The organism is Winogradskyella sp. (assembly GCF_028289625.1).
Classification (GTDB): domain Bacteria; phylum Bacteroidota; class Bacteroidia; order Flavobacteriales; family Flavobacteriaceae; genus Winogradskyella.
Window position 1 is genome coordinate 1 of record NZ_JANQOM010000063.1, and the last position, 57,671, is coordinate 57,671.

Annotated in this window: 51 protein-coding genes (1 of these 51 running past the window's edge); 25 read left to right on the forward strand and 26 right to left on the reverse strand. The window is 35.9% G+C overall.

Translation table 11 applies throughout. From position 1 onward, the window contains the following. On the reverse strand, positions 1-2,465 hold a 2,465-nt coding region (locus tag Q0992_RS12510), incomplete at its 3' end, for a class I tRNA ligase family protein (protein WP_299524811.1). A gap of 323 nt (positions 2,466-2,788) precedes the next feature. Between Q0992_RS12510 and Q0992_RS12515 the strand changes: the two genes are divergently transcribed. The 6 genes from Q0992_RS12515 (at position 2,789) to Q0992_RS12540 (ending at position 6,737) form a co-directional block, all read left to right on the forward strand. After that, the gene (locus Q0992_RS12515; RefSeq protein ID WP_299524814.1) at positions 2,789-3,667 is read left to right on the forward strand and encodes an ABC transporter permease; all 879 of its coding nucleotides are present in this window, start codon (positions 2,789-2,791) and stop codon (positions 3,665-3,667) included. A gap of 89 nt (positions 3,668-3,756) precedes the next feature. Beyond that, positions 3,757-4,116: a hypothetical protein gene (locus Q0992_RS12520; RefSeq protein WP_299524817.1), complete on the forward strand. Its 360-nt coding sequence runs from the start codon at positions 3,757-3,759 to the stop codon at positions 4,114-4,116. Beyond that, on the forward strand, positions 4,116-4,379 hold the full coding sequence (locus tag Q0992_RS12525; RefSeq protein WP_299524820.1) for a DUF3098 domain-containing protein: 264 nt from the start codon (positions 4,116-4,118) through the stop codon (positions 4,377-4,379). Before Q0992_RS12520 ends, Q0992_RS12525 begins: the two co-directional genes overlap by 1 nt. 52 nt (positions 4,380-4,431) lie before the next feature. Beyond that, positions 4,432-5,226: an undecaprenyl-diphosphate phosphatase gene (locus Q0992_RS12530; protein WP_299524823.1), complete on the forward strand. Its 795-nt coding sequence runs from the start codon at positions 4,432-4,434 to the stop codon at positions 5,224-5,226. Next, a complete protein-coding gene (gene truB / locus Q0992_RS12535; protein WP_299524826.1) occupies positions 5,223-5,939 on the forward strand; it encodes a tRNA pseudouridine(55) synthase TruB in 717 nt (238 codons plus the stop codon). The genes Q0992_RS12530 and truB overlap by 4 nt, the downstream gene beginning before the upstream one ends. A gap of 63 nt (positions 5,940-6,002) precedes the next feature. Next, positions 6,003-6,737 (forward strand): energy transducer TonB, encoded by a 735-nt coding sequence (locus Q0992_RS12540; protein WP_299524828.1) that lies wholly within the window; start codon positions 6,003-6,005, stop codon positions 6,735-6,737. On the opposite strand, the gene Q0992_RS12545 is transcribed toward Q0992_RS12540, so the two are convergent. Next, on the reverse strand, positions 6,734-7,351 hold the full coding sequence (locus Q0992_RS12545) for a thioredoxin family protein (RefSeq protein ID WP_299524831.1): 618 nt from the start codon (positions 7,349-7,351) through the stop codon (positions 6,734-6,736). The genes Q0992_RS12540 and Q0992_RS12545 overlap by 4 nt on opposite strands. A gap of 79 nt (positions 7,352-7,430) precedes the next feature. On the opposite strand from Q0992_RS12545, the gene Q0992_RS12550 reads away from it, so the two are divergent. Genes Q0992_RS12550 through Q0992_RS12565 form a run of 4 tightly spaced genes read left to right on the forward strand, consistent with a single transcriptional unit; the run spans position 7,431 to position 9,515 of the window. Next, positions 7,431-7,691, forward strand: a complete 261-nt coding sequence (locus tag Q0992_RS12550) for a hypothetical protein (RefSeq protein WP_299524834.1) — start codon at positions 7,431-7,433, stop codon at positions 7,689-7,691. Beyond that, complete coding sequence (locus tag Q0992_RS12555) at positions 7,681-8,250, forward strand: DNA-3-methyladenine glycosylase I (RefSeq protein WP_299524837.1); 570 nt, start codon at positions 7,681-7,683, stop codon at positions 8,248-8,250. The genes Q0992_RS12550 and Q0992_RS12555 overlap by 11 nt, the downstream gene beginning before the upstream one ends. 19 nt (positions 8,251-8,269) lie before the next feature. Then, the gene (locus Q0992_RS12560) at positions 8,270-8,848 is read left to right on the forward strand and encodes a hypothetical protein (RefSeq protein ID WP_299524839.1); all 579 of its coding nucleotides are present in this window, start codon (positions 8,270-8,272) and stop codon (positions 8,846-8,848) included. Beyond that, positions 8,835-9,515 (forward strand): DUF2490 domain-containing protein, encoded by a 681-nt coding sequence (locus Q0992_RS12565; protein WP_299524842.1) that lies wholly within the window; start codon positions 8,835-8,837, stop codon positions 9,513-9,515. Before Q0992_RS12560 ends, Q0992_RS12565 begins: the two co-directional genes overlap by 14 nt. Here the strand turns inward: Q0992_RS12565 and aat are convergent. From aat to Q0992_RS12580, 3 genes are all read right to left on the reverse strand, one after another. After that, on the reverse strand, positions 9,512-10,135 hold the full coding sequence (gene aat / locus Q0992_RS12570) for a leucyl/phenylalanyl-tRNA--protein transferase (RefSeq protein WP_299524844.1): 624 nt from the start codon (positions 10,133-10,135) through the stop codon (positions 9,512-9,514). The two genes, Q0992_RS12565 and aat, sit on opposite strands and share 4 nt — an antisense overlap. 260 nt (positions 10,136-10,395) lie before the next feature. Then, a complete protein-coding gene (locus Q0992_RS12575; protein WP_299524846.1) occupies positions 10,396-10,773 on the reverse strand; it encodes a DUF3127 domain-containing protein in 378 nt (125 codons plus the stop codon). A gap of 130 nt (positions 10,774-10,903) precedes the next feature. Next, complete coding sequence (locus tag Q0992_RS12580) at positions 10,904-11,773, reverse strand: flavin reductase family protein (protein ID WP_299524848.1); 870 nt, start codon at positions 11,771-11,773, stop codon at positions 10,904-10,906. A gap of 123 nt (positions 11,774-11,896) precedes the next feature. On the opposite strand from Q0992_RS12580, the gene Q0992_RS12585 reads away from it, so the two are divergent. Further along, complete coding sequence (locus tag Q0992_RS12585) at positions 11,897-13,057, forward strand: HAMP domain-containing sensor histidine kinase (RefSeq protein ID WP_299524851.1); 1,161 nt, start codon at positions 11,897-11,899, stop codon at positions 13,055-13,057. A gap of 4 nt (positions 13,058-13,061) precedes the next feature. Here Q0992_RS12585 and Q0992_RS12590 read toward each other — a convergent pair whose 3' ends face one another. Both Q0992_RS12590 and greA read right to left on the reverse strand, forming a co-directional pair. After that, on the reverse strand, positions 13,062-13,454 hold the full coding sequence (locus Q0992_RS12590) for an HIT family protein (RefSeq protein WP_299524854.1): 393 nt from the start codon (positions 13,452-13,454) through the stop codon (positions 13,062-13,064). A gap of 100 nt (positions 13,455-13,554) precedes the next feature. Continuing rightward, complete coding sequence (greA, locus tag Q0992_RS12595) at positions 13,555-14,028, reverse strand: transcription elongation factor GreA (protein ID WP_299524857.1); 474 nt, start codon at positions 14,026-14,028, stop codon at positions 13,555-13,557. Between the two features lie 188 nt (positions 14,029-14,216). Between greA and Q0992_RS12600 the strand changes: the two genes are divergently transcribed. Continuing rightward, positions 14,217-14,651 (forward strand): hypothetical protein, encoded by a 435-nt coding sequence (locus Q0992_RS12600; RefSeq protein ID WP_299524860.1) that lies wholly within the window; start codon positions 14,217-14,219, stop codon positions 14,649-14,651. 60 nt (positions 14,652-14,711) lie between these two features. Here Q0992_RS12600 and Q0992_RS12605 read toward each other — a convergent pair whose 3' ends face one another. The 10 genes from Q0992_RS12605 to Q0992_RS12650 all read right to left on the reverse strand — a co-directional run bounded on the left by Q0992_RS12605 (position 14,712) and on the right by Q0992_RS12650 (position 27,809). Continuing rightward, the gene (locus Q0992_RS12605; protein WP_299524863.1) at positions 14,712-17,009 is read right to left on the reverse strand and encodes a TonB-dependent receptor; all 2,298 of its coding nucleotides are present in this window, start codon (positions 17,007-17,009) and stop codon (positions 14,712-14,714) included. Between the two features lie 594 nt (positions 17,010-17,603). Beyond that, positions 17,604-18,008 (reverse strand): alternative ribosome rescue aminoacyl-tRNA hydrolase ArfB, encoded by a 405-nt coding sequence (arfB, locus tag Q0992_RS12610; protein WP_299524866.1) that lies wholly within the window; start codon positions 18,006-18,008, stop codon positions 17,604-17,606. A gap of 2 nt (positions 18,009-18,010) precedes the next feature. Then, positions 18,011-19,567 carry a DUF4301 family protein gene (locus tag Q0992_RS12615; RefSeq protein ID WP_299524869.1) on the reverse strand — a complete coding sequence of 519 codons (1,557 nt, stop codon included), beginning with the start codon at positions 19,565-19,567 and terminating at the stop codon, positions 18,011-18,013. After that, complete coding sequence (locus tag Q0992_RS12620; RefSeq protein ID WP_299524872.1) at positions 19,564-20,133, reverse strand: ATP-binding protein; 570 nt, start codon at positions 20,131-20,133, stop codon at positions 19,564-19,566. Before Q0992_RS12620 ends, Q0992_RS12615 begins: the two co-directional genes overlap by 4 nt. Then, entirely contained in the window at positions 20,094-20,726 is a 633-nt protein-coding gene (gene pnuC, locus Q0992_RS12625) for a nicotinamide riboside transporter PnuC (protein ID WP_299524875.1), read from the reverse strand. Before pnuC ends, Q0992_RS12620 begins: the two co-directional genes overlap by 40 nt. After that, a complete protein-coding gene (locus Q0992_RS12630; protein WP_299524878.1) occupies positions 20,710-20,970 on the reverse strand; it encodes a hypothetical protein in 261 nt (86 codons plus the stop codon). Before Q0992_RS12630 ends, pnuC begins: the two co-directional genes overlap by 17 nt. 198 nt (positions 20,971-21,168) lie before the next feature. Beyond that, positions 21,169-25,251, reverse strand: coding sequence for a fibronectin type III domain-containing protein (locus Q0992_RS12635; protein ID WP_299524881.1), 4,083 nt, complete (start codon positions 25,249-25,251; stop codon positions 21,169-21,171). After that, positions 25,248-26,117 (reverse strand): hypothetical protein, encoded by an 870-nt coding sequence (locus tag Q0992_RS12640; protein WP_299524884.1) that lies wholly within the window; start codon positions 26,115-26,117, stop codon positions 25,248-25,250. Before Q0992_RS12640 ends, Q0992_RS12635 begins: the two co-directional genes overlap by 4 nt. A gap of 335 nt (positions 26,118-26,452) precedes the next feature. Beyond that, positions 26,453-27,184 carry a geranylgeranylglyceryl/heptaprenylglyceryl phosphate synthase gene (locus tag Q0992_RS12645; protein WP_299524886.1) on the reverse strand — a complete coding sequence of 244 codons (732 nt, stop codon included), beginning with the start codon at positions 27,182-27,184 and terminating at the stop codon, positions 26,453-26,455. Next, positions 27,177-27,809 carry a 4'-phosphopantetheinyl transferase superfamily protein gene (locus Q0992_RS12650; protein ID WP_299524889.1) on the reverse strand — a complete coding sequence of 211 codons (633 nt, stop codon included), beginning with the start codon at positions 27,807-27,809 and terminating at the stop codon, positions 27,177-27,179. Before Q0992_RS12650 ends, Q0992_RS12645 begins: the two co-directional genes overlap by 8 nt. Before the next feature lie 130 nt (positions 27,810-27,939). Here Q0992_RS12650 and ahcY point away from each other — a divergent pair, with 130 nt between their 5' ends. Both ahcY and Q0992_RS12660 read left to right on the forward strand, forming a co-directional pair. Beyond that, the gene (gene ahcY / locus Q0992_RS12655) at positions 27,940-29,256 is read left to right on the forward strand and encodes an adenosylhomocysteinase (RefSeq protein WP_299524892.1); all 1,317 of its coding nucleotides are present in this window, start codon (positions 27,940-27,942) and stop codon (positions 29,254-29,256) included. Between the two features lie 150 nt (positions 29,257-29,406). Next, positions 29,407-29,877 carry a very short patch repair endonuclease gene (locus Q0992_RS12660; protein WP_299524895.1) on the forward strand — a complete coding sequence of 157 codons (471 nt, stop codon included), beginning with the start codon at positions 29,407-29,409 and terminating at the stop codon, positions 29,875-29,877. 21 nt (positions 29,878-29,898) lie between these two features. Here the strand turns inward: Q0992_RS12660 and Q0992_RS12665 are convergent, their stop codons facing one another. Together Q0992_RS12665 and Q0992_RS12670 are read right to left on the reverse strand one after the other, a co-directional pair. Then, positions 29,899-30,651, reverse strand: a complete 753-nt coding sequence (locus Q0992_RS12665) for a LytTR family DNA-binding domain-containing protein (protein ID WP_299524898.1) — start codon at positions 30,649-30,651, stop codon at positions 29,899-29,901. A 3-nt stretch (positions 30,652-30,654) separates the two neighbouring features. Continuing rightward, complete coding sequence (locus Q0992_RS12670) at positions 30,655-31,728, reverse strand: sensor histidine kinase (protein ID WP_299524901.1); 1,074 nt, start codon at positions 31,726-31,728, stop codon at positions 30,655-30,657. Positions 31,729-31,986: 258 nt separating this feature from the next. Here Q0992_RS12670 and Q0992_RS12675 point away from each other — a divergent pair, with 258 nt between their 5' ends. The 4 genes from Q0992_RS12675 to Q0992_RS12690 all read left to right on the forward strand — a co-directional run bounded on the left by Q0992_RS12675 (position 31,987) and on the right by Q0992_RS12690 (position 36,664). Beyond that, positions 31,987-34,371 (forward strand): TonB-dependent receptor, encoded by a 2,385-nt coding sequence (locus tag Q0992_RS12675; protein WP_299524904.1) that lies wholly within the window; start codon positions 31,987-31,989, stop codon positions 34,369-34,371. A gap of 83 nt (positions 34,372-34,454) precedes the next feature. After that, on the forward strand, positions 34,455-35,270 hold the full coding sequence (locus Q0992_RS12680) for an SDR family oxidoreductase (protein WP_299524907.1): 816 nt from the start codon (positions 34,455-34,457) through the stop codon (positions 35,268-35,270). Further along, on the forward strand, positions 35,271-35,822 hold the full coding sequence (locus Q0992_RS12685; RefSeq protein ID WP_299524910.1) for a DUF1569 domain-containing protein: 552 nt from the start codon (positions 35,271-35,273) through the stop codon (positions 35,820-35,822). It begins immediately after the preceding gene. 377 nt (positions 35,823-36,199) lie between these two features. Further along, positions 36,200-36,664: a hypothetical protein gene (locus tag Q0992_RS12690; protein WP_299524913.1), complete on the forward strand. Its 465-nt coding sequence runs from the start codon at positions 36,200-36,202 to the stop codon at positions 36,662-36,664. Between the two features lie 181 nt (positions 36,665-36,845). Here Q0992_RS12690 and Q0992_RS12695 read toward each other — a convergent pair whose 3' ends face one another. The 5 genes from Q0992_RS12695 to Q0992_RS12715 form a co-directional block, all read right to left on the reverse strand. Further along, the gene (locus Q0992_RS12695) at positions 36,846-38,936 is read right to left on the reverse strand and encodes a S46 family peptidase (RefSeq protein WP_299524916.1); all 2,091 of its coding nucleotides are present in this window, start codon (positions 38,934-38,936) and stop codon (positions 36,846-36,848) included. Between the two features lie 48 nt (positions 38,937-38,984). Beyond that, complete coding sequence (locus Q0992_RS12700) at positions 38,985-39,761, reverse strand: hypothetical protein (RefSeq protein ID WP_299524919.1); 777 nt, start codon at positions 39,759-39,761, stop codon at positions 38,985-38,987. 100 nt (positions 39,762-39,861) lie between these two features. Continuing rightward, the gene (locus tag Q0992_RS12705; RefSeq protein WP_299524922.1) at positions 39,862-40,893 is read right to left on the reverse strand and encodes a phytase; all 1,032 of its coding nucleotides are present in this window, start codon (positions 40,891-40,893) and stop codon (positions 39,862-39,864) included. After that, positions 40,871-43,690: a TonB-dependent receptor gene (locus tag Q0992_RS12710; protein ID WP_299524925.1), complete on the reverse strand. Its 2,820-nt coding sequence runs from the start codon at positions 43,688-43,690 to the stop codon at positions 40,871-40,873. The genes Q0992_RS12705 and Q0992_RS12710 overlap by 23 nt, the downstream gene beginning before the upstream one ends. 157 nt (positions 43,691-43,847) lie before the next feature. Continuing rightward, on the reverse strand, positions 43,848-45,413 hold the full coding sequence (locus Q0992_RS12715) for a tetratricopeptide repeat protein (RefSeq protein ID WP_299524927.1): 1,566 nt from the start codon (positions 45,411-45,413) through the stop codon (positions 43,848-43,850). A 182-nt stretch (positions 45,414-45,595) separates the two neighbouring features. On the opposite strand from Q0992_RS12715, the gene Q0992_RS12720 reads away from it, so the two are divergent. Genes Q0992_RS12720 through Q0992_RS12730 form a run of 3 tightly spaced genes read left to right on the forward strand, consistent with a single transcriptional unit; the run spans position 45,596 to position 48,051 of the window. Next, positions 45,596-46,738: a methionine aminotransferase gene (locus tag Q0992_RS12720; RefSeq protein WP_299524929.1), complete on the forward strand. Its 1,143-nt coding sequence runs from the start codon at positions 45,596-45,598 to the stop codon at positions 46,736-46,738. A 50-nt stretch (positions 46,739-46,788) separates the two neighbouring features. Further along, complete coding sequence (locus tag Q0992_RS12725) at positions 46,789-47,268, forward strand: hypothetical protein (protein WP_299524931.1); 480 nt, start codon at positions 46,789-46,791, stop codon at positions 47,266-47,268. Between the two features lie 3 nt (positions 47,269-47,271). Next, the gene (locus Q0992_RS12730; protein ID WP_299524934.1) at positions 47,272-48,051 is read left to right on the forward strand and encodes an amidohydrolase; all 780 of its coding nucleotides are present in this window, start codon (positions 47,272-47,274) and stop codon (positions 48,049-48,051) included. On the opposite strand, the gene Q0992_RS12735 is transcribed toward Q0992_RS12730, so the two are convergent. Next, positions 48,035-49,645, reverse strand: a complete 1,611-nt coding sequence (locus tag Q0992_RS12735) for an Ig-like domain-containing protein (RefSeq protein WP_299524937.1) — start codon at positions 49,643-49,645, stop codon at positions 48,035-48,037. The genes Q0992_RS12730 and Q0992_RS12735 overlap by 17 nt on opposite strands. Before the next feature lie 54 nt (positions 49,646-49,699). Then, the gene (locus Q0992_RS12740; protein ID WP_299524940.1) at positions 49,700-50,368 is read right to left on the reverse strand and encodes a ComF family protein; all 669 of its coding nucleotides are present in this window, start codon (positions 50,366-50,368) and stop codon (positions 49,700-49,702) included. Between the two features lie 76 nt (positions 50,369-50,444). Between Q0992_RS12740 and Q0992_RS12745 the strand changes: the two genes are divergently transcribed. The 4 genes from Q0992_RS12745 to Q0992_RS12760 all read left to right on the forward strand — a co-directional run. After that, complete coding sequence (locus tag Q0992_RS12745; protein ID WP_299524943.1) at positions 50,445-51,332, forward strand: hypothetical protein; 888 nt, start codon at positions 50,445-50,447, stop codon at positions 51,330-51,332. Between the two features lie 61 nt (positions 51,333-51,393). Next, positions 51,394-52,938 (forward strand): glycine--tRNA ligase, encoded by a 1,545-nt coding sequence (locus Q0992_RS12750; protein ID WP_299524946.1) that lies wholly within the window; start codon positions 51,394-51,396, stop codon positions 52,936-52,938. 35 nt (positions 52,939-52,973) lie between these two features. After that, positions 52,974-54,647: a sodium:alanine symporter family protein gene (locus Q0992_RS12755; protein WP_299524949.1), complete on the forward strand. Its 1,674-nt coding sequence runs from the start codon at positions 52,974-52,976 to the stop codon at positions 54,645-54,647. Positions 54,648-54,881: 234 nt separating this feature from the next. Then, positions 54,882-57,671: the 5' portion of a GEVED domain-containing protein gene (locus Q0992_RS12760; RefSeq protein ID WP_299524952.1), read on the forward strand. Its footprint extends 234 nt past the window's final position; only the first 2,790 of its 3,024 coding nucleotides appear in the window; the start codon lies at positions 54,882-54,884; the stop codon falls past the right edge of the window.

Genomic DNA, 57,671 nt, shown 5'->3' on the forward strand with positions numbered 1-57,671 from the left:
TTTTTAAGGAAGCCATGCACACCTGTAATCCCAGCCGTATTCCAAGGTTTATATTGCTCCAAAGGACCAAGGAACATTTCGTAGAGTCGTAAACTGTCTGCACCATAATCTTTTACAATGTCATCTGGATTGACGACGTTGTATTTGGATTTGGACATTTTTTCGATGTCTCGTTTTACTTTAAAAGTTCCTTCATTATTTAGTAAAAATTTCGCTCTTCCAAATTCTGGTCTCCAATTTTTAATCGCTTTAATGTCTAATTCATCAGAAGCATTTACAAAAGACACATCGCAATGAATCCATCTATATTTAACCTCAGAATAGTCTTTTTCGGTCAAACCTTTCTCTTTGTAAAGACTCATCAATTCACCCCATTTTGGATTTTCAGAAGTAATGTAACCATGACTATCTATTAAATCTGCTGATTCATATATATCCAAACTTTTACCCTCAAAGATTGATTCGAATAAAAATGCACTTGTTCCCAAAATCATACCTTGGTTAATCAATTTTTTAGCAAACTCATCGTATGGTACATAACCTTTGTCAAACATAAATTTTTGCCAAAAGCGTGAGTATAATAAATGTCCTGTGGCATGTTCACTTCCACCGATATACAAATCCACTTGTTGCCAATAATTTATAGCCTCTTTAGAGAAAATCTCTTCATCATTATGAGGATCCATGTATCTATTAAAATACTGGGAACTTCCTGCCCAACCTGGCATGGTATTTAATTCTAAAGGAAAAACATTCTCATTGTCAATTAGATTATTTGAGACTACTTCCGCCTTGAGGCGGTCCCAAGCCCAAACTTTAGCATTTCCTAAAGGGGGCTCACCGGTTTCTGTTGGTAAATATTTTTCAACCTCTGGTAATGTCAATGGTAAGAATTGCGCATCAATCATTTGAGGCAATCCATTTTTGTAATACACAGGAAATGGTTCTCCCCAATAACGTTGACGTGAAAACACAGCATCGCGCAATCGGTAATTGGTTTTTCCTTCACCTTGGCCGATTTGCTCCAATTCGTAAATCACACGCTTGGTCGCCTTTTTATAATTCATGCCATTGATAAAATCACTATTGGCAATAATGGTTTTGTCTTTATCGGCAAAGGCTTCTTCAGAAATGTCGACCCCTTCAAATATATTTGGAATCGGAATATCAAAATGCTTTGCAAAATCGTAATCGCGCTGGTCACCACATGGTACTGCCATCACAGCTCCTGTTCCGTAACTTGCTAAAACATAATCACCAATCCAAATTGGAATGGGTGCTTTGGTAAATGGATGCTCAGCATAGGCTCCAGTAAAGACTCCCGAAATGGTTTTGACATCGGCCATACGGTCACGCTCGCTTCGTTTTGCCGTAGCTTCAACATAGGCTTTCACCTCAGCTTTTTGCTCTGGTGTTGTGATTTGAGATACCAATTCATGCTCTGGCGCTAAGGTCATAAATGACACACCAAAAATCGTATCTGGACGAGTGGTGAAGACTTCGATTTTATGTTCGGACACTGAGGCTCTCGAAGTGTCTGATTTGTTGGCTTCGTTCAGTTCGAGAGCCTCACTGCCCAATTCAGCCAACACATTAAAGCTTACGGAAGCACCAACTGATTTGCCGATCCAGTTTCTTTGGATGTCTTTTAAAGCATCCGTCCAGTCAATCGTATCTAAACCTTGTAATAAACGTTCTGCGTAAGCGGAAATTCGCATGCTCCATTGGGTCATCTTTTTACGAATCACAGGATGACCACCACGTTCGGATACTCCATTAACGATTTCGTCGTTTGCCAAAACCGTTCCCAGTGCAGGGCACCAATTCACTTCGGTTTCTGCTAAATAAGTCAATCTATATTTTAAAAGAATGTGTTGCTTTTCAACATCAGAATAGGCATGCCATTGATCTGCCGTAAAGGTTGCAACGTCATCATCGCAAGCGGCATTCACGCCTTGATTACCTTCAGCTTCAAAAACTTTGACAAGCGTATCAATAGGTTCTGCTTTATTACTATCATTATTGTACCACGATTCAAACAACTGAATGAAAATCCACTGTGTCCATTTATAATAGTCGGGATTTGAAGTACGTACTTCTCGACTCCAATCGAACGAAAAACCTATTTGATCTAATTGTCTGCGATAGGTTTTAATATTGGCTTCCGTCGTTACCGCAGGATGTTGTCCAGTCTGAATGGCGTACTGCTCTGCTGGCAAACCAAAACTATCATAACCTTGTGGGTGCAATACATTAAAACCTTTGTGACGTTTGTAACGTGCATAAATATCACTGGCAATATAGCCTAGCGGATGGCCCACATGTAAGCCAGCCCCACTCGGGTAAGGGAACATGTCCAAAACATAGTATTTTGGTTTATCGCTCTCATTAGAAGCCTTAAAAGTTTCATTCTTGGCCCAGTAGTCTTGCCACTTTTTTTCTATCTCGTTGAAGTTGTATTTCATAATTTACAATATGATGTGTTTGTCATTGCGAATCAAGCCAAAGGCTTGATGTGGCAATCTTTTCTAAATAAGAGATTGCTTTGCTCGTTCCTTACTCGCAATGACGATAACGACGGCAAATTTAGGGGTATTGCAACACAATTAAAAACTAAACGTTGTAATTCTAATATGAATAATATGTATTGAATTTTAATCTAATTGCGTTTAAATCAAAGAGATTCCCATCTGCATGGGAATGACATTTGTAAAGACATCAAAAGACTACCATCTTTTGAAGTTTTATTCGCATTGTTTTTTATTTTTACAGCATTAATCCGTTCTACATGGCTTCATCTTTTGATAACTACCAAAAACGAAAATTGATTTCTTCTTATGTTTCTGTAGTGATTAGTATTGCTTTGGTATTATTCCTTTTGGGCTGCTTAGGCTTATTGGTTATCAACTCTAAAAAAGTGGCTGACCATTTTAAAGAGCAGGTGGTCATGACCATTTACTTAAACGATACTGCTAAAGAGGTGGAAGTCAATCAGCTTAAAAAGACCCTAGCAATGGCAGACTACTCTAAAGATGCCATCTACGTTTCTAAAGAGGAAGCCGCTGAACTCATGAAAGCCGAAACTGGTGAGGATTTTATGGATTTTGTGGGTTATAATCCACTTCAAAATTCTATTGATGTTTACTTAAAAGCGGATTATGTGACTACGGAAAAACTAAGTGAGATATCTGACAACTTAGCCAATAAATCTTTTATTGAAGAGATACGATATGATAATGACTTGGTACAATTAATGAATAATAATGTAAAGAAGATTAGTTTCTGGGTATTAATCATCAGCGGACTTTTTACATTAATTGCGGTCTTGTTGATTAATAGTTCCATTCGATTGGCTGTATATTCCAAGAGATTTATCATCAAGACCATGCAAATGGTTGGAGCGACCAAGAGTTTTATTAGAAAACCTTTTGTTTGGAAGAGCATACAACTCGGTGTCATTGGTGCTGTAATAGCCTTAATCGGAATGGCATTTGTGCTTTATTACTTAGACCGCACTTTCCCAGAACTCGAACTCCTTAGAAACACTGTAATGATTGTTGGACTTTTTGTTGGTGTTTTTGTTTTGGGCATCATTATCACCTGGATCAGTACTTTTATTGCTACGCAACGCTTCTTAAACTTGAAAACCGACCAGTTGTATTACTAGCTGTTGGCTGTTGGCTGTTGGCTGTTGGCTGTTGGCTGTTGGCTAAAATATTTTTTTAAGCTAAGCGTTAGTATTGAAAACCACCAATCATGAAAAAAATAGTTTTCTCTACAATTATTGGTTTATCCTTAATTATCGCTTGCTTTTTACTTCTAAAGTCTTGTATTATTCAAAACCCAAAGCCAGAAGAATGCGAGGTTATCGATGTTAAAATCACTCGTATTACAGAAGGAAGCAGTTACGATATTGTGTTTCATGATGATGGCACCGACTTCTATTACATTAACCGAGGGCTAGAACGCGGTTTAAATTTAGATTCTCTTAAGACAAAAGTTTTAAATAAAACCGTTACTTTGCACTTAGCAAAAGTAATGGGTGGCATTACCTCCGAGCATATTTCCCAGATGGCTTTAGGTGATGACATTATCTTTACGGAATTTCAAAACTAATGGGAGAAAAAAAACGCAAAGAGCAGTCAAAGGCAGAATTTATCTTTGGAAAGAAAAACTACAAGTTTATGCTTATCGGTTTAGCGTGTATTGTTATTGGCTTCATTCTAATGGCTGGTGGCGGAAGTGATGACCCAAATGTCTTTGACCCTTCTATTTTTAGCTGGAGACGTATCCGTTTAGCTCCGACTTTGGTTTTGATAGGTTTTGGCATTCAGGTTTATGCTATTCTTTTAAATCCGAATAAGGGTTCTAAAAAATAAAATTCTATTTCATTTTTAATGCTCAGCATTTCAATTTTGATACATTTGCCGTATGGAAATTATTGATGCTATCATTTTAGGTATTGTACAAGGGCTTACCGAGTTTTTACCTGTATCGTCCAGTGGCCACCTGGAATTGGGCAAAGCTATACTAGGAGATAATTCAGTACCTAAGGAAAGTCTTTTATTTACGGTAGTTCTTCATTTTGCCACTGCCTTAAGTACCATCGTTATTTTTAGAAAAGACATTGTTCATATTATAAAAGGAATTTTAAAGTTTGAATGGAACGAAGATTTACAATTTTTAGTCAAAATCTCCATATCCATGATACCTGCCGTAATTATTGGCCTCTTTTTTGAAAAACAACTAGAGCAACTCTTTGGAGGCAACATTATGTTAGTAGGTTTTATGCTTATTGTTACGGCTATTCTTTTATTCTTGGCAGACCGCGCAAAAGACACCAATAAAAGCGTGTCCTACAGTAATGCATTTGTTATCGGAATCTCACAGGCTGTAGCAATGCTGCCAGGGATTTCACGTTCAGGCGCTACGATTTCTACCTCTGTGCTGTTAGGAAATGACAAGACTAAAGCGGCTCGATTTTCTTTTTTAATGGTAGTACCTCTTATTTTTGGAAAAATAGCTAAGGATGTCTTGAGTGGAGAAATCACTTATGAAAGCACAAACTTTACCACTTTAAGTATTGGCTTTATTGCTGCTTTCATTGCAGGTTTGTTTGCTTGTAAGTGGATGATTGCACTTGTAAAGCAAAGTAAGTTGACCTATTTTGCTATCTATTGTATTATTGTTGGTCTGGTGGCTATTATTTGGTCTTTTGCGTCATGAAAACCCTTGAGGATTTTAAGAGTGGTCAGGTCTTACTTATAGATAAACCCTTACATTGGACCTCTTTTCAAGCCGTTAATAAATTACGCTGGGCTATTCGGAAAGCCTTCTCTGTCAAAAAAATAAAGGTTGGTCATGCAGGCACTTTAGATCCTTTAGCGACTGGTTTGCTGGTTATCTGTACCGGAAAAATGACGAAACAAATCAATACTTTTCAAGGTCAAGAAAAAGAATATACTGGTACTTTTGTTTTAGGTAGTACCACTCCTTCTTATGATTTGGAAACCGAAATAAATGCTAGCTTCCCAACAGATCATATTACCGAAGCTATAATTCATCAAACCGCAAAACAGTTTGTTGGTACTATTGAACAGTTTCCACCTGTATTTTCTGCTATTAAAAAAGATGGTAAGCGCTTATATGAATTTGCTAGAGCTGGAGAAAATGTAGAGATAAAATCGCGTCAAGTGGAAATTTCTGAATTTGAAATCACCAAAATCACTGGTTTAGAATTAAAATTTAGAGTGGTTTGTAGCAAAGGCACTTATATTCGTTCTTTAGCCCATGACTTTGGTAAAGCTTTAAATTCTGGAGCACATTTATCTGAGCTAAGACGAACTCGAATAGGTGATTTTAAAGTGGAAAACGCATTAACTCCTGAAGATTTTCTAGCCAAGCTTTCCCTAAATAAGCAATTTAACAAGGGGTTATAAGGCTTATCTAAACTTTTTCATTACTATATTCGTATATCTATATGCTAGAAATATTGGTATTTTTTGAAATTTATTGAACAACATAAAGCTGCCATTATTACATTCCTTCTTACAGGAACTGTGGTACTTGCTATGTTTAGCATTCAATTGAAATTAAAAGGCAAACTCATTACCGAAAGCTATTATGAGATTGAACCTGAACCTGAACTCACTGAAGAGGAACAAAAACTACTTGAGGCTTTAGATGGCACTTCTACGAATAAAGCCTTTAATGAAGACCAAGAGTTTAAAGAGTTAATGCGTAACTTTAAAACCGTTAGTGCTAATGACTTTGAGCGTACTACCAAAGCTTTAGAAGAAGCCAAAGCCAATGATGTCCAAGAAGAAACTGACATTAGTAAATCTTATGCCAATAACAATGCCTATGCATTAAACTCTGAAGACACTGAATCTTATAAAAAACTTCAAGAAGAGCTTAATAAACGATTAGAGAACAAAAAAATCGCTGATGAGCACGCCAAATTCAGAAGCACATTGACCTATTCCCTTACAGGTAGAACTATGCAAGATTATGATATTCCTAGATACCTTTGCGAAAAAGGCGGGAAGATTGTAGTAAGCATTACGGTAAATGGCAGCGGCAATGTCATTGACGCATTTATTAATGGGTCTTCAAACTCCAATAATGCCTGTTTAACAGATCGCGCATTAGAATACGCTAAAGAGGTTCAATTTGATACTTCGAGCAAAAGCGAACAAATAGGTACCATTACTTTTTTGTTTAAAGGGAAGCGTTAATCTAAAAGGTTGATTAAATCTTCAACTGTGGATTGCCCTTTGTCCTTATTGTACCAACGCTGTAAATCTTCCTTAAACTCTGGTGATAATTTGCCATGTTCAGCCTTATAATCATTGACCATCTTAGTGGCAACACTAGGTCTTGGCCCAAAGGTAGTAATAACATCCTCAGTTTCATTATCAATCATAATCAGCTTTGGAATTGCTCTTCCTCCATTGGTTAAAAATTGATCCATCAAGTCCTCATTGTCATCTCTTAGAACTATTTTATAATCTATATTACCATTGAGTTGTGCAACTTTGTCTATTACAGGTACTATATGTGCTGCATCGCCACACCAACTCTCGGTTAGAACCAGCCAAGTGACTTTTCTATTAAAGGATTTTACTTTTTCGACACTGGCCTCAGACAGTTTTACGGTTTTATCCCAACGTCTCATACGTCTGTCATTCAACATGGTATAATTAATTAGGGCCTCAGTCTTATCGTTACCTGTGGTTGACTTTTCTTCAACTAAGTTTGAAACCAAGGTTCTATACTCCTCATAAGTCATTGAATCCTTCAAGCTTTGAGAGATGATGTTGTTTATCATTGTGTTTTCTAATACTTCCATGTTACAAAATTAGATTTGTTTTGTCATAAATTATGTGACATATGTTACCTTAGTTGAATATTTTTTTAAACCTTACAATGTGAAAACTAAAAACTGGATTTCGGTTCTCGGGACACTTAAAGTCATTGCTATTTTGGTTTGGGCATTTGCTTTTTTAAGTTCTCGGTTAGGCTGGTTTGATGATTCGGAAATTATAACTCAACAAATTCTAAAAAACTTAAAGTATCTAGGTATTATCTTATATTTAATACTCTATCTTTTTGAGTTGAGATTAACTGTAAAGCAAAAAGATACGGAAATTGCTAAATTGAAGACAAAATTACTTGAGTATGAAAGATGAGAAGCATAGATGTGCTTGGCCTAAAGATGATCCGCTTTATGTAAAGTATCATGACGAAGAATGGGGAGTTCCTGTTTATGATGATGATATCTTATTTGAATTCTTAACTCTCGAGACCTTTCAGGCGGGTTTAAGCTGGATTACTGTTTTAAGAAAGCGTGAAAATTTCAGAAAAGCTCTTGACAATTTTGACTATAAGAAGATTGCAAATTATGATGACAACAAATACGAGGAACTACTTCAAAATTCAGGAATTATTAGAAATAAGCTAAAAATAAAAGCGACGATAACTAACGCCCGAGCCTTTATGAAAATTCAAGAGGAGTTTGGAAGTTTTTCAACATATATTTGGGGTTTTGTAGACGGCAAGCCTATTAAAAATGCCTTAAAAGACCATAGGAATGCACCAGCTAATACGCCTCTGAGTGACACCATAAGCAAAGATTTAAAAAAACGAGGATTTAAATTTGTAGGCACAACAGTAGTTTACGCACATATGCAAGCTACAGGAATGGTAAATGACCACGAAGTGTCTTGTTTTAGGTATAATGAGGTATAACCTTATTTAGTTAGGATCAATGCGACTAAACGTATTACTTATTTTATTGTGCTTTGGGCAATTCGCTTTAGGCCAAACCAAAAACGAGAAGGAAGAACGGATAAAGTTATCCGAGTTTCCTTTGGCTGCCCAAAAAATTGTAGAAACACTTCCGAAAAATTGTAAACGTGTGAATTTTTACAAGGAAACCGATGGACAAAAACAAAGTTTTGAGGCTAAATTTAAACACAAAGGCAAACGTTACAGTTTGGAATTTTCCAAAGAAGGAATCGTCGAAGATCTTGAAGTACTAACAAAATTCAAAGCGGTTAAAACAAATGTAAAAACGGAAATTACAGACTATTTTAAATCTACTTATTCCAAACATAAAGTCATAAAGGTTCAAAAACAATATGTCTATAATTCAAACATTGAAGCTTCTCAATTCATAGCCAACGTATTATCCCAAAATTCTGGAATTGCTCCCAATTTTGAAATCATTGCCGAGGTAAAAGTTGAAAAACAACGTGTGTTAAGAGAATTTGAATTCGATGATAAAGGTACTTTTATAAGTTTCAGAACCATAAATTCGACGTCCTACGAGCATGTCCTATACTAAATACTTGCTATATGCCTTGGTGTGTTTTGCAGGCCTTCAGTCATATGCTCAATCTAATTTTGAAGGTTTAGGCGAAAGTGGTTTTGCTTTGAACAAGAGACTTTCAAGTCATTACAAATTCAATTTTGCCGTACGTTCTCGATATTATCTATACCAAGACGATGCACTTAATTTTGAAAACAGGCAACTGGACTTTGTTCACTTTTCTACCTTAAATTTAGACTATAACCACGCGCTTAGTTTGGGTGTACAATATCGCCTCAGAGCAACTATTGATGGTGAAAGCGACGAATTGCGATTCACACAACAATTTAACTATACCAAAAAGAATCATGCTTTGCGTTTTGGACATCGTGTTAGATTTGAGCAACGCATTTTAGATGAACTTACCATTTTTAGAAGTCGATATCGATTTGCTGTGGATTTTCCTCTAAATGGTGAAAAGCTTGATGTCGGTGAAGGCTATTTGATAAGCTCAATTGAAGGTTTATTGAGTATAAGCAAAAGGATAAAGCCCGAACTCGATTATAGAACCACAACTCATATAGGTTGGTTGGTTTCTGAAGCATTGAAGCTTCAGTTTGGTTTGGAATATCGTTTTGAAGCGTTTAACATTGATACCGAGGAAAAATTATTTCTCTTGACTTCTGCAATCCTCAAAATTTAAAGGTATTTTAAAAACTCTTGCCTTGAAATATGTTTCGCCCCTAGGCTTTCTAAATGTTTAGTATATATCTGACAATCAATTAAGCTGTAATTAGAATTCTGAACAAAATGCACAAAACCAACTTTACTAGCATTACTCACTTTGGCAAACATACTTTCACCACAAAACACTTTATTACCAAGGTCTACACCATATAGACCACCTACCAATTCCCCATCTTGCCATACTTCAGCCGATTTTGCGTAGCCTAATCCATGTAATTTAATATAGGCTTTTTTCATATCCTCTGTAATCCAAGTTCCTTCTTGCCCCTCTCGTTTGGTCATGGCACATTGTTCTATAACCGATTCAAAATCTTTATTGAATGTTACCTTAAAAAGATTCTTTTTAAATAGTTGCGACATGCTCTTGGATACTTTTAACTCTTTTGGAAATAGTACAAACCTAGGATCTGGTGACCACCATAGCAGAGGTTCTTCATCTTCAAACCAAGGAAAAATACCGTTTGTATAAGCATGAATTAGTCTTTCGGTAGACAAGTCACCACCTACTGCCAAAAGTCCCTCAGATGTGGCTTCGGAAACATCAGGAAATTCTATTTTTTGAGTTAAGAAATACATAAAAGCAGGCTTTTCAGCGGTTTTTACTGTTAATTAAGGCGCTTTGTTTTGATAGTATAAGAATATTTTAGATATTTGATTAGACCTTTATAAAATAAATTTGTTCATCATTGCTTTTTTTTAAGTTTGTTTGTAGAGGTCAAAACCTAAAACCACAATACTAAGTCCTGACTAACCATCAGGACTTTTTTATTTTAAAAATAAAAAAGACTCGTTTTTTGCTCAAACAAGTCTTTTTATAAAATCGTTAAATATATTTGTTAAAAAGGTAGATCGTCATGATCTTCTTCATTTAAATCACTTACTGACTCAAAAGCCTCCGCAGGAGGTACTGGTGGCATTTCACCACTTGAAGCTTCTGGTTGTAAGGCTTCTATTCTCCAACCTTGAATGGAATTAAAATATTTTGTCTCCCCTTGTGGGTTAACCCACTCACGTCCCCTAAGGTTAATACTTATTTTCACTTGTTGACCTACTTGATAGTTATTCAGTAAATCTGTTTTATCTTGAATAAATTCTATCATAAGATGTTGTGGGTATTGTTCTTCGGTCGTTACCACTACTTCTCTTTTTCTAAATCCATTATTTCCAAAAGTTTGTGTTTCTCCAATCACCTTAATACGTCCTTGTACTTCCATTTTTGCTTAATCTATTATTTTATATTTATGTTTTTTCTCGATAATCAAGATTTCAATATTCTATAATCTACACTAAAACCAAAACTATATTCTTTACAGTAAGGTATTTTTCTTGTACTAAAATTCTAAGTTACGAAAGTAACAACTTCCACGCACTTTCTACGTCACCGTAGCTTAAATAATTTTGGGCTAACTTATGCTTTTGTCTATGCGACGCTGTTTTTATTTCTGGATAACGTTTACTGATATCTTTGACAAATTGATCGACTTCTTTTTGAGAGGGTATAGAATCTACATTTGCCAACATACCGAGGTTATTTCCAGTTAATATCATACTATTTTTAACATGATCTGGTAAATAATCTACACCTATACCCATAGTTCTTAGAGGTTTAGGGATTTCAAAAAAACCTTTCTTAGCTCTTGTGTAATAACTACCCCCTGCTCTAGCCACTAGGTCCAAGGCTTCCTGATTGATTACCCCATCTTCATTTAAAACCTCATCCGAGATATGGAGCTTCAACACTTCGCAAATCACCAAATTACCCGCACCACCTTCTGTACCTAATTTAATAATGTCATTCACCTTACATTCAAACTGAATAGGTGATTCTACTACCCTAAAAGGCTTCACCTCTTCTGATGGTAACATGGTTAACCCTGCTTTTTCAAACTCATTTACATCCTCAGGGTATTCTGTGCTACTTAAAGACATTTGATGAACAATATCATAATTAACCACATTTATTACCACCTCTTTAATCGCTTCTACATTCTTCAGAGTATGTTTAGTCGTATTATCCCTAACACGTCTTGCTGGTGAAAATATCATAATAGGTGGCCTAGCACTAAACACATTAAAAAAACTAAAAGGTGACAGATTTGGGTTACCATTTGCGTCAATGGTACTCGCAAAAGCTATAGGTCTTGGAGCAACAGCACTTAGCAAATAACCATGTAATCTACCTGTGGAAAGGTCTTTTGGGTTTAATGAAGTCATGTAGTCAACTGATATTCAACAAATATAATTATATTGGATTGCCGATGAAAGTGTTTTACCCTCCTATTAAAACAATATTATTAACACTTTTACATTATATTTAAAAAGAAATTGCACTAACTAATGGCCTTTAGCTCAAACCGTAATGTAATCCGTTGGATTATCATCATCTCCTCATTTATTATTGTGTCTCTGATTTTATGGAATACCTATTCATTTTTCCAAAAGTTTAAGGCTGAGGAGCGAAAGAAAATGGAAACATGGACTTTTGCCTATCCTGAATACACCAAGTATTTTTATCAAGATGGTGCAGAATTAAATTCAATTGCTGAGCATATTATTGTAGATTCTACGGTCACAGTTCCTTTACTTTTATTAGGAAAGGATAATAAAATATTGAGCGAAAGAAATATTGACTCTACCATTCTCCAAAATCCAAAAGAAATGGTCACTTTTCTCAATAAACTCATCTCACAGAACGAACCTATTGAGGTTGAATTACCAAATAATGAAAAAGGAAAATTGTATTACGGCAATTCACCATTACTCAACAAACTTAAATATTATCCGCTTGCTCTTTTATTGATCATCATCCTTTTCGCAGGCGTAGTTTACTTCTTTTATCGAAGCTCTAAAAATGCCGAACAGAATAAACTATGGACAGGTATGGCCAAAGAAACGGCGCATCAGATTGGTACACCTCTATCTTCTCTTGTGGGCTGGACCGAAATCTTAAAAACCGAAAAAATTAATCCTGAGTATATATATGAGATCGAAAAAGATATTGACCGTCTACAAACCATAACCGACCGATTTAGTAAAATTGGTTCGGCACCTACTTTAGAAACAATGGATATTGTTGGCGTAACGAAATCATCTTATGTTTATTTGAAATCGCGATCTTCAAAACTTGTAGATTTTGAAATGGAAAGTCCTGAAAATGAAATACCTGTGAAGCTCAACCCTCAACTTTATAGTTGGACCATTGAGAATTTGGTTAAAAATGCTATTGATGCAATGAGAGGTAAAGGGCATCTAAAGCTACAAATTGCCCGGACAGACAAACAAGTTTCAATTAACGTTTCGGATACTGGAAAAGGTATAACAAAACACCAATTTACAAAGATTTTTGAGCCTGGCTACACGACTAAAAAACGTGGTTGGGGACTTGGTTTATCTCTAGCAAAACGCATTATTGAAGATTATCATAAAGGTAAGATTAAAGTGCTTCAATCTGAAATTGGAAAAGGAACCACCATTCAAATCTTATTAAAAACAGCTTAAACTATTATCTGAAATTTTCTGCAATTTTTGATGCTATCTCCTCAAATTCTTCAGATTCTAATTTTACCTTAGAGGTAAATCGTGCATTTTCCATAGTATGCAGAGGAATTAAATGTACGTGTACATGTGGCACCTCAAGTCCAATGACCGACATCCCAACACGTTCGCATGGCACTGCCTTTTCTATGGCTAAGGCAACATTTCTAGAAAATTTCATTAATCCTAAATAAGTAGCTTCATCCAAATCAAATAGCTTATCCACTTCTTTCTTCGGAACACATAAGGTATGCCCTTTTGAATTTGGATTGATATCTAAAAATGCAAAAAATGCTTCGGTTTCCGCCACTTTGTATGACGGAATATCACCATTAATAATTTTTGTAAATAATGTTGTCATTGAAGAAGAGATTTTGAATATCTTATAAAGATAAAAAGATTCCTTGAGAGGAATCTTTCTAAGATTATTTACTGTAAATTTTTCTAAAGCAAGAGAGTAATTACCTCGAAATTTCTAGAATGTCAAATTTCATAATACCATTTGGCACTTGTATTTCTGCACTATCACCAACGGATTTACCTAACAGCCCCTTGCCAATAGGTGAGTTTACAGAAATTTTTCCTGAAGCTAAATCAGCTTCACTTTCTGCTACTAAAGTATAGGTCATTTCCATACCATTACTCTGATTTTTAATCTTCACCGTAGATAAGGCTAATACTTTAGACGTATCCAACTGGGATTCATCAATAACTCTAGCATTTGCCAAGGTCTCTTCCATTTTAGAAATCTTCATTTCTAACATGCCTTGTGCCTCTTTAGCAGCATCATACTCTGCATTTTCACTTAAATCCCCTTTATCCCTAGCCTCAGCTATCGCCTGAGAGGCCTTAGGGCGCTCTACATCTTTAAGGTGATTTAATTCTTCTCTTAATTTTTTTAATCCTTCCGCTGTATAATAAGATACTTTACTCATAATTCATTCGTTTAATACTCGTAATCTCTGCTGTGCTATTTAAAAAAGATCCCGAAACATGCTTCGACATTGCTCGGCACTTGAGTCGGGACAAAGAAAAAATCTCGCGTCAACGAGATTACAATGCAAATATACAAAATATTTACGGTATAGCTGAAATAATCGTAAATTAGACCGCAAAAATTACTATGAAAAAGCACTTTATAATTCTCTCTTTAATCTTGTTTTCATGCAGTGGAGATGATAATAATAACCCTAATTGCAACTTTTTATTTGATGCCGGCGTTAACCTGGTTGTAAACACCAATTTGCCGCAGTTTAATCAATTGCAAAACAGCATTAATAGTGTGTATGTGCCAAATCAAGGTAATAGTGGTATCTGGCTATTTAGGCTTAATTCCTCAACACTTTTGGCGTGGGATGCTGCAGATCCTAGTCGTCCACCTTCTGCATGTTCTACTCTAACAGAGGTTAGTACAGGTATTGTAGAATCTGGTTGCGAAGATGGCAACCAATATAGTTTACTTAATGGTCAAGGTCTAGAAGGGAACTCAAGTCCTTGTACATTAAAGCCCTATAGAGTGGATAACTTAGGCAATGGGCAATTTCTAGTTACAAATTAAAACAAATACCAAGAGTTTCATACTGAAACTCTTGGTGATATTTTCTAAGCTTTTTATTAATTAAAAATTAAGTGTTAGTCCTACTAAGAAATTAGTAGTTGCCTGCGGATAAAACCCAGAAAAGAATCCTGTAGAAACACCTGTTGGACTATCTGGGTCGTCAAAATCAAAGGACCCAAAAAATCCATTAGACACAAATTTTTCGTTGAATATATTATTGACCAAGCCCGTAAAAACAATGGATTTGAAAATTGAATTTGTTTCTAATGTATAGGTGACATTAAAATCATTGACAAAGAAACTGTCTAACTTCGATTCTGGATTTTCGGTATTGCTCATAAACTGTTCGCCTACAAACTTACTTAGTAAGGACATTTGTAAGTTATCTATAGGTTGAAATACAACAGCATTGGCCGCAACAATATCTGGTGAAAATGCAATATCCGTACGTCCTAAATTTCGTAATTCCCCATTCAACGGAACGATTGTTTCTCTATTTTTATTTGTGCTCAACGTTAAATTAGGCTGCAAAGTCAATTTAGGTGCAACAGGCACTACAGCTTCTAGCTCAATTCCCAAACGATAACTTTCGCCACTGTTGTCTCTCAATTGCGCACCTACATCATTAATTTCACCTGTAAAAACTAGCTGTTCGTTGTAGAGCATTATATAGCCATTAGCACTGAAGCTGAAATTTCCTTTTCTGTGTCGCCAACCTAGTTCAAAATCATTGAGTTGTTCTGGCTCAATCTCCGGATTGTTTTCAAATTCATCTCGACTTGGTTCTCTATTTGCTCGTGCATATGAAAAATAGAAATCATTATTATCATTTAAAGCATACGTAATCCCAGCTTTTGGGTTAAAAAATGTATAATTTTCGTCAACATTAAAATTTGTAAGATTCGAGTTGACACCCGAAGTTTCATAGTTGACATTACGTACCTGTAAATCGCCATATAGTTGAATACGATCATTTAATCTATAATTTGCTTTTGCAAATGTTGAAAAATCATTCTTTTTCGCATTACCATCATAATAACGATCCCTTATCTCGCTCTGACTTGCAAATTCAGCCCAAATCACTTCTCCAAAATGATCGCCGTCATAATGACTAAAAGAACCTCCAAAAATCATATCAATTTCATTATTTTTATAGTTAGCACTTGCATTAATAACGTAAAAATCATTATCTAACCAACGGCGACGAATTAAATCTGTAGTGTTAACTATTGCTCCATTAACGGTTAGTTCTTCAAAACCATAGGTCGAAAAATCATCGTCCTCTCTAAATTGTTCAAAATAGCCTCTTCCATAGGTATAATTTAACCCTATCGTTGTAGACCAGTTGTTATTGTATTGCTGGTTCCAGTGCAATTGATAATGGTCCTGGCTGTAATCATCGACTTCATTGTCATAAAACTGTATATTTCCATCATCGTCCGTATACTGGCCCGATGGATTAAATGTACGATCTTCTCTAAGCTGTTCTGCTGTAATACCATTCCATGCCTGATACGTTACTTCATTACCTCCAAAAATTACAGCTTTGATTAAAGTATTACTATCTATATAAGCACCTTGCAGGAAATATGATTTTAAATCTGCAGACGCTCTATCGATGTAACCATCTGATGAAATGTTAGATAATCGTCCTGCAATTTCAAAATGGTCATTTATGAGTCCAGTACTGAATTTAACCGTATGCTTCCTGGTGTTGAAACTCCCAAAGGAATTTGAAATCTCACCTATAGATTCCTTTGAAACAGCATCCGTTAAAATATTGATACTCGCACCAAATGCTCCTGAGCCATTGGTGGACGTTCCAACGCCACGCTGCAGCTGTAGACTCTCAACAGATGATGCAAAGTCTCCTAAATTCACCCAAAAAGTCCCTAAGGACTCCGCATCATTATATGGAATTCCGTTAATGGTAATATTGGTAGATTGCGGACTTACACCTCTAATTCTAATACCAGTATAACCAACTCCTGCACCAGCATCACTGGTGGTTACTACAGAAGGTAAAAAATTAAGTAAAATGGGAATGTCTTGCCCTAAATTACGTTTAGCAATTTCTTTTTTAGAAACGTTAGTATGTGTAATCGGCGATTTGGCATCTACACGAACGGACTTTACTAAGACTTCGTCTAGCTTCTCGGTCTTAATAGAATCCTGTTGCTTTTCTTGTCCATAAATGGAAGAAATACCAACAAAAAAAATAAATACTAATTCTAAAATGAGATTTCTCGGCTTCGCTTCGAGTAACCTCAGCGACCATGCTCGAAGTGACAGAGCATTACTTTGGTAAGTAAATTTCTGCCTAGAATGGAATAACAAGTTTGTGAACAATTTTTTCATCACGATTAAATAAATTATAATCGAATAAAAAGAGGTTATTATTCTTGGTTAATAAAATAATAATTGAGCTATTTGCCAGTGTGGTTTGGAAGGTTGGCACTAAACTTTGAATCTTATTATGAGAGACAATTAGGTCATATCAGATTCAGAAGTAAAACCAACATTGATAACCTAATCGCACTCGCTAAAAATGTCCATCCTTCGACAAGCTCAGGAACTACAGGACATCTTATTAACGCTCGCTTCCTTAGCAGCATTACCTGCTCAGGTTCAATGGGTATGATCTCAGCCAAATAAATATTAGATTTCAGACTTTAGATTTCAGATTTGTGAACTATTTTATTCAGCTATCTTAAATCTTAAATCGACATTCGTCAATCAATTAAGCACCCCTTTTTGAGAACGGCGCAAAGATAAGTTACAAATTACTAATGGCAAATGATTATTGAGGAATTCTTTTTAGTGTCAGTTCGAGTGCCACGCTTAAAGCGTGATTTATCGAGAGCTTTTAGAACCTACATCTTAATATTTCTCGATACGATTTCATCCCGATAGTTATTTGGATGAAATCACTCGAAGAGACAGTGTAACTTTTTAATCGATATCAGGTTTTTTACGACTGGCCTTCTTTTCTGAGTTTTTGCGTTTAGCCTCTAATCGTTTTTGTTTTATCGCCTTTGGGACTTTGGTTGGTTTTCGTTTCTTATCCTCTTTTAAGCCTTCTTCAATGAGTGTTAAAAATCGTTGTGTGACTAAAGCTTTATTCCTGAACTGACTTCGACTTTCGTCAGAGTCTAAAACCAATATACCTTGCTTATTTAATCTATTTTTGAAAAACTCGTTTAAGCGTTGCTTTTCTTTGTCAGTAAATACCTTAGAATTTTCCAAGTCAAAATACAGAACTGCTTTAGAAGCGACCTTGTTTACGTTTTGGCCGCCACTTCCTGAGCTTCGTACGGCTTTATATGTTAGTTCCGATTTTAAAGCTTCAATGTCCACAATTAATGAATTTGATGTGGTGCCTTTAATAAGTCATTTACGGTTTTCACAGGATTGAAAGTTATGATTGGTACTTCTACAAAAACAGTAGTCCAATTGGCCATACTTCCATTCCAAAGCCCAGGTAATTCTAGCGCTTTAAGGTCCTTGCCTACTTTAGTTTTCATAGTAATAAAAGCAGCAGCATAATCTACAAAGTCTTCGAGATTAAACTTTTCCCCTTTATAGTTTTTAACACCACAAACTAGGTCTACAGGATTAAAATGCGTTGCATTTGTTAAGATATCTTTCTGCTTTTTATTCTTTAAATTGATTTGTGCTGACTCTACAATCTGCAAAGATTGATTACCGTATAAATCCCGAACCCAAAATGGTCCACCGCCAGGTTCACCTTCATTTTTCACCATACCACAAACACGAATCGGCCTATTGAGTTTTTCTCGTAAATATTCAACCTTATACTTATCTAAATACTTATGATACTCTCTCGAAATCTTGATGCCCATATCATTTGCGAGAAATTTTTCAATATTGGTAAACTCTTCCTCTGAGATGTTTATTTTATCTAACACACGCATGTACTCAAATGCTTTATCCTGAAGTTTAAGTAAAATACCTGCTAAGACTTTCTTATATTTTACCATTTCTTGTTTATACTGCTTTACAACAACATTGTCAATATTTTTAATAAATATAATATCTGCTTCGAGTGCATTTAAATTTTTCAATAGAGCTCCGTGACCAGAAGGGCGAAATAAAAGTGTACCATCATCATTTCTAAAGGGCTCATCTTTTGGAGTCACAGCAATCGTGTCGGTGGATTCGTGCTGATAGGAAAATGAAATATTAAAGGAAACTCCTGTATTCTCTTCTACATACTCTTCTATGCGCTTAAATTCTTCATCAAATTTATCTTTGTATTTTTCGGATATGGTGAAATGAAGTTCCGCTTCATTTTCATCTGAAGCATAAAGGGCAGCTTCGTATAAATGTTCTTCAAAGGCTGTGGAAATATGGTTAGTCTTGTATTTATGAAATGGTAATAACCCTTTTGGAGAATTACCAAAGTTAAGTTCATTTTCATCTAACATGGCCTCTACAAAATGTAGCACCTTGTCTGCTGTGGATAACTCCTCAAAATCTATTTTTTTAGATTCTAATCTTTGAACGACCTGATTGTAAAACGGAAACTTTTCTAGCCCTACCATAAACAATGATAATTCTTTAAACTTGTTCTTGTTTATAAAAGCATTTAAAGATTCCTTTTGAGGATTGTACTCTTTCAAGAACTTGAACAAGAACTTGAACATCCTTGTAGCCGCGCCAGATGCTGGAACAAATTTTAAGAGTGACAGGTCGTTTTTGCGTTCTTCAAAATAGTCGATGACCGCATCAATAAGTTCATTATCTAATCCAACAATACCATTTTCCTTCGTTGCTGCTTCCGAAATATTTGTATAAGGAATTCCCGATTTAAATAATTCAATTTGGGACTCAATTTGTTGTAAAGTTAGTCCCTTTGCTTCAATCTGTTTGAGGTCTTTTTCTGTAAAGCTCATTTCTTATTTTTAAGTAGGTTATCAATGTGTTTAACCGCTATTTCTAAGCGCTCTTTTTTATTTCCTTTTAACAAAACATAAGGTCTGCTATGTGTTACAAGTGCGTTTTCAAACGCTTTAAACATCTTTATTCTTTCGTTGGGTTTATCTCTTAAATCATCTTTTTCCCATGGTGTGTCAATATAGGTCAAAAAATAGAGGTCATAAGAATTTTCTAGAGCATGTGTTTCTAAAATCGGGTCACAGGTACCTAAATAATACGCTTCGCTATACACCTTTGTCTCCAATAAATCCGTATCGCAGATTAAAACAGAATCAGTCTTTTGGGCTAATTCATTTTCTAATTTCATTTGACCATAGGCAATTGGTAATAAGTCTTTTGACTCACAAGTTTTATGCTCATTATCCCATTTGTGTTGAAGATACTCTCTCGCGTATTCTGGCACCCAAACCGAATCATAGTGTTCGGCTAACTGCCTTGATAACGTTGTTTTGCCCGTTGATTCTGGGCCAAATAAAACAACTTTTATACAGTCTGAAGGTTGTTGTCTAAGTGCTTCTTCCATGCCAAATAGCCTTGAATTGCCAATACGGTAAAGATAAGATATTGCAATGATAACATCCCCAAACCTCTGTGTGCGTATAATGGAATGGTGATAAGGTCACCTATTATCCAAAGGGTCCAATTTTCTAGTTTTTTGGTGGCCATATACCACATGGCTGTAAAGAAAATCCCAGATGTTACAATATCTATGTAGTTTGGAATCTCAAGCGTGTAATCGAATCCTTTATATACGAAATAAGTGATGAACATAGTCATTAAAAACAAGCCCACACCAATCATTTTTTCTTTAGAATTAGTTCTAGAAATCGGAACTACGTATTTATTATCTTTCTTTCTAGACCAATTCCACCAACCATAAATACTCATGATGGAGTAATAAAAATTCATCATCATGTCACCTAGATATTTATTGATATACAACAAATAAACAGTGATAATGGTACAAATAATGCCTGTTGGATATACCAGAATATTGGCTTTCTTGGCATACCAGACACTTGCGATACCAAATACAAAGGCAATGGCTTCTAAAACAATTTGATTTGTTGGCGCATTCTGATAAGCCTCTAAAAAGAAATCAAAAATCTGGTTCATAATTACTTCTGTCCGTTTTTACAATTTTCATTTGCAGTACGGAAATATCGACCTCATTAAAGGAACGCTTTATTTCTTGAGTTAAGAATGGCATTAATTGATCATAATCGCCATATATCTGTGTGCTCAATGGATTTTCTAAAACTGTAAACTCCGAACTTCTCAATTTTTTAATAAAATTAATAATAGGTGTTTCATAATCGTCTTGAAGTGGTGATAAGGTGAGTTCTACTGAAATTTTCATATTTAGATCGCTTTTATAATTGGCAATTACTGAATCTAATTACAAAGCCAAATATAAGGAACATTCCTATTACCAAAATCAGGAACTTTATCTACGAATTTTTCTGTAATCCTAAGAGCTATTCCAATATGGTGCAAATCATAAAAAACCCTGCAAAATTCAAATTTCACAGGGCTCAAGGTTTGTATTTAAGTTTTTTTATTTCTTGATAAAGCGTACTGTACGCTTTAAGTTTCCACTATGCATTTCAATAAAATAAATTCCAGAATTTAAACCCTGAATATCAACACTAAAATCCAAGTCCTCTGGCTTTCCATTTAATACCGCTTGCCCTAGCATATTTCTTACTTTATAGGCATCAAGTTGAATTGGTGAAGTGATTTTAAGAGTATGAGTGGCAGGTATTGGAAAAACTTTTATTTGTTCTAAGTCTTGGTTGTCTTCTATTGAAAGGTTATTGAGTTGATATTCTATTACAAGAATAGGGGCAGCGCTACCATCAATAGATTCTGCTTCTCTTTCTCCAGTTCCAGATATTATAAAAGTTAGACTCTTTAGCAAATCCCAGTTATCGTCAGCAAGTACTTCCCCAATAAGACCACTAAGGTTCGGAGTTTGTTGTTCTGGTCCTGCTGCACCGATATCATCAGTAGTCCAAGCGGGCACATTATCCCAATTTACTGATACCAAGCCTCTGGCTCTAGCCGAAATGTTGCCAACTTCTGCAGTGAATTCTTCCGAATTTGGATCTAATTCTGTTTCAATCACCAGATTCGTAACATCGGTATTATCGTTATCTACCGTGAACTGAATATAGGCATTGAGAATACTCGCATCTGCAGGTAATTGAATATCTGTGAATCTTAACCCTACGAGTTGATTATCAGTTCCACTTTCATCAACCAGCTCTAAATCAGTGCTTGTTAAACTCATATCACCATCTGATACGCGCTCTTCGGCATCATTATTTGAAGCGTTGATTGGATAATTCAATGTTCCTGTTTGAGCAATACCAGTACAATTACAAAACCCATCTTCTAAATCAAAAAACGTAGTCTCATCCCCGTCGTCGCATGCCATTCCCGCTGGATTACAAGGACTGGTATAAAACAGAATGAGCCTAGGTCCGGTGCCACTTCCGTCTTGAGACTCTGCCACGCGTTTTCCAGACCCACTGATAAGAAATGTCATTGCGTTGCCACTGGTCCAATTGGCTTGTGCCGCAATTTCACTGACTATAGATGTTAGGTATGGCGTGCGCTGGCTTATTCCTGCTTCGCCTACCGTCTCCCATAACGGAACTTCGTCCCAATTGACTGTAGAAATTGTTAAGGCCCTATTTGAGATATCATTGACAACTGTTTCGTCAAAAGCCAAACTCGATTCTGACAATTCACCAGTAATTATAAGATTAGTTGGATCAAGTTCCGAATCTGTTTCATCCGTTTCAAATTGGATATAGGCTCGATGAAGGGTAGCACCTTCAGGTAACTGAACATTATCAAATCTAACACCTACCAATTGATCTGTACCGTCGTTTATTAGTTCTAGATCACTACTGGTGACATCAACAGCACCATTGCTCAAGTCTTCTTCCGCGTCATCATTCGAACTCAGAATAGAAAAATCATTTTGAACACTAGTATCTGGAATGCCTTGGCAGTTACAAAAACCGTCTTCTTCGTCATTTATGGTCGAAGAATCACCATCATCGCAAGGTGTACCATAAACAGGACAGCTATCACTTAAGGTATAGCTCACTAATAGTCTTGGGGCATCACTTTGAGAGCCATTATTGGATTCTGCCGCCCTTGATCCCGATCCAGTAATAATAAAAGACATCGCATTAAAGGGTTGCCAATTGGCCTGATCAACTATTTCTTGAACTATACTTCGAAGCTGTGGTGTTCGTTGAGCAGCTCCAGCCTCACCCACAAGATTCCATTCTGGAACATCTAACCAAGGAACTACTGCCTCTGTTGTTGGTCGACTTGAAATATTAAAGTCTACGGTGTTAAAAATGTCGCTATTGGGCACCAATTCCCCTCTTATCTGAAGATCGGTTGGCTCAGAATCTGTTTCATCGGTAGTAAATTGAATGTCAGCACTAGTTATAATGGCACCCTGAGGTATTGCGATATCAACAAATCGTATACCGACAGTTTGATTGTTCTGATTTTCAAAAGAATCAAATACCAATTCCAAATCGGAGCTATTAGTGTATATAATACCAGTAGTTTCAGCTTCTTCAGCATCATTATCACCACCAACAACTTGATAGTCTAAGTCGTCCGACTCTGCAAAACCGACACAATTACAAGACCCATCTTCCACATCTAAAACTGTGGTAGGATTACCGTCATCACAAATAGTGCCTGCGGGTTCGCAAGGAAGTTGATAGAACAATTTGAGCCTCGGGGCTGCGGAACCATCAAATGATTCGGCCACACGTTTTCCTGTGCCTGAGAAAATAAAGCTAATGGCATTACCGCTAGCCCAATCATTTTGTGATACTATTTCATTGACAATTGCGGTAATATAAGGAGTACGTTGCTCTAATCCAGATACCCCCTCTGTATCCCAAATCGGGATTTCTGACCAGGTTACCGTATTGCTTGTTCGTACTCTTGAAGAAATATTGGCGGTATCTGTAGTAAATGTATCACTGTTAGGCACTAGCTCTCCCTCAATAAGGAGATTTGTTGGATCTTGACTACTGTCTGTTTCATCTGTTGTGAATTCGATATAAGCTCTATAAAGGGTAGAACCAATAGGCATTTGTACATTATTAAAACGAATACCTACTAATTGATCATCTGTATCATTGATTAATTCCAGATCAGTACTGGTAATATCCACTATTTGAGTGCTACTATTTTCCTCCGCGTCATCACTACTCTGTGCTACTGAAACCGTTTCCTCGATTAAATCCGTATCTAATAAACCCTCACAATTACAGAAACCATCTTCCTCATCAAACAATGTGTTTGAATCCCCATCATCACATACTGTCCCTGCAATAGTACATGGATTATTAATATCATTAGAAATAATAACAACGTCACCCGTTGGTGGTGAAAATACGTCTAGGTTTGCTGGTAAGGTGAACGGATCTGTGTGACTTCCTTCGGCAACACTATCAGCATTATCTACGATGACCGTTCGTAATTCGATACGCTGTTCATCTACAAAAATGACCTTAAATTGATTAAATGATCCCGAACTCCGAGTCCAAATCTTGTCGTCGTCGTTAGGTCGCAATGGTGCGCCCCAAGAACCTTCGCCAGTATACACGGTACCATTTGGTAAATCAATCTCAAATCCTTCCTCACTATTAGGTCCAAAAGACGGTTTTACAGGCCAAGTAGTCTTGGCCATATGAGAGTCACAATCTACCACCAAGCGAACCCCTTCATCATAAAACAATTGTGCCCAAGACTCATACTGAAACGCTCTCCCTTCAGATTTTCCAGACGTGTGAGGGCGCATTGGTTTGTGATACTGAGCGGATTTCCATATGGGAGTCGTGTTTGAAGCTAAATCGTTTTGTAACCATGTGAGTTGGTCACCGAGTATTGAAATTTCAGTATTAAGTGTATAGGTCCTTATCAAATTATTTCCCCAAGTAAATGCGAAGTACGAATCTGAATTGGGAGTATCGAAAAGATTAAAGACGGTTTCAGGATTATACTCGTGATTTCCTCTAGCTGGAACAATAGGGAACATTCTTCCATCTGCAGTCGTAGTCAACTGCCAATCGTCAAACCAATTTTGCCATTCTATACTTGTGTCATCATCCGTCATATCCCCACCAAAAAAAACAGCATGTGGCTTCAACTTACTAACTAGTTTATTAGCATTTTGTCGTGGTGTACGGTTATTTCTGGAATCGCCACCAGCAATAAAAGATAAGCGACTATTATCAGCGGGTGCAGTCCTGAACCAAAACCTTTGGCTCGTACCTTCACTGTCATGAATGACGAAATAATAATCGGTATTTGGATTTAAGCTGGATAATCTGGCAAATTGATTGGACATCCCTCTAAAATCCGTTGTTCTATCAACAGTTTTTGAAAATGCATAAAGAGTGTGGTCTGTACCGTGATCTACAATGTCGTAGTATACCGTTGGTGAGGTTCCAGATATTTGATTCCATGCAACGGTAATTGTCGTTGCTGGATTATCAACCAAAATCAAACGGTATTTATCATTATTGGCATGGCCTATAAAGCATACTAGCCCTAAAAGCCAAAGAATAGCCTGTAGTAGTTTTAATTTCATGTGAGTTCTATTTTATTGGTTTCAGTTTTAAATTGTTCTAATAGTAAATAAGCCGCAATAGGAAGCAAGCCATGCGGTAATCTGTAGATGGTTAAGTATAGATTATGATGTGCGGCGTATTCTAATGGGCTAAATGCAAGCCCTATAAAGAATCTGGCTAATGCCGTAACCGTACCCCAAATGATCAGATAGAAAAATGCAAATGGCGCAGTTCTTGAAAAAAATATGCCAATCGAGGCAAGAACATCCAGAAAGCCTACAATAAATAAGAACTGTCGCGCTTTGGTTTCATCAAAGCCCAAGATACCTATGGTCATATCAATAAAATAACCAGGTACTGGCATGACTCCCATAGCAAAAAGGCCGTGTGAAATAAACACCAAAACAATAGCAATTTTTAAAACCGCCATAAGCGATGTATTGGTCTTGGATAGAAGTTTTTCTGAAAAAAGAAGGATAACTGGAGCTGTAATTTGTATCGCCAGTTCAAAAAACTGTAATATGTCGTAGTTCTTGCTTTTTACAATGCAAATACCAGTGAATATAAGAATGACAACGCCAATACCTAGGATACTGCGTTTAAGCTTGGAAAAAGAAATTTTAAACCAAAAAATAGCCAATACGGCTGAAAGAATGAATACTACAGCACTTAGTTTAGTGCTTAGCTCTATCCAAGAATTGACCCTTAAATCTGACGCATACTCATTCCATGGTATTTTAAAGAGTCCTTCTATTAGTGGAGTCATTAAACTCTCATCCCAAAGTAGTTCTCTAAAAGGTGACCCAAAAAACAGGAACTGATAGGCACGCCCAATAAAAATGAGAAATACGGAACATTGAATTATTTTTGAAACTAGCTTATTCATAATAATTTGTTAAAACTAATATTGCGGTATTAACTAGATATGACAAACTTGTTTTTAAATCTTCAAGAAAAGGTTACGTATATGTTCTAATCGTTAACTGTTTGGTATGTTGTACTGAGACGCTTGAATTAACTTCCTGCTGAGTATTGCAAGAATGCTGATTGGTGGATTTTAATACGGCAAATACAATCCATCAAATTGTCTTCTTTGGCTTGAATAAATCCTATTAGTTTCAGAAACACTACCGTACTCAAGCGCTAAATAAAGAGTGGTCTGCCATTTAGAAACATGGTTATAACAGATATGCAGTCGAAGTAATCACTATAAGATTCGTGTTATCGGTATTTTGAAATACTTACAATAAAATCGTCATTTTCTTCCAAAACCGTACCAATCACCACAAGGTCTGCACCAGCATTAAATGCTAAATATAATTCTTTCTTGGACCTAATTCCCCCACCAACAATTAAAGGAATACGCAACTCTTGTTTTACTTGATGAATAATTTCGGCTTCTATGGGATGGGTCGCACCACTCCCTGCTTCGAGATAAATTAACTTCATACCCAATAATTCACCAGCTTTAGCAGTATGAGTTATAGTTTTAACAGATTTACGTTTGATAGGCTTCGTTTGACTAATACGTTCTACCGAAGTTTGCCTCCCATTTTCAATAAGCATATAACCCGTTGGCAATACCTCAAGATTTGTAGTTTTGAGTTTTGAAACAGCCTCTACATGCTTTCCTATAAGATACTCTGAATTTCTTCCTGAAATTAAGGATAAAAACAAAATAGCATCAGCTTTATCAGTAACTTGAATAACATCTCCCGGAAACAATATTACTGGAAGCTTGGTATGCTTTTTAATTTCCACAACCAAGGTTTCGGTCAGTCCTTCTTGCACTTCACTGCCACCAACAAAAACATGAGTCGCTATGGATTGATTGACCATAGCTATAAATCCAGAAACCCGTTCAACCTGCATTTTATCTGGATCTATCAAAACCGCTAAAAGTTTTTCAGATCTAGAAATCGAATCCAGTATATGTTGGTAGAGCTTATTCATTTGGAACAACATAAGCGCAAGTAAAGCCATCGAACTCTAAAAAGGCCGTATTATATCTATATTTTTTGTCTTTGTAATCTATCCAAGCTACAGTTTCCCCATCTTGAAGCATAAAGGGAATTACCAAAAAGTGTTCTCTAAACAGCATACCTGGCGTGGCAAAAAGTTTGTATAATGATTCCTTGATTCCCCAAATAACCGTTAAATTTCTTACATAATCTTTCGAAGTTTTATCTAAATAATTGAATTCATAATCCACAAACTTTTTGGCAATGACACCTATTTTTTCGCGCTGTTTTTCGATATCAATCCCGACTTCATTCTCGCTAATAATAACTCCTGAAAATGTGAATGAATGGGTTATGGAAATATGATTTCCATCCTTAAGATGCGGTTTCCCATAATCATCATAGAACAAATCTTGGTCGCTATAGCCAAAAGCTCTAAGCAGATGCCTAACACTAAGAAAACCTCGTTGATGCAACTCACTCTTCATACTTTCTACACGTTTTAAGCTCTGAGGCTTTAAATCGAGCGGAGAGAGTAATTCATCGTAATCTTCTTCAATCTTCCAGATTTTAACAGTTGTTTGTGAGTTTACGGTAATGGATTTGTACAGTGGCATTTAATATTCTAAAACCTATTGATTACCTTTGCATCGCCTTAGGCGAAATTGTCATTTTTTGACTTAGCGAATTTAGTTATTTAAGCCATAAAGCCAAAGGTTAGTTATATTTAAAAATAAGACAACACACATGAGTACAAAAACTACAGCTTACGTACCTCACAAAGTAAAAGACATGTCGCTTGCGGCTTGGGGAAGAAAAGAAATTGAATTGGCCGAGGCTGAAATGCCAGGTTTAATGAGTCTACGCGAAGAATATAGAGATGAACAGCCTTTAAAAGGTGCTCGCATAGCAGGATGCTTGCATATGACCATTCAGACTGCTGTCTTAATCGAAACCTTACAAGCCTTAGGTGCAGAAGTGACCTGGAGCTCTTGTAATATTTTCTCCACTCAAGATCAGGCTGCTGCTGCTATTGCCGATGCCGGAACAGCAGTATATGCATGGAAAGACATGACAGAAGAAGAGTTTGACTGGTGTATTGAGCAAACTTTGTTCTTTGGTGAAGACAGACAGCCACTAAATATGATTTTAGATGATGGTGGTGATCTAACCAACATGGTATTGGATAAATATCCTGAATTGGTCGAAGGGATTAAAGGGCTTTCTGAAGAAACGACCACAGGAGTTCATAGATTATACGAACGCATGGAAAATGGCACTTTGCCAATGCCTGCTATTAATGTTAATGATTCTGTGACCAAAAGTAAATTTGATAACAAGTATGGTTGTAGAGAGTCTGCCGTTGATGCCATAAGAAGAGCGACCGATATTATGTTAGCTGGTAAGCGCGTTACGGTATGTGGTTATGGTGATGTTGGTAAAGGAACTGCTGCGTCCTTCAAAGGAGCTGGCAGTATTGTAACTGTTACTGAAATAGATCCAATCTGTGCATTACAAGCTGCTATGGATGGTTTTGAAGTAAAACGCTTAGAAACTGTTGTTGGTAATTCTGATATTGTTATCACTACAACAGGAAATAAAGATATTGTAAGAGCTGAGCACTTTAAAGCCATGAAGGACAAAACCATCGTTTGCAACATAGGTCACTTTGATAACGAAATACAAATGGCATGGTTAAACGACAACTATGGTGATACTAAAGATACCATTAAGCCACAGGTTGATAAATACACTGTGGATGGAAAAGATATCATTGTATTGGCAGAAGGTCGTTTGGTAAATTTAGGTTTGGCAACAGGACACCCGAGTTTTGTGATGAGTAATTCGTTTACCAACCAAACTTTAGCGCAGATAGAGCTTTGGAACCATTCTGATAAGTACGAAAACAAAGTGTATATGCTACCAAAACATTTGGATGAAAAAGTCGCTAAATTACACCTAGAAAAGATTGGTGTTGAACTTACTGAACTTAAACAAGACCAAGCTGAATATATTGGTGTCACGGTTGAAGGACCATTTAAACCAGAGTATTATAGGTACTAAAATTCCAATGACTAAATATCAAATCCCAAGCAGAACTGTTTGGGATTTTTGTTTTATTTATCGTCACTTCGAGTGATTTCACCCTTTTGAATAAAAATTTTACTCGAACTGACACATCTATAGTTTCAATAATTTGTATCTTCTAAGTGAATGGCTTACAAAGAAGAAAAAATAAAAGTCCCTCGTTTTAATGAGGAAGCTGGTTTCTACACCACCAAGAAGCGCTCTAAAATAATGAGTAAAATCCGTGGTAAGAACACCAAACCTGAATTACTGTTTCGCCAAGCGCTTTGGAAGAAAAATGTGCGCTATCGTGTGGATAGTAAGCGATTACCTGGACGACCAGATGTAAGCATTATGAAATATAAGCTTGCTATATTTATTGATGGTGCGTATTGGCATGGCTATGATTGGGATGAGCGCAAGGCTAAGCTGAAGACCAATAGGGATTTTTGGATTCCAAAGATTGAACGCAATATGCAACGTGATAGGGAAGTCAATAAGCAATTACAAGACATGGGCTATACGGTATTTCGGTTTTGGGCGCATGAAGTAAAAGATAACCTCAAGACTTGTATCAACGATGTAATGGTATATATCAATACTGGTAAGAACTATTAATGACCCTTTCGGATAATGTACTTACATATCCAACCACTTCTTAAAATTAGTGGTGCGCTCTCTAGAAACAATGATTTGTTCCTCTTGTTGTGGGTTTAGTTTTAATAAAAGTCTGGAGTTAAAATAGCTGTGAATTTCTTCAACCGCATTTACCGATACCATGTATTTTCTATTGATTCTAAAAAATTGAATAGGATCTAAAATGTCTTCAAGCTGATCAATGGTATACTCAATTGGGCATTTTTGCCCTTTATTTGTACATAAAAATATAACTCCTTCGTCTGCCATAAAATAAGCGATATCCCCAACCTTGTACGTACTAAATTGGTTACCAATTTTTACTATAAAACGTTTTTTGTATTCTTTGGCAAATAATTGTCTAATGGAATCGATATCTGCACTAGTATTTTGTCTATTATCAATTGTGTTAGTGTATTTTTCTAACGCCTTTTTAAGCTCATTTTTGTCAATGGGTTTTAATAAATAGTCTAATCCATTGTACTTAAAGCCACGTATAGCATACTCATTATAAGCCGTAGTAAAAATTATTGGTGGATGTTTTGGCAACTGGTCTATAATATCAAAACCATAACCATCATTTAACTGTATGTCTAAAAATATGAGGTCAGGCAAATCGTTTTCGGCAAACCATTTTAAACCACTTTCAACTGAAGATATTTGTGTGAGTATCTCGCACTCTGGAGCCAAAGCTTCAATTAGATGTCTCAATCGTCTAGAGGCAATATCTTCGTCTTCTATAATTACAGCTTTCATGAGTTAAGCTACAGTTAAATCTTTAATGTTAATTTCAGCTTTATTCAACAACGGCATACTCACCTTAAAGGTGTTGTTTTCTTCATCTATTATCACATCCTTATTGGTGTAAAACGCATAGCGTTTTTTAATATTAGCTAGTCCTAATTTTGTAGACGTCTCTGAATCGATTCGCTTTCTGATATTATTCTTAACGACTAATCGATTGTACTTAACACTAATAGTTATAGTAATCGGTTGTTCTTTAGAATAATAATTATGCTTCAAAGCATTTTCAACCAGCATCTGTAAAGAGAGTGTAGGAATCAATACGGAGTTAGTTTTAATAGTAATATCTGTATTTATGTAAATAGCCCCATTGTGCCTTACTTTCATCATAAAAATAAAGGCGTCTAAAAATTGTAATTCTTTATCCAAACCTACCAAATCCTCTTCTCTATTATCTAAAATATAACGATAGCACGTCGCCAAACGCGTTACAAAATCTGAAGCTAAGTCTCTATCCTCATACATTAACGACGTTAAGGTATTTAAGCTATTAAACAAAAAATGGGGACTTATTTGACTTTTTAAGGAATTGTATTTAGATGTTGTAATTTCCTTTTTGAGTTCCAACAGAGATAATTCGAGAGTTCTTTTGTCCTTATACACCCAATAAAACTGATTAAATACTGAAAATACCGAAGCCAAACCTAAAGCTCTAAACATATCTATTTTAAACACTTTCCAAGGTTCATCAGTTTCTATCTGACAAAGTGACTTAAATTCAAAAATACCGAGATAGTAAATAATTGCTGCTAGGGATAAAACGAATAAAATCGTAATAAAGAAGATGACAGCATTCGTAATAAGTTCATTTCTTTGAGAGGTGTTTTTGCTCTTTTTTATGAGCCAATCATTGACCTCCCAAGTCGTCATAAACAGAATAAAGGTCGAAATGTAATAGAAAACAGTAGTATTGTTCAGATAGCTTTCATTAGGGTCTTTCTCAACAAAAAACTTTATCGCTAAAAAAACAACATTAATAACGAGAAACCTTAACCCTATCTTCTTTAGATATCCTTTGCTTAGCATCATATTGGCTTCAAAATACTTTAAATGTAATCAAATATACTACACTCAATTGTTAGTTAACATTGTTATTGGTTGGGCTGTTAAATATTCCAATCAATTGTCAGGATTTAACACTCAATTGTTAGTTAATTCCTTTTTATCCCATAAAAGCACTCAAATTAAAGTATATAACACTTCAAAACTAAATTCAACAATTAAAAATTATTGCATTTCATCTTTTACAAGATCTATTGAGCTTTGAGAAAACAAATCAAAAAAACAATGAAAAAGTTATTTCTTCTTATTGTACTGGTAAGTACATTTAGTTTTGCTCAAACAGGCATCATCAAAGGACGGGTTATTGATAAACAGTCCGAAATTTCTCTTTTGGGTGCTACTGTAGAATTATTGGATACAGAAAAACCCATGGGAGCCGTAACCGATGACAACGGTTATTATGTTTTAGAAAATGTTCCTATTGGAAGGCAAACCATAAGAATAAGTTATATCGGTTTTGAAACCATTACCATCCCCAATATTGTAGTTACTACCGGTAAAGATGCCGTAATAAATGTTAGCCTCATTGAATCTTTTAATCAACTGGATGCTGTAATACTGACACCAGAGACCAATAAAGACCGATCCATTAATAAACTAGCCACCGTTTCTGCTCGCCAATTTAGCTTAGAGGAAGTCAATCGATTTTCGGGTGGTCGGAGCGATGTGGGTCGATTGGCAGCAAATTTCGCAGGAGTATCTTCACCAGATGATAGTAGAAACGATATTGTGGTGCGTGGTAATTCGCCCGTTGGATTGTTGTGGCGATTAGAAGGAATTCCTATTCCTAATCCAAATCACTTTTCGGCATTTGGCACAACAGGTGGTCCTGTTTCGGCAGTAAATCCTAATGTCTTAAAAAATTCAGATTTCCTAACCTCAGCATTTCCGGCAGAATACGGAAATGCTCTTGGAGGTGTCTTTGATTTAGGTTTTAGAAAAGGGAACAAAGATGAGTACGAGTACACGCTGCAAGCAGGAGCATTTACTGGAGTAGAAGCCTCAGCTGAAGGGCCTTTCGGTAAAAATAATGGTTCCTTTTTAGTAGCGGGACGTTATTCTTTGGTTGGTATTGTAGGTGCTGGAGCAGGTGGAGGGTCTGTGGCCACTCCAAACTACTTTGATGTGTCTTTCAATCTCGATTTTGGTGATACCAAATGGGGAAATTTTTCACTTTTCGGAATTATAGGTGACTCTAATATTGATTTTTTAGGTGACGAAATTGATGAAGATGATCTTTTTGCTGCCGAAGATGAAGATCTATTTGTAAGATCGAATTTTGGAGTTGTAGGCTTAAAACATAGAATTACCATAGGGAATAGTTCATACTTAAAAACGGTAATTTCTGGATCTGTTTCAGAAAGTGATATTACTGCCAATCGATTTATAGATAAAGATACACCTCAAGAGCGTTCTATTTTATATACCGAAGCCACAAATAATGAAGCAAGATTGGCATTTTCAACACTATTCAACTCTAAATTAAGCAATAGAATAACCTTGAGGACAGGTCTTTTGATAGAGAACTTTGGCGTAGAAGCCGTACTGAGAGATCGTGAAGAACAACCCGACAATGATAATGATGGAGATCCAGATTTAACAAGCTTTATAGATATAGATGATGACCTCACCCTTATTCAACCTTATATTCAAGGTCAATTTAGACTTACTGAAGCTATAACTTTAAATGCAGGGCTTCATGCACAATATGGTACACTAAATGAGCAGTTTGTATTAGAACCTAGAGCGAGTCTTAGTTACAAGATAAATTCAAATAATAGTCTGAATTTTGGGTATGGTCTACACCACCAATCCGTTGTATTTCCCTTATTATTTCTTAATGAAAACGTTAATGGTGAACGCATTCAAACTAACCGAGACTTGGATTTTGTACGCAGTAATCACTACGTCTTAGGATATGATACCAAACTTGGTTCGGACTGGAGAGCAAAGGTAGAAGTATATCGTCAAGATATTAGTGATGCTGCTGTGGAAGCCTTTCCTTCGAGTTATTCATCCTTAACCGAAGGAGCTGATTTTGAATTTGACAATGATCGTGTGTCTTTAGTTAATGAAGGCACGGGTTTTAACCAAGGTATAGAATTAACTATAGAAAAGTTTTTTAGTAAAGGGTATTATGGGTTGTTAACAACCTCCATTTTTGAAAGTAAGTATGAAGGTAGTGATGGCATAGAACGTAACTCTCCATTTAATAACGGCTACGTCATTAACTTCTTAACAGGACGCGAATTCCCTGTAGGCAAAGCCAAGAAAAATATGTTGTTTTTTGATACTAGAGTGAGCTTTGCTGGTGGACGTTATTTTACACCTATTGATTTAGAAGCTTCTCAGCAAGCTGGTTTTGAAATTTTACAAGAAGATATCGCTTTTAGCGAGCAATATGATGACTACTTTCGTTGGGATTTTAAGTTTGGGATTAAGTTTAATAGCAAAGTCAAGAAACAATCGCATCAGTTTTACGTCGATCTCCAAAACGTTACAAACAATGAAAATGTATTCGTAAGACGATTTAACCGATTAACCAATGAAATAAATCAAGTAGACCAAATTGGGTTTTTCCCTGACTTTGGATATAGGTTTCAGTTTTAAAATTGATTAATAGTAAAGTTGTGCATTTGTCACTGAAACCATGAGCCTCACACTGGTGAGGCTCTTTAAATAACTAAATTAAAATGAAACTAAAGCAACATACAATAAAGCGTCTAAAAGGTAACTATGGAAGTTGGTCTCTCATTACTGGCGCAACTTCTGGAATAGGCAGAGAATTAGCTCTTAAATTGGGTGAATCGGGTTTTAATCTAGTCATTACTGGGCGAAGAAAAAATTTATTAGACGCATTGAAACAACAACTTGTTGAAGCATACAAAGTTGACGTAGTTGCGATAGCTGGTGATTTATCGGCAGAAATTGATGTTATACATTTGATAGAAGAAACGGAACATTTGAATTTAGGAATTGTTATTCTAAATGCAGGTTTTGGAACATCCGGTAAGTTTATCAATTCCAATCTCGATGATGAATTAAATATGCTTAATCTTAATTGCAAAGCGGTATTGATTTTAACACATCACTATGCTAATAAAATGAAAAGTTTATCAAATAAAGGAGCTATTGTCCTATTAAGCTCAATGGTGGCTTTCCAAGGTGTTCCCAACGCTACGAATTATGCAGCCACAAAAGCTTATGTTCAATCATTGGGTGAGGCACTTCATTTAGAGTTTAAATCCGAAGACATTGATGTACTATGTGCGGCACCAGGACCCGTTGAAACTGGGTTTTCAGCCAGAGCAGATATGAAAATGAATAGTGCATCGAACCCAAAAGATATCGCAACATCAATTATAAAAGCCATAGGAAAAAAATCTACTGTATTTCCCGGACTGCTCACCAAGTTTTTAGTTTATAATTTGAGAATGACCCCGAGGTGGGGTAAAATTCGTATTATGGGAAAAGTTATGCAAGGATTCACAAAGCACCAAATAAAATAAATGATGAAAAAAAGAATTCTAATTATTACGAGTCTCTTTGTAATTTCAATTTTTATTTATGCCAATATTCAAATGAATCAGGATAATCCAAAAGTACTAGAACCTTTACTAGTTGAAGTCGAAAATGCCATTCAATATAGAGATCAAAAAGATCCTGAAGTATCCAAAGTCGATGTGGCTTGGCAACTCGATCATATTTTAAAGACCATTAATAGAATCACTGAAGCTTTGGAAGCCTCCAATCCAAGTGACTATTCCAATTCAATAAATGCAGCACGTATTTTTTCCTTAACCGCTGGTTATATTCCAAGAGGAAGAGCGCAATCGCCAGATGTAGTGAGACCACCAGAAGTTATTCTGACAGAAGATATCTATGTACAATTACAAGAAGCTAGAGCCAATATCAATACCCTCAATATACTCGATGAGAATACTAATTTTGAACATCCCTACTTCGGTCAACTTAGTAAAGCGCAAGCCATAAGATTTATGGAAGTACATACCAAGCATCATTTAAAGATTGTGGATGATATTTTAGAAGACAATAATTGAAATATCCTTAACTAGTAAATATTAATTTCCAATTTTTACTTAAAAATAATAATTAACTTTGAACTAACTTGAGTATTATGTCTTCATTTGAAATAAAAAAGATTTCTGAAAATTCTATTCTGTTAACCGGTTTATTAATTCTCTTTGGCTCAACTTATTTTTTTTCCTACTATAACGAGTTTAATATTAACTATTATTCATTAGCTAGTACTTCGGAAATCATATTTTCTTTTTTATCTATAATCATTCCAATAATAATTTTCATTTCTCTTTTTTTAGCTTTAAAACATGATTCATTTAAAAATTGGAACATCCTAAAGTATGTTTCTAAAATCAACCCAACATAATCTACTGCCCTTAATTTATTGATAAAAACTTTGATTTATCTTACTGTTATACCTTTAATCATAGTCTTTTCATTAATTATCTTTTTTGCTCCTATTCTAGGAACGTTACCAATGCCTGCAAAATTTACTTTGGATACAAACTTCTTGTATTTCTTATTGAACGACTTGATTGTACTTTCTGCACTCGTTGGGTTTTCTTATAGAATTCGCAAAAAAGAGAACCTGCAACTGATACAATACTTTTCAATTGTTGTCGCATTAGTCGTTTATTTTTCTATTCTTGGTAGTACAAGAGGCTATTTCGTAAAAAAAATTAATGGTTTAAAAGAAATAAGAATAACAACAGATAAAGAAATAAATTCTGATTTAGAAAATTATTTTTTTATTGGGCAAACAAACGAATACCTTATAATGTTTAATACACAGAAAGCTAACTCGATAATAATTAATAAGAAAAATGTTTCTTCATTTTCTCTTAAAAATAGATTTGATTAATAAAAATCCATTGTTTCTCATTTAAGTTTATTTTCTAGTTAAATTAAAGACATCTAGAACACATCTAGTTTATAGAAGTACATACCAAGCATCATTTAAAGATTGTGGATGATATCTTAAAGTAATAGGTTTTATTATAATCAATTTAGAAGTAGCTTTTTAAACTTTTGAATGAACACCACTACTTCTTTGGATGCACCAATTTCATCTCATCAATTAAATGTTTTGCACCTGCATACTTATCGATGATAAAGAGCACGTAGCGTAAATCGACCATAATATTTCTACATATTTCAGGGTCATAATAAATATCGCTCATTGTGCCTTCCCAAACACGGTCAAAATTTAAGCCTACTAAATTCCCTTGGGCATCTATAGCAGGGCTTCCAGAATTACCGCCAGTGGTATGATTGGTGCCTAGAAAACAAATAGGTAACTTCCCATTTTTATCTGCATATTGACCATAATCTTTGGCATTGTACAAATCTCTCAGTCTCTGAGGTACATCAAACTCATAATCACCAGGTACATATTTTTCTATAACACCATCTAAATAGGTTACGGGATTATAATAGACGGCATCCCTAGGTGCATAACCATTTACCTTTCCATAGGTAACACGCAAGGTGCTGTTAGCATCTGGAAAATAGCGTTCTCCAGGCATAACTTCCATCAACGCTTTCATATATGTGGTTTGAATTGCATTAATTTCAGTATTCAAACGCTGGAATTCTGGCTCATAGTTGGTATAAAACTGCATAATGATAGGCTTGGCATATTGATATGCAATATCAGAATTTAGCTTCGCAATAACATTTTCGGAATCACCTTCTAGAACTTTTAATGTTTTATCTAAATCCGTAAAATTGGTTCTGTCATAAATGGAAGCATCAACTTTATCTGGCATAAACAAAGGCATAACAGCTTTAAAAACCCCTTTGTCCACCTCTACGTTATAATTTTTGTGAATCCCCTTCATACGATTAATCGTACTCTCACGTGCTTTGTTAAAGGTGTCTTCTCCTCGTCGCGCAGACATTTCTAATTGAGCCAAACGCAGCATCATTTGCATAAGTTCATTAGTCCTTAAAAAGACTTCAATGAATTTTCCTCGCTTTACATTAATGGACTCAAACTCTTTATAAAGTCTATCGAATTCTGGCAATAGCATTCCATATTCACTTTCCTTTCCTTGTGCTTTTAACGCCTTGGTAAACTCTGCTTCGAATTGTCTTTTGATGTCTATGGCACCACTTTTTTCAATACCTAGATTTTCGCCTATCCACTTTTTCCATGCATTTGCAATTCTAGCTTGTTTTGACGCGTATTGAATTCTTATTTGGTCATCAGCTTTCATGTTGGCATCAATGACTTTTAAAGCCGCCTCTCTTATCGCAATATTCGATGGGTTTACTTTTTGTGTTATTTGCTCAATAGCTACAGCAGGGAGATATTCATTGGTTCGCCCCGGAAAACCAAATACCATGGTAAAATCCCCTTCTTCAATCCCATCCAATGAGACAGGTAAAAAGTGCTTAGGTTTATAAGGTACGTTGTTCTTGTCGTACTTAGCTGGTCGGTTATTCTTATCTGCATAAATTCTGAAAATAGAAAAATCGCCCGTATGCCTAGGCCAAACCCAATTATCGGTATCACTACCAAATTTACCAATACTGCTTGGTGGTGCTCCCACTAGGCGCACATCTTCAAAACGCTCTGTTACAAATAAATAATACTGATTCCCTTTGTAAAAAGGTCTTATTTTAATGCCTTGCCAAGATTCTTTTTTTGCATTCTTTTCAACACTATTTCTGTTTTTATCTATCTGTGATTGTTTTTCGCGAGGTGTCATACTGTCCGTTACATTCATCAACATCGCCTCTGTAACATCTTCAATCCTAACGATAAATTCTACGAATAAGCCTTCATTTGGAATTTCATCTTTTAAAGACATGGCCCAAAAACCATCCTTTAGATAATCATTCTCTAAAGATGAATGCGACTGTATTTGGCCAAACCCACAGTGATGGTTGGTCAGTAATAACCCTTTTGGAGAAATCACCTCACTAGTGCAACCACCATTAAAATGGCCAATGGCATCTTTAAGGCTAGAGTTGTTGACATCATAAATATCTTTTGCCGTTAGCTTGCTTCCTAGGCTCCGCATTTCGTCTTCGTTCATGCCTTCTAAAAGCGAAGGAATCCACATACCGCCTTGTTGTGCAGATACTTGTAATACAATAAAAAAGATGATAATTTTTAAGACTCTCATGGTATTTAGTTTTAGAACGTAAATATAAAAAAGAAAGGTCAAATCCATTTAATGATTTGGCACTTCAAGTCTTTCATTATTTATCCATTTTTTAACAAGGTCATTATTTGTTGTTATTTCGGCAAACACATAGATATTAGACCTAAAGCAAGGTGAGGTTTCCGCTAGTTCAATGACAACCTCATCATCGCAGTAACTTGAGTGCAAGAAGTAAAGTATTTTATCTTTTAAAATAATGTAACCAACATGATTATCCAATCCGACAAAATAAATCCCATCAGAGTAGGCGCTATTAATTCTCTTCTTTAACTCAATAAAACTTAGATTGGAATAGATTTTAAGATCTGATTTAGGTTGTAAAAGTTTAGCTTCATCTAAACCCGCAGCTTGTGCCATCTTATAACGATTTAGATTAAACCCTAAATGCTTTAAAGTTGTTGATACAAAATAACCACAGGCTATCTCTCCGTTATTCGGATTGTCTGTATGGCCATTAAAATCCCAAGTTGTACCGTACCAATGTGGAACAATATCATTTAATAGTTTTGAATAGATGTATTTTGATGCCGAATCTGATGCTTTAGCAGCATTGATTCTGTATAAGCTATTGAAGTAATTTCTGTCTGCATTGATTTCACTAATAATTGAAGTGTAATTGCCTTTTGGTGTAAAATTAACACCAAGCTTTAAAGAATCGATGTAGGGTTTTGTTAGCTTGCTACTTAGATAAACATCTATGTTTTCAGTAGTAATCACGTCCTTTTTTGATTCAGATTTACATCCAAACATTAAAAGTACTCCTATGACAAGTATTATTCTTTTCATACACCATAAGAACGTTAGAACTTTATTTTAATTATGAACAAAGAACCCTTTCTATTTCTAGAAAGGGCCCAATTAACTTAAAGCATTATGAAAATTAATCTTATTTTAGATTAAGACTCCCAAGGTCGTGAAATAAAAATTCTTTGGAATCGGTCATTGACACAAACAGGCCTTTTGGGAAAATACTCCCTAACGCCTGAGTAGTCACTTCACAACCATCGGTCTCTACAGTTCCAAGGTTTATTTCTTTTATAAATTCATTTGTTTTCCTATCAAATACACAAAAGGTATGAGCTTGCTGATTAGACACAATTAAAAACCCTGAATCATTAGTGTATTTAGCAATGGCGATACCTTCTATATCGCGACGAAAATGATCTGCCCCAAAACATGCCAGTTCTTCATTTCCCATTTTAGGGTCTGCATAATACTTTCTAATACAATGGTCTTCATCTGAATAATAGACGAATCCTAGCTCTTCATCTACGGCTATGGCTTCTATTTCTTTCTTTCCACTGAATTCCCCAAATTTCCTTACCAGTTTGGTTGCAAATCCCAAACTGTCAGAAACCAATTGGTATTGATATAGATAATTCTTTAAGGGGCCCTCCTTCCTGCCCACAATAATATAGGTTTTTTGGCTCTTTATGTTTTTGTAAAAGGCAATACCCATTGGTCTACGTTTAGTTACTTGGGATTCGTCTTCAAAAACCTTGAAACCACCTTTATCTAACATTTCCATATTAGGAATAGAGAACAACCGTATTTGATTTTTTGCTCTTTCGGTAAATGCCATCAAATCAATAGTTATTGAATCGTTTAATTTAAAGTCATATAAAACATCAACGTTATTAGGGTAACCTAAACCAGTTAATGATTTTTCCTTTATAATTTTTCCTTTTAAATCAAAAGCATAAACCCCACCGTTGACATCGTCTTTATCAGTACCAAAAACTATACTTTTTTCAGTATTATCTTTGTTAATCCAAATGGCTGGATCATCAGTGTCATTTAGTGTCTTTTCAGTAACCACAGCGGCCTTAATTTCTGGTAGTTTATGACCACAGGAATTAAAGACTACTGCAATTAAAATGATAACTAAAGCGTATTTACTTTTTCTTGAATAAATCATATTTCAATCCAAAAGTTATACGTTGACCATAATATTCGGCTTGCTGCGTTCTATTTCTTACGCCTTGGTAAAAACGTAAGGGCTGGTCGGTAATATTAAGAACATCAGCAAAAATCCTCAGATTAGGGGTTAGGGCGTAATTCATGTTGAAATCTAAAAAGAACTGTTCATCGTAGTACCTGTCGTCAAAAGGACCACCGCCAATTTCATCGATATAGGCATCAGAGTAATTTGCTGACAATCTTATATTGAATTTTTTATCATTATACGCTAAAGATCCATTGAACATGTTTGGTGACGTTCCCGGAAGATCCACATCTTCCCTAAAATCACCATCCTCATTAGCTATACCATCAGTACTTGAGGTTAAGTAGGTATAGTTAAGATATAGACTAAAATTTTTGAGGAATCCAGGAAGGAAATCCAACTGTCGTTGAAATGAAACCTCTGCTCCGAACACCGTAGCGCCTTCAGCATTTACAGGCTGAAAAGCATCAAAACCTGTATCGGCATCTTCGGTAATACGCACATAAATAAAATCATTGATATCCTTGAAGAATAGGCCTCCTGATAGAATCCCAACACTTTTAAAATAGTGCTCTGCCATAAGGTCAAAACCCATAGAAGTTGTTGCTTCCAAATCAGGATTCCCTAGAGAAATTTCCTCATCGGAGGCGACAATATCAACAGTTGGCACCAAGTCTTCATAATTTGGCCTTGCCAATGTATTGGTCCATGCAAAACGTAAAACCGTTTGAGCGCTCAAATCATACTTAAAATGAACAGAAGGTAAGACATTGGTATAAGAGCTTTCCGAATTTACTCGTTCGGCTTCATCAGGGTTAGTTATATCTTCCTCTACTAAAAATCCGGAAGAGCTTACATCTGTATTTTCAATACGAACACCAGCTAGAACCGATAATTTATCGGATAATTGCTGATTTGCCATAACGTAAGCAGCATAAACATTCTCTTCCACGTCATAGTTAACCGGTAGAAATTCATCAATAACGGGATCGCCTCCACTCAAGCTTAAACTTCCCAGCCACTCTGGGGTTGGAAAAAACCCTGCTTGATAGCGACTTCCTGCTAAGAAATCTGGATCAGAAAAATCACGAGTAGGAATGGAAGCCATAGTTGGAAAATCATCTTCCAAGTCAAATTCAAAGAAGTTATTGTCTCTAAGCTTATTTTTAAAGCGCCCTCGTAAACCAAACTTTACAAAACCATCGCCTTTATTAAATAAATCCGCAGGCAATTGAGCATTTAAGAATAAGTTGATATCCTCTTCCTCGGTATATTGGTTTTCTTCGGTAAGTTCATCAAATCCAAACTCACTAAGATTATTGTCATCGCCTTGAGTCACAGGTGACATAAATGGAAACTCAGGATCGGTGTTATCAACCATAACTTGATATTCTGAAGTGAATTGAGCATATCTTTCATTAAGACGCTCTTCTGATGCCTTGGCATAAGACCCTAGCCAATCTATTTTCATATTGCCTAGTAAGTGCTCACCTTGCAAGGTATAATTTTGCATCCGTTGATCTTCAAGACGTCTATTCTGGTTACGGTCATTATCTATACCAGCCTTGGTTTCTCGAGCCGCTTCTATCGGAAAGCGTGTTAAAGTGCCATTAGAATCAATGCTAAAATCCCCTGGTCCAATATCCTCGGCATCCAATAATTCTTGGGCAAATACATAACGGTTCTCACGGTCATCTCGCCAATTGTACATGGTACGCAGTTCAATCTTGTTATTGGCATCAAAGCGGTAATCAAAATTGGCTGAAAAACTGCGTCTTACACGTTGGATAATATAGGTACGCTGTTCAAATACATCGGTGTAAGGGTTGACATCCAATTCTACTTCTTCATCATTGGCGTCAGTAAAAGCAAATTCATTATCCCATTCCGCCTCAAAATTATCTGAACCAAAATCCGTATCATAAATAGCTGCTGAGAGCATCCAACCAAATTTGTTATCCTTAGAGCGATCACCATATATTAAGGTTCCATTTAATATTCGAGTGTCCGTAATAAGATTTAATCCTGAACCCAATGTCGCCGAAAGCCTAAAACCTTCTGGGGCAGAACGTGTAACCAAGTTTACGGAGCCACCAAGCGCGTCTCCATCCATATCTGGTGTTACCGCTTTATTGACCTCAATGGTTTGGATCATATCGGCAGGGATTAAGTCCATTTGTATATTACGGTTGTCACCTTCAGCTGATGGAATACGCGATCCATTTAAAGTCACGGAGTTCAATTGGGGAGCTAAACCCCTTACAATGATATCCCTTGCTTCACCTTGATCGACCTGCATCGTAATCCCTGGAATACGCTTTATAGCATCACCAATATTGGCATCTGGAAATTTACCAACTTGATCTGCAGATACGATGTTCGTAATATTTTGTTTGTTCTTTTGAATATTTAAGGCTTTTGCCTGTCCACCACTAAAACCTGTAAGAATAACACTATCGAGTTGCTCTGACTCACTTTTAAGCGTTATACTTATCTCTACAGTTTCATTTTCAATAACCTCGACTTCAATGTCCTGATCTGCATATCCCAAGTATTTTACTTTAAGTAGTTGCTTTCCAACCGGAACATTTTGTAAAAGAAACTCACCATCAATATCGGAAACTGTGCCCTTATTTGAATCTGTAACAGAAATTGTGGCATATGGTACAAGAATACCTTGCTCATCTGCAATAATACCCTTTACATTACCGGTTTGGGAAAAACCTAGAACTGAAAACAGTAGTAATGATAAATAAAAATAATGTTTCATTTTTTAGTTGATTTAGTTTATCACAAATGTAAATTGACACTTTAATTCTTACTTTTTCTATGTGTTAACAAAAAGAAAAAACGGAATGTTATTGCCATATAAAACATAGCAACATTTACCATTGCCTAACTTTTAATTAATGTTTTAAAAACACAGTTTAAAAGTCGAATAAATAATCCTGAAGGTCTTGCTGCGAATCTAGAGGAAGTTTTTTTCGAAGTCTATATCTAGCTATTCTCACACTATCTGGTGTAATATGAAGAATTTCAGCAATTTCTTTTGAAGATAGATTTAATCTAAGTAACATACACAAACGCATTTCAGAAGACGATAGCTTTTTCGTAGCCACATTTTTAATGCTCTCAAAAAAACTAGGATGAATACGACCAAAATATCCCATTAATTCGGTCCATTCGCTATTGTTGTTGAGATCGAATTCTATATCCCTAACCAATTCTTTAAGCTTTTTATTTATCAATTGACTATTTCTACCCTGTAGCTTTACAAGAGTCTTAGAGACACTCGATAGCAACTTATTTTTATGGGCAAGGTTAAGACTGTAATTAGTCAGTGATGACACCTTAATATCAATCTCTCTATTTAAGGCTTCTTCTTCTACAATTTTTTTGTCTAAATCAGCTTGTAAAAGTTGCTGTTTGTATTCAAAAATATGTTGTTCGTGTTTTCTTCGCTTTTTCCAGTAAATTAGCCCTATTATTAAAGTCATTAAAATCGCTATAGCAATAACCAGTATGACTTGTTTTTGTACTTTATTAATTTGATTCTGCTTATTGAGCAGTTTAACTTCTGCTTCTTTTTCTTTTACGCCATATAGTACCTCCATAGCACTAATCAATTGCATATTATTCTTTGCAAGTTCATCTTCATTGACAATACTTTGATTATTTAGGTAATCGAACGCTTTTTCAAAATCACCTAATTCAGCATACGTTTTCGATAAGTCCTTTAGAGCACTCACTTGCTGTGTCTGGTTATTATTCTCTTTTGCCATCAGCAATGCTTTTTGAGTCTGCTCAATGGCTTCATTATACCTTTTTGTTTTTCGATAGATATCACCAAGATTATTAGTAATATTTATTTGTAAATCACTATCACTATTTAAAGCATATTGAGATGCAACCATAAAATAATTATGAGCTAAATCGTATTGCTCAAGATCTTCATATATGCTACCAATACTTTCATTTGTTCTTGCCAAACCTGTACTATCATTTAAGGTTTTAAATATTGAAAGGCTTAAGTTTTGGTATTGCAAAGCATTTTCATAATCTCCTTGTTTTTCAGCTACGTTCCCCAGTAAAGTATTGGATACCGCTTTGCCCCTGAAATAATTAATTTGCGATGCGGCTTTTTGACTTGTTAAAGCGTGCTGCTTAGCGTCTTCATATTTATTTAAGTTGAGGTTAATCTTTGCCAGTACATTTTGAACATTAACCAAGACCATGTCTTCATATTTATGTATTTCTAAAAAGGCTTGGTAGTGCTTAGTGGCTTCACTGTATAATTTTAGCTGATTGAAGAAATTACCCAAATCGAGCTCAGCCTTAGCAATTTTAGACTTATCAAGCTGATTCTTGGCCGTTTCCAATTCGGTCTTTAGACGGTATAAGTCTTTATCTAATAAGACAGATGCCTCACTATTTGACTGCGCTTGTAAAAGTGGACAAAACGAAAGCACTAATAAGATGTAAAATATTTTCACCTGCTCATCAAATTAGTTAATCTAACAAGTAAATAAAATAATAATCCTAACATCTTAACTCATCTTTACTATATCATTACACTTCTATCTATTTAAGGGCGATTTAAATTTTACTTAACCTTTATGAAACGTTTTGTTGGCTTTTCATCTTGATTTACGCCTAAGTTGTAGTATATTTCAGAATGGTTTATAATTCAAAGCTCCCTAATGTAAGCACCACTATTTTTACGGTTATGAGTGCCTTGGCCAATGAGCATAATGCACTAAACTTATCGCAAGGCTTTCCTAATTTTTCGAGCCCTCAAAAGTTAAATAATCTTGTTGCTGACGCCATGAATAATGGCTATAACCAATACGCACCAATGGGAGGAAATCTCGATTTAAGAATCGCTGTTTCTAATAAGTATGATCAATTATACAAAAACACCTATCATCCTGAAAAAGAAATTACGGTAACCGCAGGTGCTACCCAGGCGATTTATACCATTATTTCGGCTTTTGTAAGACCTGGGGATGAAGTTATCATTTTTAAACCTGCTTATGATTGTTACCAACCTGCCATAGAAGTTAATGGTGGAAAAACAATTTCCATTCAGCTTTTGGCTCCAGATTACAAAGTCGATTGGCAAGAAGTAGACTCAAAACTATCTACAAAGACCAAAATGATTATCATTAATTCCCCTCATAATCCCAGTGGGACCATTTGGTCTAAAGACGATATGTTGCAACTTCAAAAATTAACCAAGGACACCGATATTATAGTACTTAGTGACGAAGTGTACGAACATATTATTTTCGATAAAGAAGCGCACCAAAGTGTTTGCTTATTTAACGACCTAAAAGAACGAAGCTTTATCACTGCCTCATTTGGCAAAACCTTTCACAATACAGGCTGGAAGATTGGGTATTGTTGTGCACAAGAGCATCTCATGTCCGAGTTTAGGAAAGTGCATCAGTTCAATGTCTTTTCAGTTAACCATCCTGCGCAGAAAGGGATTGCGGATTATATGCAAGATTCCGAGACTTACTTAAGTCTCAACATGTTTTTTCAACAAAAGCGTGATTTATTTTTGAATCTAATCTCGGAATCCCGCTTTAAGTTTAGACCATCCCAAGGCACTTACTTTCAAGTGTTGGATTATTCGAAAATCACGGATGAGCACGATGTGGATTTTGCTAAGCGTTTGACTAAGAATTTTAAAATAGCATCGATTCCACTTTCTGTTTTTAATGAGGCTGGCAGAGACGATAAGGTATTGCGCTTCTGTTTCGCAAAAACTGATGAAACTTTGATTAGGGCAGCTGAGATTTTATGTAGAATTTAAGTTACTTTTTGTACTTTTCTGTGTCTCAAGATTGAATCAAAATAAATGACATGAAATTTTACATTACAATCTTGTTCGTGACACTATCGTTAGTATCTTTTGCGCAAAAAATCGAAAAAGATGGGACGGTTTATGAAGTTAAAAAAGAGCGCATCTTCTTAAATGGTGAAGATGTAACGGAAATCCTTAATTCAGAAAAACGGTCTACCATTTTAAGGGAAGCAACAATGATTTCCAATACAATGAAGATTGAGGAAAAAGCAAACAAGAAGCTTGAAAAAGCAAACAAGAAGCTTGAAAAAGAAATAAAAAAAGCGGGAAAAAAGCAAAAGAGAGCTGAAAAAGCCCTACAAAAAGAGCAAAAACTTAAGGCCAATTACAAAAAAGCACAAGATAAACTGGCAAAAGCGGAAAAGAAGTATGGACGACTTAAAAATAAAGGAAAGTTGTCACCTGTAGATGAAAACAAATGGCTTAAAAAAATTGAAAAACTCACGGAAAAAGTAGAGAAAACAAAACGAAAATTATAAACAATGAGCAATTCCCTAACTGTTGCCATAATACAAACCAATTTAATTTGGGAAAACCCTAAAGCCAATCGAAACAATATTGAGGATAAGGTAAACACTATAAAAAATGTTGATCTTATTATTTTACCAGAAATGTTTACCTCTGGCTTTACTATGAATGCTGCTACAGTGGCCGAAACCATGGATGGCGAAACCATATCTTGGTTAAAACAATTGGCTAAAAAGCAACGTGCTGCCATTACAGGTAGTTTAGTGATTTCAGAAAATGGCAATTACTTTAACCGATTGGTTTTTGTAGAACCTTCAGGAAACATAATACATTACGATAAAAGGCACACTTTTACGCTTGCTGGTGAACATAAAGTCTACACTGCTGGGAAAGAAAAAGTGGTTTTTAACTACAAGGGCTGGAAAATATGTCCCTTAATTTGTTACGACTTACGCTTCCCTGTTTGGGCCAGAAATACAGAAAATTATGACCTTCTAATCTATGTTGCCAATTGGCCAAAAGTAAGGGTCAGTGCATGGGACGCATTGCTTAAAGCTCGTGCCATTGAGAATATGAGTTACTGCATAGGAGTAAATCGTGTAGGTTTGGACGGCAATAATTATGAATATACAGGACATTCTGCCGCTTATAATGTTTTAGGTCATCGTATGGACACGCTTCCTATACAAGAAGAGGCTGTAGAAATCATCATCCTAGAAATGGATCATATTAAAACATACAGAGAAAAGCTTGGCTTTTTAAAAGATCGCGATTATTTTAATCTAGAAGCGTAAACTCAATAATATTATCAAAACTAGCCCTAACCTCATCAATTTTTGGAGCATACGAAACACGTTCGGGTTGAATACCCAATAAATAATTACCTGAATCGTATTTACCATTACCATTGGTATCATATATAACCCTTAAGGCATAGGTCTTGGGCAATAAGTCAAAGAAATCAACAACTGGTGACTCTGTAGCATACTCTTCGTACAGAACATCGCCTTTATCGTTTACCAATTGCACTATCAAAGGAAACTTAGCATTAATTAAGTTAACCCTTATATTTCCATATTCAGATTTGTTTTTGGTTCTAAAGGTATAATCCAAAGTGTCTTTGTTTGTTTCTTCATAAAAGTCTGTAAATGTGCCTGGAAGCATTTTAAAAGAATACTTTTGTCCTTCTTCCATTTTAATTGGAAATTTATATCTGTTATACAAAGAATCGTATTCTACCTCATAATCTATTGCTAAAGAATCTTGATTTATCAATTTTATTTTTGATGTGTCAATCTTTGTTAATGGCATGTTAGCTTCAATTGTGAAATCGTCTTCAAAATTTAATGTCCCAGATGATATAGCTTTTAGTACTAAAGAATCCGAATCGAACTTTCTAAAACGATGTTTAAACGTATCGATATACTTTTCATTAGTCACTATAAAAAAAGTGGAATCTATTTCAAACTTAGGTTTATACCAATAATACAATGTATCCGTTTCTGTATCTTTGACTATCCTTGTCTTATAGCCTTCAGGTGTATCGCCAAGGACTCTTATACGCATAGATTCATAGTCTCCTTCGTAAGGAAAAGCGATTTTGGATTCACCTTCTTGCTTAGGTCTTAAAGCTTTAAAATTGACCTTTTCCTGAAATAATCTTAACCGATAGCTAGAATCCGTAGGTACCGTAATGTAAGCTTCTTTAAAGGCAATCTTTTCATTTTTTTGATTGAATTTAAAATTTCCATTATTGTCCTTTAAGGCAACAAGTTTGTAAGTTCCGGCTTTAATATTATCGATGCTAAATGTTGTAACGCTATCCAAGGTATTGGTGATGTATCTTGGCTTCTCTTTGTAGACAATAGAGTCAGTGTAGGTAGAATCTATCTCATACAACATTACAGAAACAAAAGTATCTGGTTTTTTAAGCAACGCATCTTCCACATAACCTTTCACTGAAAGTGAATCGATAGTATCGCCAGTAGAAAACACATAACGGTAGTAAGGGTACGGGTTCTCTTCATTATTATCCACAATACTTTCTCCAAAATTGAAAGCATAAGTAGTATTATCCTGTAAGGTATCTTGAATTTTTATGGTAATATACTTACTTGCCCCACTAGCCGGAGTAATTATTGGGTCGTTATCCATTGGAGGGGAAATGATAAGCTGTTGTCTTAAATCTTTTATTTTTACGTACTCATTAAAATAAATCCTGATTTCATCTGCTTTAAAATTAGTTAAGAAATTCTCTGGCTTTTCCTCTGTAATAACAGGAGGGTCAACATCTTGTTCACCACCAGATGGTGTACCACGATTGGCACAACTGGCCAAGATAACGGCAAAGAAAACAACTTTTAAAATTCGTGTTACGAACAGTAGCATTAACTCAAAACTATTTTGCACAAAGAAACAATTTTAAGTTTACAAACGAAAAAATCAATCGGCAATTGCCATTGTTGCTAGACTTAACTTAATATTGTCAATTTTTAACAGTTCCGTTGTACAGGCTTCGACAGTAGCACCTGTAGTAATAATATCATCAACCAATAGAATATGCTTCCCTATTAAAGAGGCATTTTCCGAAATGGCAAATACAGCTCCTTCGTCATTCCAGCGAGATAATCTGCCCTTAAAAACTTTAGTCTTTGTTGATTTAGTTTTTATAAGCACTGAATCATTATATTCTGCATCAAGTACTTTGGCAATTTCTTTTCCGAATTTAGAAACCTGATTATAGCCTCGTTTTCGTAATTTAGTTTTATACAAAGGAATCGGCACAACAACATCTATGTGTTTATAATCTTCAATAGATTTAAGTTCTGCCCCAAGCCATTTTCCTAGAAAACTACCAATATGTTCATGCCCTCTATACTTAAGATTATGAAGTAATTGCTGCACTATTCCCTTTTTTGAAAAATGTAAAAGTGCTGTTGCATTTTCGAGTTTTATTCGCCCATAAACTATCTTTTTAACAACTTTGGAATTATCAAAATGAAAGTTGGTTACAGGCAATTGATGTCTGCAGGATATGCATACCACTACCTCATTATCCGTTAAAACATTATTACATGCTTCGCAGACATTTGGGAAAAATAAGTTCAACAAATTTTTTACCACTTAATCGAATAAAATAAAAATGCACTCTAATATACTCTAATTTCGCATTCAACTAAGAAAATTAATGATGATAGTTAACCCTCAACTATTTAACTACAGATTAATTATAAGTTCTTTATTGGTCGTTTTAACAGTTTTGGGAATCTATAGTTTCAATAACTATAAATCCATTAAATCCTACGAAGAATTCCTAAAACAAGAAAAGCTTTTGATAGAAAAAGAGCTATCAGAAATGCTTAACAGTTATGATGATCTGAGCCAAGATTATGATCTTATGTCTTCACAGCTCCAAGAAGCAAAATTAGAAGCTAAAACTGCTTTAGATTCTTTGAGATTATTAAAAAGTGACTTATCAATAATCACTAGATTTAAAGACCAGCTTTTGGTATTAAAAACCAAAAGTAAGGTGCTTCTCGCTACAGTAGATTCTCTTAATTCTGCTAATCTTAAATTACAGAAAGAGAAGCGTTACGCCATGAATAAAATCGAGAAAAACACCTTAACTATCAATGCGTTAGAGGAGGCCAATGACGCTCTCAATAAAACCATAGATGAAGCCGCAGTTTTGAAAGCAAATGGTGTAGACGTTACGACCTTTAAAATTAATAATTCCAAAAAGAAAGCAACTTCAAGAGCCCGACGCGTTAATGCTATGGATGTGTGTATTTATCTTACCGAAAACCCGTTGACCGAGAAGGGGAAAAAGGAGATTTACCTCCAGATTGTAAGTCCGGATAACAATATCATTGCTGATAAAGGTGAAGTGTTTTTTAACAACACATCATTAATCTACAGTAAAAAAGAGATTATTAACTTCAATAACAAAGACTTAGATATTTGCACTACTGTTGCGACATACAAGGAAGACAGGCCTCTTGAAAAAGGCACTTATTTTATAAATGTGTTCCATAAGGATAGAAAGCTAGGAAGTACAAGTATTCAGTTAAAGTAATTTCACTTTATAAATTTTATGAAACCGCTTGTTAATTTGAGCGGTTTTTTATTTTTGCAACATGGCAAACGAAGACAAATTCAAAAAAGTAATCTCTCATGCAAAAGAGTATGGTTACGTTTTTCAAAGTAGCGAAATTTACGATGGTTTAAGTGCCGTTTATGACTATGCACAAAATGGTGCTGAATTAAAGAACAATATTAGAAACTATTGGTGGAAAGCCATGGTACAAATGCACGATAATATTGTAGGTATCGATGCGGCTATATTTATGCACCCAACCACTTGGAAAGCCTCTGGCCACGTTGATGCTTTTAACGATCCTTTGATAGACAATAAGGATTCTAAAAAGCGTTACAGAGCTGATGTATTGGTTGAAGACTATTGTGCAAAGATTGAGGCTAAAATCAACAAGGAAGTTAAAAAGGCAGAAAAGCGTTTTGGTGATGCTTTTAATAGAGAAGAATTTGTCACCACTAATGGTCGTGTACTTGGCTACCAAGAAAAAATAGATACTATTCTGAAACGTCTGGGGAAATCCCTAGAAAATGAAGATTTGGCAGACGTTAAAGCTTTGATAGAGGAACTAGAGATTGCAGACCCAATGACTGGAAGTCGTAATTGGACAGACGTTAAACAATTTAATTTAATGTTTGGAACCAAGCTAGGGGCTTCTGCAGAGACAGCTATGGAATTGTACTTAAGGCCAGAAACAGCTCAAGGTATTTTTGTCAATTTCCTAAATGTTCAAAAAACTGGGCGCATGAAGATTCCTTTTGGAATTGCCCAAACAGGTAAAGCTTTTAGGAACGAGATTGTTGCCAGACAATTCATTTTTAGAATGCGCGAGTTTGAGCAAATGGAAATGCAATTCTTCATTAAACCTGGCACACAAAAAGAATGGTTTAATTACTGGAAGGAAACACGCTTAAAATGGCATAAATCCCTTGGTATGGGAGATGATAATTATCGTTTCCATGATCACGAAAAATTAGCACATTATGCCGACGCTGCTACAGATATAGAGTTCAATTTCCCATTTGGATTTAAGGAACTAGAGGGTATCCACTCGCGTACTGATTTTGACTTAAGCAAGCACGAAGAATACTCTGGTAAAAAATTGCAGTATTTTGACCATGAAGCAAAAGAAAGCTACACTCCTTATGTATTAGAGACATCAATTGGATTGGATAGAATGTTCTTAGCTTTATTCTCTAATAGCTTACAAGAAGAAACTTTAGAAGATGGTAGCGAAAGAACCGTTTTAAAACTACCTGCTGTACTAGCGCCAACTAAAGCTGCAATTTTACCTTTAGTAAGAAAAGATGAGGCCTTAACCGAAATGGCTAAAGCTATTGTTGAGGATCTTAAGTGGGAATTTAATGTCGCTTATGACGAAAAGGATGCTATAGGCAGACGTTATAGAAGACAAGATGCCGTCGGGACGCCATTCTGTATTACTGTCGATGGTGAAAGTATAGAAAACCATACCGTTACACTTCGTTATAGAGACACGATGGAACAGAAACGTATTAAGATTGAAGAACTAAGACATTTAATAAAAGCCGAAGTGGATGTAAAACACTGGCTGATGAAGATGTCGTAGTTTTTTAATAACTATACGATATTCCCAGTACATCCATGAGAGAACTAAACGACTTTTTAACTTTAATTGATAGCTACATAGGCAGTGCGGCTTGGTTTCCTTATGTATTGCTTGGTACAGGTCTATTCTTTACAATTTATCTTAAATTTCCTCAAGTTCGGTATTTTCGTTTTGCACTACGTGTCGTTCGCGGTAAATATGATAAAGCAGAGCATGAAGGAGACACGAATCATTTTCAAGCCCTAACAACAGCATTATCAGGAACCGTAGGTACAGGAAATATTGCCGGTGTGGCACTGGCCATTCACATTGGTGGTCCTGCAGCGGTTTTCTGGATGTTAATGACTGCAGTAGTTGGGATGTGTACCAAATTTGTAGAAGTAACACTATCTCACAAATACCGAGAAAAAGCTGAGGATGGCAGTATGGCCGGTGGCCCTATGTACTACATGAAGAACAAACTAAATATGAAGTGGCTTGCCGCAATCTTTGCTTTTGCCACAATACTTTCTTCTTTTGGAACAGGGTCATTACCACAGATCAATAGTATTTCGGCTTCATTGAATGCTACTTTTGGCTTGAATGAAATGTTAGTTGGTGGTGTACTGGCCATCTTGCTTGGATTGGTTATTATAGGAGGTATAAAACGAATAGCTGCAGTTACTTCAAGGCTAGTCCCTACTATGGCCTTTATATACCTCATTGGTGCGTTAGCTGTTATTTTTTACAATTATGAGAATATCATTCCATCTTTTGTTTCCATTTTTTCCGACTTATTCACAGGCTCAGCTGCCTCAGGAGGATTTTTGGGTGCCAGCATCGCCTTTGCATTTAACAAAGGGGTAGGTCGAGGGCTTTTCTCAAATGAAGCTGGGCAGGGAAGTGCTCCAATTGCACATGCAGCAGCAAGAGCCAAGCAACCTGTTTCTGAAGGCCTTGTGGCTATCTTAGAACCCTTCATCGATACTATTTTTATCTGTACCTTAACTGCTATGGTACTATTATCCTCTGGAGTATGGACAGAAAAGCTCGATAATCAATTTGATTATGTGGATATGGAAATCCTAGATGGTATGTACTCTGATGCTACTGAAGAAGGAAGGATTACTTTAGGCAAGCATATCAGCCAGGAAGATCCTATACCGCTTTATAATGGTAAGCTAACTATTGTTGATGGAAGAATTAAGGAAAAGATTTCTGTAATCAATGCACGATCATTGGCTGAGAACATACTTGTAAAACGAGACTTGGAGCTCATATCAGAAGAAATAACTGTCCTTAATGGCAAACCTGAGGATTTATCTATAAATTTTGAAGGTCGATCATTAGTACATAGTGCCCCTCTCACTGCAGAGGCTTTTACCAGAAGTTATTTTGGAGAATATGGGAAATATATAGTTTCAATCGGGCTCTTATTGTTTGCATTCAGTACAGCAATAAGTTGGTCTTATTATGGCGGAAGAGCCATGACCTATTTGTTAGGGTCCAAATCCGTAGTGTATTATCGCATAATTTATGTGATAGCCTTTTTTGTGGCCTCTTTTGCAGATACCACGGTAATATGGACACTTTCAGGAATTACCATTGCACTCATGACGTTACCCAATCTTTTTGGCATACTTATGTTACGTAAAGATATGAAAGCCACCGTTGCCGATTATTGGAATACCTTTAAAAAAGACTGGCCGAACGAGTCTACCCCTGAATAATTGAGAGGGTTAAAATATACTCTAGGACAAAAACGCATTAAGCTTAAAGAATTAAAAAGCTTAATAAAAAACATAGTGACTATAAATCACTTGCTGATTAAGATGAAGTAAAATACCTTAGAAAGGTTTGGCTTTGACCCTAGTTAAATAAGATGAGCTTTTTTAAATTTTCTCCCCTAAAAGAATTATTTTTACTTGCACACTAATCAACCTTTGTTTCAAAAACCTTCAACTATGAAAAGTAAATATCTTTTATTTTATACCATTCTTCTTTTTTTTTCAGTAACTTCTTCTTTCGCACAAACCAACAAAAAACAGAAAGAATCTCAAAAGGCCATTTCTTATGGTAAGATGCAATTGATTCGTACTGTTCCTAGCATTGCTGATCAAATAAAATCCGGCACATTTATTCCCGCTGAATATGAAGGAGAAATCGAAGCACCTCCAAAAAGGCGCCATGGTAATAGGGTGGTTCCCGGTAAAGGGTCAGATCTTGATGATCCTGCAAGACAAACTAATCTTCCAACAAGACAGGGAAGAGCTCCTGAATTTGTTTTTACTGCAGATGACACACCACAGGCAGGTGTAACTGATCCCACTGGAGCTGTTGGTCCAAATCACTATTTGGCAGCTTGGAATGTTGGATTTAGAATTTTCGATAAAACTGGTAATCCTTTAATACCAGAGGCAAGTTTAGGAACCATATTGACTGGCAACACTACTGGAGATCCCATAGTACTTTATGACCCATGGGTAGATCGATACATAATAACTGAATTTGATAATAACCCTAACGGTTTTGAAATGGCTATTTCTCAAGGGCCAGATCCAGTAAATGATGGCTGGTTTGTTTATATTAATACATTTCCTACCCCTGCATTCCCGGATTATACTAAATTTTCTATTTGGTCAGATGGTTATTATGTTACCGCAAATATTTTTGGTGGTGCTACAAACGAGGGTGTTTGGGTTGTAGAAAGAGATAAAATTATATTAGGTGAGCCAGCGCAATATGTTGGTCTTCCGCTTACAGGATTAGAAGATAATGGCTTTTATAGCCCTCAAGGGTTTAATGTTACAAATGGGGAATTGCCTCCACCTGGAAACTTTCCTGTAGTTTACATGCAAGATGATGCATGGGCTGGTGTTTCGAATGATCACTTAAAAATATGGACAGTTAACGTAGACTGGGATAATATCTCCAACTCTACAATATCAGCACCTGTAGAACTTGGATTAGGTGATGGAGTAAGTCCTTTTACCTCAGTATTTGATGGGGGTGGATTTTCAAACTTATCACAACCTAATGGTGGGGTTCCTGTAGATGCCTTACAAGCCATAATTATGAACCAAGCGCAATACAGACGCTTTTGTGACTACAATTCGGCCGTTTTCAATTTTGTTGTTGATACTCAAGCAGGTCCTTCTGAACTTGCAGGTGTGAGATGGTATGAATTAAGGCAGACTATTGATGGAGGTCCTTGGACCGTATACCAAGAGGGTACTTATACTGTTCCTGGTGGAGTAAGAGACGCTTTTTCGGCAAGTATGGCCATGGACATCTATGGGAATATCGGGATGGCCTATACATCTGTGGGCACTAATCCTGGCGAAGAAATTTCAATAAGATATACTGGCAGACTTGCTGATGATCCACTTGGAGATATGACCATAGGCGAGGAACTTATTTTTCAGAGCACGGCAAATAATCCCGGTGTTAGGCTAGCAGACTATGTACATTTAACTGTTGATCCTTCAGATGATGCTACGTTTTGGCATATTGCCGAAGTATTTATGCCACAAAGATCTGACGTTGTTGGTGTTTTTAAAATTGATGATAGCGAACCTAATGATGCTGCAATAATAAGTGTCGATTCACCTATTAGCTCTACTCTATCTAATGCAGAAACTATAACAGTCACTATAGAGAATTATGGCAATAATACCTTAACAAGTATACCCGTTAGCTACGCTATTAATGGAGGTGCTAATGTTAACGAAACATGGACTGGTAGTTTAGCGCCTGGAACAACGGTACAATATAGCTTTACACAAACGGCCGATTTATCTAGTGGAGGTGAATTTGAAATTGAGACTAGAACAAACATTGGTGCAGACACTGCCCCACAAAATGATTGTTTTGGTAAAACCGTCACCAATATATCGCCTAACGACATAGGTATTACAGCTATCACTTCACCTCTTTCAAGTGTACTTGGTAATTCGGAACAAATAACGGTCACTGTCACTAATTTTGGTGGAGCTCCACAGACAAATTTCCCAATCACCTATACAATTAATGGCGCAGGTTTAGTTACTGAAACTTTTACTGGAACTCTTGCTGTTGGTGAGTCTGTACCATACACCTTTAGTGCAACTGCCGACCTATCTGTAACAAACCAAACATATCTTATAGAATCTTGCACAGCATTGGCTTCTGATGAAGATATGTCTAATGATTGCACCAGCGAAACAGTTACCAATATATTGGTACTTTGCATGCCCGAAGCTACTTCTGGTTGTGGAGTAGATGGCATTAAGCGTTTTATTCTTGAAGATATAGATGCCGATGACGGAGGTAGCGGCTGCAATACAGAGCCTAGTTCCTCACCTCAAGGGTATGCCGATAGAAGAAACCTGTCTACGGACTTAGACAGAAGTATTGGGAACAACTCTTACACAATAGAAGCACAACAGAATTGGACTAATGGTATTGGTGTAGAGGTATTTTCCGTTTGGATAGATTTTGATGATAGCGGAACATTTGAAGATTCCGAACGACTAATCTCTGGTGAGTTTTTTACAGCAGCTGGAAGTTTGAGTAATTTCACCCTTAATATTCCTGTCGATGCCAATTTAGGGCCTCATACGCTAAGGGCAAAAGCTATTGATGGTTCAGCATCTGGCGACATACTAAACCCTTGTACCAATTTTGCTTGGGGAGAAGTACATGACTATACCGTTAATATAGTAGATTCGACTTTAAGTGTTGATGATTTTGAATTAGAAAATAGTTCTTTCACC

Bases quoted from the DNA above. Each gene is read 5' to 3' on its own strand.
- Q0992_RS12580 (WP_299524848.1), bottom strand. From the start codon at position 11,773: ATGACTTCATTAAACCCAAAAGACCTTTCCACAGGTAGATTACATGGT.
- Q0992_RS12620 (WP_299524872.1), bottom strand. From the start codon at position 20,133: ATGGAAGAAGCACTTAGACAACAACCTTCAGACTGTATAAAAGTTGTT.
- Q0992_RS12670 (WP_299524901.1), bottom strand. From the start codon at position 31,728: ATGATGCTAAGCAAAGGATATCTAAAGAAGATAGGGTTAAGGTTTCTC.
- Q0992_RS12560 (WP_299524839.1), top strand. From the start codon at position 8,270: ATGCGACTAAACGTATTACTTATTTTATTGTGCTTTGGGCAATTCGCT.
- Q0992_RS12685 (WP_299524910.1), top strand. From the start codon at position 35,271: ATGATGAAAAAAAGAATTCTAATTATTACGAGTCTCTTTGTAATTTCA.
- Q0992_RS12730 (WP_299524934.1), top strand. From the start codon at position 47,272: ATGAGCAATTCCCTAACTGTTGCCATAATACAAACCAATTTAATTTGG.
- Q0992_RS12525 (WP_299524820.1), top strand. From the start codon at position 4,116: ATGGGAGAAAAAAAACGCAAAGAGCAGTCAAAGGCAGAATTTATCTTT.
- Q0992_RS12665 (WP_299524898.1), bottom strand. From the start codon at position 30,651: ATGAAAGCTGTAATTATAGAAGACGAAGATATTGCCTCTAGACGATTG.
- Q0992_RS12590 (WP_299524854.1), bottom strand. From the start codon at position 13,454: ATGACAACATTATTTACAAAAATTATTAATGGTGATATTCCGTCATAC.
- Q0992_RS12660 (WP_299524895.1), top strand. From the start codon at position 29,407: ATGGCTTACAAAGAAGAAAAAATAAAAGTCCCTCGTTTTAATGAGGAA.
- Q0992_RS12705 (WP_299524922.1), bottom strand. From the start codon at position 40,893: ATGATTTATTCAAGAAAAAGTAAATACGCTTTAGTTATCATTTTAATT.
- Q0992_RS12695 (WP_299524916.1), bottom strand. From the start codon at position 38,936: ATGAGAGTCTTAAAAATTATCATCTTTTTTATTGTATTACAAGTATCT.
- Q0992_RS12530 (WP_299524823.1), top strand. From the start codon at position 4,432: ATGGAAATTATTGATGCTATCATTTTAGGTATTGTACAAGGGCTTACC.
- Q0992_RS12645 (WP_299524886.1), bottom strand. From the start codon at position 27,184: ATGAATAAGCTCTACCAACATATACTGGATTCGATTTCTAGATCTGAA.
- Q0992_RS12520 (WP_299524817.1), top strand. From the start codon at position 3,757: ATGAAAAAAATAGTTTTCTCTACAATTATTGGTTTATCCTTAATTATC.
- Q0992_RS12575 (WP_299524846.1), bottom strand. From the start codon at position 10,773: ATGGAAGTACAAGGACGTATTAAGGTGATTGGAGAAACACAAACTTTT.
- greA (WP_299524857.1), bottom strand. From the start codon at position 14,028: ATGAGTAAAGTATCTTATTATACAGCGGAAGGATTAAAAAAATTAAGA.
- Q0992_RS12745 (WP_299524943.1), top strand. From the start codon at position 50,445: ATGATGATAGTTAACCCTCAACTATTTAACTACAGATTAATTATAAGT.
- Q0992_RS12555 (WP_299524837.1), top strand. From the start codon at position 7,681: ATGAAAGATGAGAAGCATAGATGTGCTTGGCCTAAAGATGATCCGCTT.
- pnuC (WP_299524875.1), bottom strand. From the start codon at position 20,726: ATGAACCAGATTTTTGATTTCTTTTTAGAGGCTTATCAGAATGCGCCA.
- Q0992_RS12605 (WP_299524863.1), bottom strand. From the start codon at position 17,009: ATGAAAAAATTGTTCACAAACTTGTTATTCCATTCTAGGCAGAAATTT.
- Q0992_RS12650 (WP_299524889.1), bottom strand. From the start codon at position 27,809: ATGCCACTGTACAAATCCATTACCGTAAACTCACAAACAACTGTTAAA.
- Q0992_RS12585 (WP_299524851.1), top strand. From the start codon at position 11,897: ATGGCCTTTAGCTCAAACCGTAATGTAATCCGTTGGATTATCATCATC.
- Q0992_RS12735 (WP_299524937.1), bottom strand. From the start codon at position 49,645: ATGCTACTGTTCGTAACACGAATTTTAAAAGTTGTTTTCTTTGCCGTT.
- Q0992_RS12640 (WP_299524884.1), bottom strand. From the start codon at position 26,117: ATGAATAAGCTAGTTTCAAAAATAATTCAATGTTCCGTATTTCTCATT.
- Q0992_RS12680 (WP_299524907.1), top strand. From the start codon at position 34,455: ATGAAACTAAAGCAACATACAATAAAGCGTCTAAAAGGTAACTATGGA.
- Q0992_RS12720 (WP_299524929.1), top strand. From the start codon at position 45,596: ATGGTTTATAATTCAAAGCTCCCTAATGTAAGCACCACTATTTTTACG.
- Q0992_RS12700 (WP_299524919.1), bottom strand. From the start codon at position 39,761: ATGAAAAGAATAATACTTGTCATAGGAGTACTTTTAATGTTTGGATGT.
- Q0992_RS12710 (WP_299524925.1), bottom strand. From the start codon at position 43,690: ATGAAACATTATTTTTATTTATCATTACTACTGTTTTCAGTTCTAGGT.
- Q0992_RS12675 (WP_299524904.1), top strand. From the start codon at position 31,987: ATGAAAAAGTTATTTCTTCTTATTGTACTGGTAAGTACATTTAGTTTT.
- Q0992_RS12630 (WP_299524878.1), bottom strand. From the start codon at position 20,970: ATGAAAATTTCAGTAGAACTCACCTTATCACCACTTCAAGACGATTAT.
- Q0992_RS12545 (WP_299524831.1), bottom strand. From the start codon at position 7,351: ATGGAAGTATTAGAAAACACAATGATAAACAACATCATCTCTCAAAGC.
- Q0992_RS12600 (WP_299524860.1), top strand. From the start codon at position 14,217: ATGAAAAAGCACTTTATAATTCTCTCTTTAATCTTGTTTTCATGCAGT.
- Q0992_RS12755 (WP_299524949.1), top strand. From the start codon at position 52,974: ATGAGAGAACTAAACGACTTTTTAACTTTAATTGATAGCTACATAGGC.
- Q0992_RS12750 (WP_299524946.1), top strand. From the start codon at position 51,394: ATGGCAAACGAAGACAAATTCAAAAAAGTAATCTCTCATGCAAAAGAG.
- Q0992_RS12635 (WP_299524881.1), bottom strand. From the start codon at position 25,251: ATGAAATTAAAACTACTACAGGCTATTCTTTGGCTTTTAGGGCTAGTA.
- Q0992_RS12615 (WP_299524869.1), bottom strand. From the start codon at position 19,567: ATGAGCTTTACAGAAAAAGACCTCAAACAGATTGAAGCAAAGGGACTA.
- ahcY (WP_299524892.1), top strand. From the start codon at position 27,940: ATGAGTACAAAAACTACAGCTTACGTACCTCACAAAGTAAAAGACATG.
- aat (WP_299524844.1), bottom strand. From the start codon at position 10,135: ATGTATTTCTTAACTCAAAAAATAGAATTTCCTGATGTTTCCGAAGCC.
- Q0992_RS12565 (WP_299524842.1), top strand. From the start codon at position 8,835: ATGTCCTATACTAAATACTTGCTATATGCCTTGGTGTGTTTTGCAGGC.
- truB (WP_299524826.1), top strand. From the start codon at position 5,223: ATGAAAACCCTTGAGGATTTTAAGAGTGGTCAGGTCTTACTTATAGAT.
- Q0992_RS12725 (WP_299524931.1), top strand. From the start codon at position 46,789: ATGAAATTTTACATTACAATCTTGTTCGTGACACTATCGTTAGTATCT.
- Q0992_RS12515 (WP_299524814.1), top strand. From the start codon at position 2,789: ATGGCTTCATCTTTTGATAACTACCAAAAACGAAAATTGATTTCTTCT.